Origin of the sequence: Massilia sp. LXY-6 (genome assembly GCF_051233485.1) — a bacterium.
Lineage (GTDB): Bacteria > Pseudomonadota > Gammaproteobacteria > Burkholderiales > Burkholderiaceae_D > Telluria.
The window spans coordinates 1-55,803 of the sequence record NZ_JBKFGF010000009.1 but is presented as its reverse complement, the minus strand read 5'-3'; the positions used below and the strand labels follow the sequence as shown (position 1 = coordinate 55,803).

At 65.5% G+C, this 55,803-nt stretch carries 51 protein-coding genes and 1 pseudogene (1 of these 52 only partly in view); 26 read left to right on the top strand and 26 right to left on the bottom strand.

Going from position 1 to position 55,803, the window contains the following annotated elements; all coding sequences use genetic code 11:
- Both moaA and ACI48D_RS04605 read right to left on the bottom strand, forming a co-directional pair.
- Positions 1-869 carry the 5' portion of a GTP 3',8-cyclase MoaA gene (gene moaA / locus ACI48D_RS04610; RefSeq protein WP_435570036.1) on the bottom strand. 196 nt of this gene lie to the left of the window's left edge, so only the first 869 of its 1,065 coding nucleotides appear in the window; the start codon lies at positions 867-869; the stop codon falls past the left edge of the window.
- 80 nt (positions 870-949) lie between these two features.
- Positions 950-1,972 carry an asparaginase gene (locus tag ACI48D_RS04605; protein WP_435570035.1) on the bottom strand — a complete coding sequence of 341 codons (1,023 nt, stop codon included), beginning with the start codon at positions 1,970-1,972 and terminating at the stop codon, positions 950-952.
- A 306-nt stretch (positions 1,973-2,278) separates the two neighbouring features.
- Here ACI48D_RS04605 and ACI48D_RS04600 point away from each other — a divergent pair, with 306 nt between their 5' ends.
- A complete protein-coding gene (locus ACI48D_RS04600) occupies positions 2,279-2,650 on the top strand; it encodes a hypothetical protein (RefSeq protein ID WP_435570034.1) in 372 nt (123 codons plus the stop codon).
- Between the two features lie 65 nt (positions 2,651-2,715).
- On the opposite strand, the gene ACI48D_RS04595 is transcribed toward ACI48D_RS04600, so the two are convergent.
- Entirely contained in the window at positions 2,716-3,573 is an 858-nt protein-coding gene (locus ACI48D_RS04595) for a pirin family protein (protein WP_435570033.1), read from the bottom strand.
- A gap of 120 nt (positions 3,574-3,693) precedes the next feature.
- Here ACI48D_RS04595 and ACI48D_RS04590 point away from each other — a divergent pair, with 120 nt between their 5' ends.
- The 6 genes from ACI48D_RS04590 (at position 3,694) to ACI48D_RS04565 (ending at position 13,482) form a co-directional block, all read left to right on the top strand.
- Positions 3,694-5,229 carry a dipeptidase gene (locus tag ACI48D_RS04590; protein WP_435570032.1) on the top strand — a complete coding sequence of 512 codons (1,536 nt, stop codon included), beginning with the start codon at positions 3,694-3,696 and terminating at the stop codon, positions 5,227-5,229.
- 382 nt (positions 5,230-5,611) lie between these two features.
- Entirely contained in the window at positions 5,612-6,706 is a 1,095-nt protein-coding gene (galT, locus tag ACI48D_RS04585) for a galactose-1-phosphate uridylyltransferase (RefSeq protein ID WP_435570031.1), read from the top strand.
- The gene (locus tag ACI48D_RS04580) at positions 6,703-7,806 is read left to right on the top strand and encodes a M24 family metallopeptidase (RefSeq protein WP_435570030.1); all 1,104 of its coding nucleotides are present in this window, start codon (positions 6,703-6,705) and stop codon (positions 7,804-7,806) included. Before galT ends, ACI48D_RS04580 begins: the two co-directional genes overlap by 4 nt.
- Complete coding sequence (galK, locus tag ACI48D_RS04575; protein ID WP_435570029.1) at positions 7,803-8,903, top strand: galactokinase; 1,101 nt, start codon at positions 7,803-7,805, stop codon at positions 8,901-8,903. The genes ACI48D_RS04580 and galK overlap by 4 nt, the downstream gene beginning before the upstream one ends.
- Positions 8,890-10,701 carry a glycoside hydrolase family 2 protein gene (locus tag ACI48D_RS04570; RefSeq protein WP_435570028.1) on the top strand — a complete coding sequence of 604 codons (1,812 nt, stop codon included), beginning with the start codon at positions 8,890-8,892 and terminating at the stop codon, positions 10,699-10,701. Before galK ends, ACI48D_RS04570 begins: the two co-directional genes overlap by 14 nt.
- A gap of 123 nt (positions 10,702-10,824) precedes the next feature.
- Positions 10,825-13,482: an NAD(P)-binding protein gene (locus tag ACI48D_RS04565; RefSeq protein WP_435570027.1), complete on the top strand. Its 2,658-nt coding sequence runs from the start codon at positions 10,825-10,827 to the stop codon at positions 13,480-13,482.
- A gap of 87 nt (positions 13,483-13,569) precedes the next feature.
- Here ACI48D_RS04565 and ACI48D_RS04560 read toward each other — a convergent pair whose 3' ends face one another.
- The gene (locus tag ACI48D_RS04560) at positions 13,570-14,295 is read right to left on the bottom strand and encodes a hypothetical protein (protein ID WP_435570026.1); all 726 of its coding nucleotides are present in this window, start codon (positions 14,293-14,295) and stop codon (positions 13,570-13,572) included.
- Between the two features lie 165 nt (positions 14,296-14,460).
- Positions 14,461-14,862 (bottom strand): VanZ family protein, encoded by a 402-nt coding sequence (locus ACI48D_RS04555; protein ID WP_435570025.1) that lies wholly within the window; start codon positions 14,860-14,862, stop codon positions 14,461-14,463.
- A 195-nt stretch (positions 14,863-15,057) separates the two neighbouring features.
- On the opposite strand from ACI48D_RS04555, the gene ACI48D_RS04550 reads away from it, so the two are divergent.
- Positions 15,058-15,336: a hypothetical protein gene (locus ACI48D_RS04550; RefSeq protein ID WP_435570024.1), complete on the top strand. Its 279-nt coding sequence runs from the start codon at positions 15,058-15,060 to the stop codon at positions 15,334-15,336.
- A gap of 519 nt (positions 15,337-15,855) precedes the next feature.
- On the opposite strand, the gene ACI48D_RS04545 is transcribed toward ACI48D_RS04550, so the two are convergent.
- The 4 genes from ACI48D_RS04545 to ACI48D_RS04530 are packed head-to-tail and all read right to left on the bottom strand — an operon-like array spanning position 15,856 to position 18,674.
- Positions 15,856-16,620, bottom strand: coding sequence for an SDR family NAD(P)-dependent oxidoreductase (locus tag ACI48D_RS04545; RefSeq protein WP_435570023.1), 765 nt, complete (start codon positions 16,618-16,620; stop codon positions 15,856-15,858).
- Between the two features lie 56 nt (positions 16,621-16,676).
- A complete protein-coding gene (locus tag ACI48D_RS04540) occupies positions 16,677-17,180 on the bottom strand; it encodes a TPM domain-containing protein (protein WP_435570022.1) in 504 nt (167 codons plus the stop codon).
- Positions 17,180-18,034, bottom strand: coding sequence for a TPM domain-containing protein (locus tag ACI48D_RS04535; protein ID WP_435570021.1), 855 nt, complete (start codon positions 18,032-18,034; stop codon positions 17,180-17,182). The genes ACI48D_RS04540 and ACI48D_RS04535 overlap by 1 nt, the downstream gene beginning before the upstream one ends.
- A gap of 13 nt (positions 18,035-18,047) precedes the next feature.
- Positions 18,048-18,674, bottom strand: a complete 627-nt coding sequence (locus ACI48D_RS04530; protein ID WP_435570020.1) for a LemA family protein — start codon at positions 18,672-18,674, stop codon at positions 18,048-18,050.
- A 153-nt stretch (positions 18,675-18,827) separates the two neighbouring features.
- On the opposite strand from ACI48D_RS04530, the gene pyrF reads away from it, so the two are divergent.
- Complete coding sequence (gene pyrF, locus ACI48D_RS04525) at positions 18,828-19,646, top strand: orotidine-5'-phosphate decarboxylase (protein WP_435570019.1); 819 nt, start codon at positions 18,828-18,830, stop codon at positions 19,644-19,646.
- 1 nt (position 19,647) lies between these two features.
- Here the strand turns inward: pyrF and sbcB are convergent, their stop codons facing one another.
- Entirely contained in the window at positions 19,648-21,096 is a 1,449-nt protein-coding gene (sbcB, locus tag ACI48D_RS04520) for an exodeoxyribonuclease I (RefSeq protein ID WP_435570018.1), read from the bottom strand.
- Positions 21,097-21,205: 109 nt separating this feature from the next.
- Positions 21,206-22,165 (bottom strand): diguanylate cyclase, encoded by a 960-nt coding sequence (locus ACI48D_RS04515; protein WP_435570017.1) that lies wholly within the window; start codon positions 22,163-22,165, stop codon positions 21,206-21,208.
- 112 nt (positions 22,166-22,277) lie between these two features.
- On the opposite strand from ACI48D_RS04515, the gene ACI48D_RS04510 reads away from it, so the two are divergent.
- The gene (locus ACI48D_RS04510) at positions 22,278-23,099 is read left to right on the top strand and encodes a helical backbone metal receptor (protein ID WP_435570016.1); all 822 of its coding nucleotides are present in this window, start codon (positions 22,278-22,280) and stop codon (positions 23,097-23,099) included.
- 12 nt (positions 23,100-23,111) lie between these two features.
- Here ACI48D_RS04510 and ACI48D_RS04505 read toward each other — a convergent pair whose 3' ends face one another.
- The 5 genes from ACI48D_RS04505 to ACI48D_RS04485 all read right to left on the bottom strand — a co-directional run bounded on the left by ACI48D_RS04505 (position 23,112) and on the right by ACI48D_RS04485 (position 27,442).
- Entirely contained in the window at positions 23,112-23,495 is a 384-nt protein-coding gene (locus tag ACI48D_RS04505) for an HPF/RaiA family ribosome-associated protein (protein ID WP_435570015.1), read from the bottom strand.
- An 85-nt stretch (positions 23,496-23,580) separates the two neighbouring features.
- A complete protein-coding gene (locus ACI48D_RS04500) occupies positions 23,581-24,264 on the bottom strand; it encodes a DUF1345 domain-containing protein (RefSeq protein ID WP_435570014.1) in 684 nt (227 codons plus the stop codon).
- Complete coding sequence (locus tag ACI48D_RS04495) at positions 24,261-25,523, bottom strand: MFS transporter (protein ID WP_435570013.1); 1,263 nt, start codon at positions 25,521-25,523, stop codon at positions 24,261-24,263. The genes ACI48D_RS04500 and ACI48D_RS04495 overlap by 4 nt, the downstream gene beginning before the upstream one ends.
- A 112-nt stretch (positions 25,524-25,635) precedes the next feature.
- The gene (locus ACI48D_RS04490) at positions 25,636-26,373 is read right to left on the bottom strand and encodes a class I SAM-dependent methyltransferase (RefSeq protein ID WP_435570012.1); all 738 of its coding nucleotides are present in this window, start codon (positions 26,371-26,373) and stop codon (positions 25,636-25,638) included.
- Between the two features lie 40 nt (positions 26,374-26,413).
- On the bottom strand, positions 26,414-27,442 hold the full coding sequence (locus tag ACI48D_RS04485; protein WP_435570011.1) for a CDP-6-deoxy-delta-3,4-glucoseen reductase: 1,029 nt from the start codon (positions 27,440-27,442) through the stop codon (positions 26,414-26,416).
- Between the two features lie 12 nt (positions 27,443-27,454).
- On the opposite strand from ACI48D_RS04485, the gene ACI48D_RS04480 reads away from it, so the two are divergent.
- Together ACI48D_RS04480 and ACI48D_RS04475 are read left to right on the top strand one after the other, a co-directional pair.
- On the top strand, positions 27,455-28,357 hold the full coding sequence (locus ACI48D_RS04480; protein WP_435570010.1) for an NAD-binding protein: 903 nt from the start codon (positions 27,455-27,457) through the stop codon (positions 28,355-28,357).
- Between the two features lie 158 nt (positions 28,358-28,515).
- Positions 28,516-28,791 (top strand): hypothetical protein, encoded by a 276-nt coding sequence (locus ACI48D_RS04475; RefSeq protein ID WP_435570009.1) that lies wholly within the window; start codon positions 28,516-28,518, stop codon positions 28,789-28,791.
- A 39-nt stretch (positions 28,792-28,830) separates the two neighbouring features.
- Here the strand turns inward: ACI48D_RS04475 and ACI48D_RS04470 are convergent, their stop codons facing one another.
- The 3 genes from ACI48D_RS04470 to ACI48D_RS04460 form a co-directional block, all read right to left on the bottom strand.
- On the bottom strand, positions 28,831-29,451 hold the full coding sequence (locus tag ACI48D_RS04470) for a glycine-rich domain-containing protein (protein WP_435570008.1): 621 nt from the start codon (positions 29,449-29,451) through the stop codon (positions 28,831-28,833).
- Between the two features lie 428 nt (positions 29,452-29,879).
- A complete protein-coding gene (locus tag ACI48D_RS04465; protein WP_435570007.1) occupies positions 29,880-31,727 on the bottom strand; it encodes a CHASE domain-containing protein in 1,848 nt (615 codons plus the stop codon).
- 169 nt (positions 31,728-31,896) lie between these two features.
- Positions 31,897-33,654: a glutamine--tRNA ligase/YqeY domain fusion protein gene (locus ACI48D_RS04460; RefSeq protein WP_435570006.1), complete on the bottom strand. Its 1,758-nt coding sequence runs from the start codon at positions 33,652-33,654 to the stop codon at positions 31,897-31,899.
- 256 nt (positions 33,655-33,910) lie between these two features.
- Here ACI48D_RS04460 and ACI48D_RS04455 point away from each other — a divergent pair, with 256 nt between their 5' ends.
- The 4 genes from ACI48D_RS04455 to ACI48D_RS04440 are packed head-to-tail and all read left to right on the top strand — an operon-like array spanning position 33,911 to position 36,442.
- Entirely contained in the window at positions 33,911-34,201 is a 291-nt protein-coding gene (locus tag ACI48D_RS04455) for a DnaJ domain-containing protein (protein ID WP_435570005.1), read from the top strand.
- A gap of 32 nt (positions 34,202-34,233) precedes the next feature.
- A complete protein-coding gene (locus ACI48D_RS04450) occupies positions 34,234-34,761 on the top strand; it encodes a hypothetical protein (RefSeq protein WP_435570004.1) in 528 nt (175 codons plus the stop codon).
- Positions 34,758-35,540: a hypothetical protein gene (locus tag ACI48D_RS04445; protein ID WP_435570003.1), complete on the top strand. Its 783-nt coding sequence runs from the start codon at positions 34,758-34,760 to the stop codon at positions 35,538-35,540. The genes ACI48D_RS04450 and ACI48D_RS04445 overlap by 4 nt, the downstream gene beginning before the upstream one ends.
- A 17-nt stretch (positions 35,541-35,557) precedes the next feature.
- A complete protein-coding gene (locus ACI48D_RS04440; RefSeq protein ID WP_435570237.1) occupies positions 35,558-36,442 on the top strand; it encodes a hypothetical protein in 885 nt (294 codons plus the stop codon).
- Between the two features lie 151 nt (positions 36,443-36,593).
- On the opposite strand, the gene ACI48D_RS04435 is transcribed toward ACI48D_RS04440, so the two are convergent.
- Positions 36,594-38,126, bottom strand: a complete 1,533-nt coding sequence (locus tag ACI48D_RS04435; protein WP_435570002.1) for a right-handed parallel beta-helix repeat-containing protein — start codon at positions 38,124-38,126, stop codon at positions 36,594-36,596.
- Between the two features lie 478 nt (positions 38,127-38,604).
- On the opposite strand from ACI48D_RS04435, the gene ACI48D_RS04430 reads away from it, so the two are divergent.
- Positions 38,605-38,928 (top strand): hypothetical protein, encoded by a 324-nt coding sequence (locus ACI48D_RS04430; protein WP_435570001.1) that lies wholly within the window; start codon positions 38,605-38,607, stop codon positions 38,926-38,928.
- On the opposite strand, the gene ACI48D_RS04425 is transcribed toward ACI48D_RS04430, so the two are convergent.
- Both ACI48D_RS04425 and ACI48D_RS04420 read right to left on the bottom strand, forming a co-directional pair.
- Entirely contained in the window at positions 38,925-40,175 is a 1,251-nt protein-coding gene (locus ACI48D_RS04425) for a CaiB/BaiF CoA transferase family protein (protein WP_435570000.1), read from the bottom strand. The two genes, ACI48D_RS04430 and ACI48D_RS04425, sit on opposite strands and share 4 nt — an antisense overlap.
- 32 nt (positions 40,176-40,207) lie before the next feature.
- Positions 40,208-41,968: a cation:proton antiporter domain-containing protein gene (locus tag ACI48D_RS04420; RefSeq protein WP_435569999.1), complete on the bottom strand. Its 1,761-nt coding sequence runs from the start codon at positions 41,966-41,968 to the stop codon at positions 40,208-40,210.
- 289 nt (positions 41,969-42,257) lie between these two features.
- On the opposite strand from ACI48D_RS04420, the gene ACI48D_RS04415 reads away from it, so the two are divergent.
- Positions 42,258-43,073 (top strand): alpha/beta fold hydrolase, encoded by an 816-nt coding sequence (locus ACI48D_RS04415; protein WP_435569998.1) that lies wholly within the window; start codon positions 42,258-42,260, stop codon positions 43,071-43,073.
- Here ACI48D_RS04415 and ACI48D_RS04410 read toward each other — a convergent pair whose 3' ends face one another.
- Positions 43,074-45,398 (bottom strand): family 1 glycosylhydrolase, encoded by a 2,325-nt coding sequence (locus ACI48D_RS04410; RefSeq protein WP_435569997.1) that lies wholly within the window; start codon positions 45,396-45,398, stop codon positions 43,074-43,076.
- 283 nt (positions 45,399-45,681) lie between these two features.
- Here ACI48D_RS04410 and trpS point away from each other — a divergent pair, with 283 nt between their 5' ends.
- Together trpS and ACI48D_RS04400 are read left to right on the top strand one after the other, a co-directional pair.
- On the top strand, positions 45,682-46,722 hold the full coding sequence (gene trpS, locus ACI48D_RS04405; protein ID WP_435569996.1) for a tryptophan--tRNA ligase: 1,041 nt from the start codon (positions 45,682-45,684) through the stop codon (positions 46,720-46,722).
- A gap of 120 nt (positions 46,723-46,842) precedes the next feature.
- Positions 46,843-47,898 carry a serine endopeptidase gene (locus ACI48D_RS04400; RefSeq protein ID WP_435569995.1) on the top strand — a complete coding sequence of 352 codons (1,056 nt, stop codon included), beginning with the start codon at positions 46,843-46,845 and terminating at the stop codon, positions 47,896-47,898.
- On the opposite strand, the gene ACI48D_RS04395 is transcribed toward ACI48D_RS04400, so the two are convergent.
- From ACI48D_RS04395 to ACI48D_RS04385, 3 genes are all read right to left on the bottom strand, one after another.
- Positions 47,882-48,958: a sensor histidine kinase gene (locus ACI48D_RS04395; RefSeq protein WP_435569994.1), complete on the bottom strand. Its 1,077-nt coding sequence runs from the start codon at positions 48,956-48,958 to the stop codon at positions 47,882-47,884. The two genes, ACI48D_RS04400 and ACI48D_RS04395, sit on opposite strands and share 17 nt — an antisense overlap.
- Positions 48,959-49,117: 159 nt before the next feature.
- Positions 49,118-49,606 (bottom strand): DUF3597 domain-containing protein, encoded by a 489-nt coding sequence (locus ACI48D_RS04390; RefSeq protein ID WP_435569993.1) that lies wholly within the window; start codon positions 49,604-49,606, stop codon positions 49,118-49,120.
- Positions 49,607-49,634: 28 nt separating this feature from the next.
- A complete protein-coding gene (locus ACI48D_RS04385; RefSeq protein WP_435569992.1) occupies positions 49,635-50,150 on the bottom strand; it encodes a hypothetical protein in 516 nt (171 codons plus the stop codon).
- 151 nt (positions 50,151-50,301) lie between these two features.
- Between ACI48D_RS04385 and ACI48D_RS04380 the strand changes: the two genes are divergently transcribed.
- The 6 genes and pseudogenes from ACI48D_RS04380 to ACI48D_RS04355 form a co-directional block, all read left to right on the top strand.
- Positions 50,302-50,649: a DUF1294 domain-containing protein gene (locus ACI48D_RS04380; protein WP_435569991.1), complete on the top strand. Its 348-nt coding sequence runs from the start codon at positions 50,302-50,304 to the stop codon at positions 50,647-50,649.
- A 10-nt stretch (positions 50,650-50,659) separates the two neighbouring features.
- On the top strand, positions 50,660-51,412 hold the full coding sequence (gene ugpQ, locus ACI48D_RS04375; protein WP_435569990.1) for a glycerophosphodiester phosphodiesterase: 753 nt from the start codon (positions 50,660-50,662) through the stop codon (positions 51,410-51,412).
- A 148-nt stretch (positions 51,413-51,560) separates the two neighbouring features.
- Positions 51,561-54,170 carry an alanine--tRNA ligase gene (gene alaS, locus ACI48D_RS04370; protein WP_435569989.1) on the top strand — a complete coding sequence of 870 codons (2,610 nt, stop codon included), beginning with the start codon at positions 51,561-51,563 and terminating at the stop codon, positions 54,168-54,170.
- 223 nt (positions 54,171-54,393) lie between these two features.
- Positions 54,394-54,621, top strand: coding sequence for a sulfurtransferase TusA family protein (locus tag ACI48D_RS04365; protein ID WP_435570236.1), 228 nt, complete (start codon positions 54,394-54,396; stop codon positions 54,619-54,621).
- Between the two features lie 201 nt (positions 54,622-54,822).
- Complete coding sequence (locus ACI48D_RS04360; protein WP_435569988.1) at positions 54,823-55,572, top strand: electron transfer flavoprotein subunit beta/FixA family protein; 750 nt, start codon at positions 54,823-54,825, stop codon at positions 55,570-55,572.
- A gap of 33 nt (positions 55,573-55,605) precedes the next feature.
- Positions 55,606-55,803: pseudogene (locus tag ACI48D_RS04355) on the top strand (electron transfer flavoprotein subunit alpha/FixB family protein); the annotation flags it as partial.

Sequence of the window (55,803 nt, the reverse complement as noted above, 5' to 3'; positions counted from 1 at the left end):
AGCTTGCCGTCGGCGCTGACCCGGGCGCGGGTGCAATCGCCGCAGAACGGCTTTGATACGCTGGCGATGAAGCCGACTTCGCCGCCGCCGTCGGCATAGCGGAAGCCGGTGGCGGTATCGCTGGCACGCCCTGGCTGCGGGACGAGCACGAACTCGCCTTCGATCAGCGCGCGCATCTCGGCCGCCGTCACGACCTGGTCGAGCATCCACCCCTCGGCGCCGCCGACGTCCATGTATTCGATGAAGCGCAGCTTGACCCCGCTGTGGCGGAAGTGGCGCGCCAGCGGCAGGATCTGGTGCGCGTTGCGGGTCTTCTTGATCACCGTGTTCACCTTCACCGGGGCCAGCCCGGCGGCCAGCGCGGCGTCGATCCCGTCGAGTACCCGGGCGACCGGAAAGTCGACGTCGTTCATGGCGCGGAACACGGCATCGTCCAGCGCGTCGAGGCTGACCGTCACGCGCGCCAGGCCCGCATCCTTGAGCGCGCGTGCCTGCGGCGCCAGCAGCGCGCCGTTGGTCGTCATCGCGATCTCGACCGGTTTGCCCGCCGGGGTCTCCAGCCGCGCCAGCGCTTCGACCAGGCGCGGCAGGTCCTTGCGCAGCAGCGGTTCGCCGCCGGTGATCCTGATTTTCTCCACGCCCAGGGCGACGAAGGTCTTCGACAGGGTCAGCATCTCGTCGAAGGACAGGCGCTCCGCCGCGCGCAGGAAGGGGTAGTCGCGCGTGAAGGTTTCCTTGGGCATGCAGTAGGTACAACGGAAGTTGCACTGGTCGATGACGGAAAGCCGCAAGTCCTTCAGCGGACGCATCAGCGTGTCGATGCAGGCATGCGCGCCGGCGGCGCCCGCCGCAGGTAGGGATGGATTCATGGCCCGAGGATAGCAGCGCCTGCGCGTGCAGGATGCATACAGTCGGGCGCCGGCGCAGCCAGTACAGTTCCGCTGCCGGCTCAGGCCGGCTGCAGCGTGAACACGGCGCGCACCTCGCCGGCCGGGGTGCCGCGCGCGTTGCGGATCGCCGGGGCGCGCCAGGGTTCGAGCTGTTCGCGGCGGTGCGCGTCCAGCAGGCCGAGCTGCTGCAGCGCGCTGTAGGTGGCCGGATGCAGGGCGCGGACCGCGCCGTCCGCCACCTTGATCGCGATCCCCAGCCCGGCCGAACGGACGCCGATCGCCTGCACCGCGTCGGCGCCGATCTTCGCCACCCAGTCGCCCTGGCCGGCCGTCATCCACGCGAGGTCGGTGCGGGCTTCGCCGGACACCATGTCGGGGCGCTTGGTCATCGCATCGAACAGGTCGCCCAGCGCGCTGCCCAGGCGCGCGTCGCGGCCGCCCTGGGCCAGGCGCGCATACAGGTGGGCCAGGCGCGCCAGCGGCATCGCGTAGTTCGGCGCCGAGCAGCCGTCGATCCCGGTCGGCAGGTTTTCCTCGTTCATCTGCACCGCCTCGGCCAGCGTGGCGCGGATCGCCTGCTGCAGCGGGTGTTGCGGGTCGACGTAGCCGCGGGTCGGCGCATCGTGCAGGCGGCACCAGGCCAGGAAGCCGCTGTGCTTGCCCGAGCAGTTGTGGTGCACGGTCCGCCAGCGCCGCCCTGCCGGAGGAGGCAGGCCGACCGCGTCGTAGTACAGCGGGGTGGCGCAGCCGCATTCGAGGTGGCTCTCGTCGAGGCCGACCTTGGCGAGGATCGACCCGACCCCCGCCAGGTGCTTTTCCTCGCCCGAGTGGCTGGCGCACAGCAGCGCCAGTTCGTCGAGCGTGAGGCCAAAGCGCGCCGGGCCGTCGGCCAGCACGAAGGGCAGGGCCTGGAAAGGCTTCAGGGCCGAGCGCGTGAAGACCATGGCGTCGGGGTCGCCGCTCGAATACAGCAGGCGGCCGGCGGCGTCGACCACGGCGATCGAACCGAAATGGATGTTTTCGACCGGATAGCCGGTCTCGGGGTAGCCACGGGTGGTGGCGACGAGGGGAACTGGATGCATGGCTGGCGATGGCGTCGAGAATGGCAATGGGTGAACTCTAGCGGATCGCGGGCTACCCCGGTGCACGCCACCTTTGTATGTATTGCCAACGATTTGGTGCCGGTTTTCGACCTTTCATTCCGCGTTTTCGACGCTTCGGCGGATACCGGAAGACGCCTGCGGGGGGTGTGAATACACTGGTCTCACTCGCCGCACATTGTGGGATGCGGCGATACGAAAAACGGTGGACCCTCAGTGTTGTCGACGATCATTTGGACAATACGCGCAAGGTCCCTTATTCATTTCGAATCGTGAACTGGAGCAATCATGCGTATCAAACAAGTACTGGCTTTCCTCGGCGCCGCCACCGTCTCGACCCTGGCCCTGGCCGAACCCGCGCTGCCGGTTGCCGTCAGCAGCGACGGCAACACGGTCATCGTGCAGGGCGCCGCCAGCCGGATGTTCCACCTGACCCCGGGCCAGGCCCAGGACACGAACGGCGTGTACAAGCTGGAAGACGGCCGGCAACTGAAGCTGACCAGCCATAACAGCAAGGTGTTCATGGAGGTGGACGGCAGGCGCGAAGAGCTGCTGCCGCTGTCGCGCACCGATTTCGTGGCGCGCGACAGCGGCGCCCGGGTCGCGCTCGACGAGGAGGCGTTCGCCACCAACATCCAGCTGACCCAGTTCCGCCGCTGAGCGCAACACGAGAACAACGGCCGGCCTGGCCGCTGGGACCGGGCCGGCGCTTTTTTTTTATCCCCTCAGATCGGCGCCCCGAAGCGCCCGGCCTGGTAATCCAGGATCGCCTGGTTGATCTCTTCGCGCGTGTTCATCACGAAGGGGCCGTGCGAGACCACCGGTTCGCCGATCGGGAAGGCGTGCCCGAGCAGCAGCAGGGAATCGTGGTCGGCGCGCATCGTGAGCTCGTCGCCCTGCGGCTCGAACTCGGCCAGGTGGAAGGCGCTGACGGTGTCCGGCACCGCTTCGATCACGCCGCGCACCACGTACAGGAAGATGTTGCGGTCGAGCAGGCCGTTCATGTAAAAGGTGGCGCCGGCCTTCATCTCGACCAGGCTCATCGAGACGCCCGTCAGCGATGCGATCGGGCCGGTCACCCCGCCGTATTCGCCGGACACGAGGTGCACCCGCACCCGGCCCTCGTCGCTTTCCACCACCGGGATCTGGTCGCGCTGCAGGCCGACGTAGCGCGGCTCCGTCATCTTCAGGGCAGGGGGCAGGTTGACCCACAGCTGCAGGATCTCGAGCGGGCCGCCCTGCTGCATGAATTCGCGCGGCGAGACCTCGGCGTGCACGATGCCGCGCCCCGCCGTCATCCACTGCACGCCGCCGGGACCGATCACGCTTTCGTGGCCGGCGCTGTCGCGGTGCGCCAGCAGGCCGTCGAGGATGAAGGTGACGGTCTCGAAGCCGCGGTGCGGATGCGGGCCGAAGGGCAGGCCGCGGTTGTGCGGCGGGTACACCTGGGGGCCGTGGTGGTTGAGGAACAGGAAGGGGTCGATCTGGTCGATGTGCGGCCCCGGCAGCGGACGCTGGGTGATCAGGTCGCCAATGTCGTCGCGCATGGCGGGATGGAGCCGCTGGATGGTCTTGTAGGTCATGCCGGTCCTTTTTCTGTTGTTCGCCTTTCGGCATACGATACCCGATTGCGCCAGCGCGCGGCGGTCGCGATCGCCGTGCTAGACTCCTTGCGCTTTTGCAACAAGGAGACACGGTTTCATATGAAAACAAGACACACCCTGGCCAGCCTGCTGCTGGCCTTTGGCGCCGCCGCCGGCGCCGCCCCGGCGCCGGCGGGCGCCCCGTCCGTGCCCGGCGAGGCCGCGCTGCAGGCCGCCAGGCACGCCGTCAGCGCCCACCGCGACGACGTCGTCGAGACCCTCGCCAAGCTGGTCAGCTACAACACGGTGGCCGACAAGGATCTGCCGGCCGAGCGCAATCCCCAGTTCCTCGGCTTCAAGAATTTTCTCAAGGGCGAAGCAACGCGCCTCGGCCTCGACTTCGCCGACCATGGCCAGGTGCTCGTGATCGGCCTCGGTGCGCCCGATGCCCCGGAACGCGTGGGCATGGTGGCGCACGGCGACGTGCAGCCGGTCGATGCGTCCAAGTGGAAGAAGTCGCCCTTTGAACTGGACCGCACCAGCGAGCCGGGCAAACTGCTGGCGCGCGGCGCCGAGGACGACAAGGGACCGATCGCCACCGCCCTGTACGCGATGAAGTCGCTGAAGGAACTGCAACTGCCGCTGTCCAGGCGCATCGAGCTGATCGTCTACATGGCGGAAGAGTCGGACTGGGACCCGCTGGTCGCTTTCGTGAAGACCCATCCGCTGCCCCAGGTGAACATCACCCTCGACGCCGAATACCCGGCGGTGACGGCGGAGAAGGGCTACGGCACGGTCGCGCTCACGTTCCCGCCGGCCGCCGCCGCGCCGCCGGGCGAGCCCTATGTCGCCAGCTTCGGCGGCGGCTTCTTCGGCAGCCAGATCCCCGAGGATGCGCAGGCCCTCATCGCGAATGCCGGCCCGGCGCTCGAAGCCCAGCTGAAGCAGCGCGCGGCGAAGCAGGCCGGCATGCACTACAGCTTCGAACGCAAGGGCAGCGACCTGGCGATTACCGCCAAGGGCGTCTCGGCGCATTCGTCCAAGCCCGAGGACGGACTGAACGCGATCAGCATGCTGGCCGATGCGCTGTCGGTGCAGGCCTGGCCGGATACGCCGTCCGGCGCGATGGTCAACTTCCTCAACGAGATGGTCGGCACCGGCTACTTCGGCGAGAAGTTCGGCAACATCGCCTACCGCGACGGCTTCATGGGACCGATGACTTTCGCCCCGACCGTGATCCGCCAGAAAGGGGAGAGCCCGGAACTGTCGATCAACCTCCGCCGCCCGCGGGGCAAGACCGCGCAGCAGCTTTCCAACGAGATCAACGCCGCGCTGGCGCAATGGCAGGGCGCGCACGCCTCGGTACAGTTGCTTGATACGAAAGTGCAGATCGGCGACCCGTGGATCCAGCACGACGCGCCGCAGCTGCCAGTGCTGATGAAGGTGTTCTCGTACTTCACCGGTGTGAAGGACCCGAAGCCGGTCGCGATCGGCGGCGGCACCAACTCGCGCCTGTTCCCGCGCGCCGTCAGCTTTGGCCCGGCGATGCCGCACACGGTCTATACCGGCCATTCGGAGCACGAGTTCATCACCCTCAAGCAATTGCTTCTGAACCTGGAGATGCTCACGGCCGTGCTGGCCGAGCTCGCGCAGTAAAAGCCGGGCCTGCCGTACCTGATCCCGGGCCGACCGCCCGGGAGCTCCCGTCCCCCCGTCGCCCGCTTCGATCCCGTGTGTTGGCATGTAGGTCGAAGTCCCGCCAAAACCTGCGATTTTTTCTAATAGTTCTGTAGGTATGCGCCTACAAGGAGCCCGGTTTCATAGGGGAAGATTGCTTCTGCCTGGCGGTCTCCCTAGGAGAGTGGGCGCCCGAGCCTGTCGACGCTGGAAGCCCTCCCCATGAGCTTGTTGATGCCCGGAAAAGCTCACGCTTACGCCTGGAAATAGTGCCGAAAACGCCATGTTAGGATCGGTGCCTGACCGCGACCGCGATACCGAAGTCGCCTTGCCTATCCCGACATGCCCGACCACTATCGCCATGCATATCCAAGAACTCGTAAAGCCAGACGGACGACAACTCACTCTCTACAGTAACCAGCCGATCCCGGCCGGACTTGTTGCACCCAGCCCCTTTCCAGATCCGCAAAATGCGAATCCGCACCTGCGCTGGCACCCGCTGCGCGGCGAATGGGTTACTTACGCGGCGTTCCGCCAGAACCGTACCTACCAGCCGCCGCCGCAGTACAACCCGCTGGCGGCGACCAGCGATCCGGCGCACCCGACCGAGATGCCGGCCGGCGACTACGAGATCGCGGTGTTCGACAACCGCTTCCCCTCGCTGGCGCTGGATTCCCACGATCCGCCCACGCTGACGGTGCCGACCGCGCCCGCCAATGGCAAGTGCGAGGTGGTGGTGTTCACCCAGGATCCGCAGGCCGCGCTGAGCCGGCTGCCGCTGTCGCGCATCGAGCTGCTGCTGCAAGTGTGGGGCGACCGCACCACCCGGATCGGCGGCCAGCACCACATCCAGTACGTGTTGCCGTTCGAGAACCGCGGCGCCGAAGTGGGCGTGACCCTGCACCATCCGCATGGCCAGATCTACTGCTATCCCTTCGTGCCGAGCGTGCCGGCGCGCCAGCTGGCCCAGGAGCGCGAGTACTACCTGCAGCACGGTTCGAGCCTGCTGTGCGACATGGCGCGCGACGAGGCCGCCGACGGCAAGCGGGTGCTGTACCAGGACGACTACGCGATCGCCTTCGTGCCGGCCTGCGCGCGCTATCCCTATGAGGTGTGGGTGATGCCGACCGCTCCGTGCAAGGACTTCGCCGCGCTCACCCCGCCGCAGCGCGAGGGCCTGGCGCGCGCCCTGAAGACCGTGCTGCTCAAGTACGATCACCTGTGGGACCGCCCCTTCCCCTACCTGATGGCCTGGTACCAGGCGCCGACCGACGGCGCCGAGCATCCGGAAACGCAGCTGCACTGCCAGTTCTACCCGCCATACCGCACCCGCGACCGCCTCAAGTACCTGGCCGGCACCGAGCTGGCGGCCGGCATGTTCGCGATGGACGTGCTGCCCGAAACCACCGCCTACGAGCTGCAACAGGTCGACGTCAACCTGGAGGAGGGCGCATGAGCGTCACGTCCGATCCGCTGGCGGTACGCGGCGCGGAGGCCGCGGCCAAGCTGGCCCTGCTGCGCGAGGCGCTGGCGCAAGCCGGCGCCGGCGCGATCCGCCTGCGCGGCGAGGACTGGTTTTCCTGGGCGACCGCGGGCGGCATGTCCTTGGCCCCCGGCAGCTGCGAGACCGGTCCGGGCGGGCTGCTGGTGACGTCAGAGGAAGCCTGCGTGCTCACCGACGAGACCGAGGCCGAGCGCCTGCGCCAGGAAGAGGTGCCGCCGGGCTTCACTTTCCATATCGCCCCATGGCTTGATACCGAGCTGCACGAGACCTATGTGCTGGGTGCGGCCGGCGGGCGCGCGGTCCTGTCCGACCGTCCCGGCCCGAACGAGCAGCCGCTGCCCGCCCATCTCAGGCTGCGCCGCATGGTGCTGAACGCCGAGGAGCAGCAACGCTACCGCGTCCTGGGCCGCGCGGCCGCCGAGGCGATCGGCGAAGCGCTGCGCGCGGCGCGCCCGGACTGGACCGAATACCAACTGGCCGGCGAGGGCGCGCGCGCCCTGCTGCGGCGTGGCATCCAGCCGTCGCTGGTGCTGGCCGCCGGCGAGCGCCGCCTGGCGCGCTGGCGCCGGCCGACGCCATCGCATGAAGCGCTCGGCGCGCGCGCCATGCTGTCGTGCTGTGCGTGCCGGCATGGCCTGGTCGCCAGGCTGTCGCGCTCGGCCAGCTTCGGCGCCGCGCCCGCCGCGCAGGACGAACTGCTGCGCCTGGAGGCGACCGGGCTGGACGCGGTGCGCGCCGGGCAGTCGCTGGCGGCCGTGTACCACGCCTTCGAGGCCGCCTACCGCCACGCCAACCGGCCGGAGGCGATCCGCGAGCGGCCGCAGGGCGGCATCACCGGCTACCAGGCCTGCGAACTCGCCGCCAGCCCCAGCACCGCGACCGGGCTGGAGACCGGCATGGCGTTCGCGTTCAACCCCGGCTTCGACGGCCTCGGGATCGAAGACACTTTCCTACTCGGCGCAAACGGGCTGGAAAACCTCACGCTGGACCCACAGTGGCCGGCGGCGAACATCGGCGGCCGCATGCGGCCGCTCTGGCTGGAGTTGACATGACAAGTGCAGAAACCTTCTTCGGCGGCGCCCCGGAGGCGTGCGCATGGGCTCCCGGGCGGGTCAACCTGCTGGGCGAACACACCGATTACAACGATGGTTTCATGCTGCCGGTGGCGACGCCGCAGCGTACCGGGGTGGCGCTGGCGCGCAGCCATGACGACCAGCACCACCTGTACTCGGGCACGCTGGACGGCAACGTGAGCTTCGCCGCGAAAGGCGGCAGCGCGCCGCAGGGCTTCGGCAGCTACATCGAGGGCTGCATCCGCCTGGTCGAGGCCACCGGGGTCGAGATCCCGCCGCTGCGCGTGTTCGTCACCACCGAGCTGCCGGTCGGCTCGGGCCTGTCGTCCTCGGCCGCGCTCGAAGTCGCGACCCTGCGCGCGCTGCGCCAGCTGCTCGGCTTCGAACTCGACAACGTTACGCTGGCTAGAATCGCCCAGCGCGCCGAGATCGACTATGCGCACGTCAACTGCGGGATCATGGACCAGATGGCGTCCAGCCTGTGCGACGAGCGGAACATGCTGTTCATCGACGCCCGCAGCCTCGAGCACCGGCTGGTGCAGATGCCCGAGGGGACCGAGCTGATCGTGATCGATTCCGGCATGCCGCGCACCCTGGCCGCCAGCAAGTACAACGAGCGCCGCTCCGAATGCGAGGAAGCCTCGCGCAAGCTGGGCGTGAAGGCGCTGCGCGACGTCACCGATCCCTCGGTACTGGAACAGCTGCCCGAACCGCTGCGCCGGCGTGCCCGCCACGTGGTGCTGGAAGACCTGCGTGTGCTGGAAGCGGCCGGCGGCGTCTCGGCCCAGCGCTTCGGCGAACTGATGAACGCGTCGCACGACAGCCTGCGCGACGATTACGAAGTCTCGATTCCCGAGCTCGACCGGCTGGTGGGGGCCTTGCGCGCCGCCCCGGGCGTGCTCGGCGCGCGCCTGACCGGCGCCGGATTCGGCGGGGCCTGCGTGGCGCTGTGCCGCGCCGGCCAGGCAAAGGCGGCAGCAGAAGTCGCACTCTCCAATTACAACAAAGAGGGACGCAAGGGACGCATCCTGATCCCGGTCCCGACCCAAGGAAAGGAACACAATGAGCCAGTTTGAGTACCCCCGCCCCCAGCTGGTACGCGACAATTGGATCAACCTGAACGGCAAGTGGCGCTTCCGTTTCGACGACGAGGTGTGCTGCAGGATGCCGGAAGGCGTCACCGGCTGGACCCATGAGATCAACGTCCCGTTTGCGCCGGAAACGGAAATGTCCGGCATCCAGGACACCGGCTTTCACCGCTTCTGCTGGTACGAACGCGACTTCGAGCTGCAGCCGTCCGAGCGGCGCGTGATCCTGCACTTCGGCGCGGTCGACTATTCCGCCCGGGTGTGGGTCAACGGCCAGCTGGTGGCCGAGCACGAGGGCGGCCATACGCCGTTCTCGGCCGACATCACCCAGGCATTGAAAGCCGACGGCAAGCAGGTCGTGACCGTGTTCGTCGAGGACGATCCGGCCGACCTGGCCAAGCCGCGCGGCAAGCAGGACTGGCTGCTGGAACCGCACTCGATCTGGTATCCGCGCACGACCGGCATCTGGCAGACCGTCTGGGTCGAGCAGGTCTCGCGCACCTTCATCCGGAGCCTGCGCTGGACCCCGATCTTCGAGACCTTCGAGATCGGCTGCGAAGTGTTTGCCGGCGGCGACATCCAGGACAACATGTTCGTCGAGGTCAAGATCTGGCACGGCGAACAGCTGCTGGCGGACGACAACTACAAGCTGCTGCAGGGCGAGGCGAACCGCAAGATCGCGCTGTCCGACCCCGGCATCGACGATTCGCGCAACGAGCTGCTGTGGAGCCCGGAGCGTCCGACCCTGCTGGACGCCGAGGTGATTCTGCGCTGCGGCGACAAGGTGGTCGACCACATCAAGTCCTATACCGCGCTGCGCTCCTTCCACATCAACCGCGACCGCCTGCTGCTGAACGGCCGTCCGTATCCGCTGCGCCTGGTGCTGGACCAGGGCTACTGGAACGAATCCTTCATGACCGCGCCGTCCGACGAGCACCTCAAGCGCGACGTCGAGCTGGCCAAGAAGATGGGCTTCAACGGCGTGCGCAAGCACCAGAAGATCGAGGATCCGCGCTACCTGTACTGGGCCGACAAGCTGGGCCTGCTGGTGTGGGAAGAGATGCCCTCGGCCTATCGATTCAGTCCGCATGCGATCAAGCGCATCGTCAAGGAGTGGACCGAGGCCATCGAGCGCGACTACAGCCACCCCTGCATCATCGTCTGGGTGCCGTTCAACGAATCCTGGGGCGTGCCGAACCTGACGCTGACCCAGGCGCACCGCAATGCGGTCGAGGCGCTGTACCACCTGACGCGTACCCTCGACGCAACCCGCCCGGTGATCGGCAACGACGGCTGGGAAGCCTCGGCCACCGACATCCTGGGTATCCACGACTACGACAGCGACCCGGAAAAGATCAAGGCGCGCTACGAGGTCAGCGACCCCGTACGCACGCTGTTCGACCAGCGCCGTCCTGGCGGACGCATCCTGACGCTGGACGGTTTCCCACACCGCGGCCAGCCCATCGTGCTGACCGAATTCGGCGGCATCGCCTTCGACCCGAACGCGACCCCCGAGGACGGCACCTGGGGCTATACCCGTGCCCATACGGCCGAGAGTTATCACGCGCTGTACGAACGCCTGCTGAAAGTGGTCAACGAGACCTTCATGTTCAGCGGCTTTTGCTATACCCAGTTTGCCGATACCTTCCAGGAGGCCAACGGCCTGCTCAACGCGGACCGCACCCCCAAGCTGCCTTTCGAGGTGATCAGCGCCGCCACGCGCAACGTGCCGCTGCAGCGGAGGGATGTGGAAGAGGAGGGAGATCAAGGGCCTTCCGGCGCCTGAACCACGCTCCATCAGCAGCGTAGCGGGACCGCCCGGTCCCGCCCAGGCGGTTGGCCCCTAGTCGGCAACATTTTTCGATTAACCGCCCGCCCGCGCTCCCCCGCGGGCGTTGAAGGAGCCATCATGACCACGATCGTCGTTTTCAGCCACCTTCGCTGGGATTTCGTCTTCCAGCGGCCGCAGCACCTGCTGTCGCGCCTGGCGCAGCATTATCCGGTCCTGTTCGTCGAGGAGCCGGAATTCGATGACGGCGCCCCGTTCATGCAGCGGTCCCAACCCGCACCGAACGTGACCGTGTGCCGCGCGCATACCCCGATCCATGCCGTCGGCTTCCACGACGACCAGCTGCGGCTGCTGCAGCCAATGATGGCGCAGCTGGCACCGCCGGGAGAGCAGGTCATTGCCTGGTTCTATACGCCGATGGCCTTGCCCCTGCTGCAGTCGCTCCAGCCTGCGCTGGTGGTGTACGACTGCATGGACGAGCTGGCCTCGTTCAGGAATCCGCCGAAACAGCTGCTGCAGCGCGAGAGCGCGCTGCTGAACATCGCCGACCTGGTGTTCGCCGGCGGTCCAAGTTTGTACGAGGCGAAAAAACACCGCCACCCGAACGTGCACTGCTTTTCCAGCAGCGTCGACGTGGTGCACTTCCAGCAGGCCCTCGACCGTTCGCGCATCCATCCGCAGCAGCAGGACATCCCGCATCCGCGCCTCGGCTTCTACGGCGTGCTGGACGAGCGCTTCGATCCCGAACTGGTCGGCGAAGTCGCGGACGCCCATCCGGAGTGGCAGATCGTGCTGGCCGGCCCGGTCGTGAAGATCGACCCCGAGCGGCTGCCGCGCCGCGCCAACATCCATTACCTGGGCCAGCAGCCTTATGAGGCCTTGCCCGACCTGCTGGCCGGCTGGGATGTCTGCCTGATGCCGTTCGCGATCAACGAAGCGACCAAATTCATCAGCCCGACCAAGGTGCTCGAATACATGGCGGCCCAGCTGCCGATCGTGAGCACGCCGATCGCCGACGTCGCCAACCCCTACGGCCACGTGGTCGCGATCGCCAGCGGCGCGCGTGAATTCGTCGCCGCCTGCGAAGCGGCGCTGGGGCAGACGCCGGAGCAGCGCGCGCGCATGGTCGAGGCGATGAACGCCGTCGTCGCCGCGACCTCCTGGGACAACACGGCAACCCACATGCACGAGCTGCTGGAATCGACGCCGCCGCGCAGCGTGGGCACGACCGCGCAGCGCGCCGCAAGTGCGCACGCCGCTTCACATGCGAAGGTGCACGCGGGCGCGCAGCAGGCGCCGCAGGCGGGCAGCGCCGCGCCCAAGGTCAATCCGCTGCGCAGCCAGGGCGCGCGCCACGTCGGCACCGTCATCATCGGCGCCGGCCCGACCGGGCTGTCGGCCGCCTACCACCTGGGCGCGGACACCCTGCTGCTGGACCGCAACGAGACCGTCGGCGGCTGGTGCCGCTCGATCGAGGACCATGGCTTCACCTTCGACCACGCCGGCCACATCATGTTCTCGAACGACCCCTACGTGCTGAAGATGTACGAGGTGCTGCTGGGCGATAACGTGCACTGGCAGAACCGCGAAGCCTGGATCTACAGCAAGGGCGTGTACACCCGCTATCCCTTCCAGGGTGCGCTGTACGGCCTGCCGCCGAAGGTCATCACCGAGTGCGTGATGGGCGCCATCGAAGCCCGCTACGGCGACAAGGCGGGCGCCAACGACGCCGCCGATGCGAAGACGATCGACGACTGCTGCGCCGACGGCACCACGGATGTCTGCAACACCGACCAGTCGGTCAAGGGACAGGTGAAGAACTTCGAGCAGTTCATCTACCAGGTCTGGGGCAAGGGTATCGCGCAGCACTTCGCCATTCCCTACAACCGCAAGCTCTGGACCGTGCCCCTGGCCGAGATGGAAACGTCCTGGCTGGGCGGCCGGGTGCCGCTGCCGAACCTGGAAGAGATCGTCCAGGGGGCTCTGGAACCGGTGCCCAAGCCGGTGGGGCCGAACGCGCGCTTCGGCTATCCGCTGAAGGGCGGCTTCCAGGCCCTGATGAACGGCTTCCTGCCGCATATCAAGGGCAAGATCGAACTGGGCGCCGAGGTCGTGCAGGTACTGCCGCGCGAACACATCGTCGCCCTGGCCGACGGCCGGCGCTTCCGCTACGACGACCTGATTTCGACCATGCCGCTGCCGGAGCTGATCAAGGCGATCGGCGACGAGGCGCCGGAAGAGGTGAGGAAAGCGGCCAAGGGCCTGCGCCATGTATCGATCCGCTGCGTCAACATCGGCATCGGTATCGACAATGAGCGCGTCGTCACCGACAAGCACTGGATCTACTATCCGGAAGACACGATCTTTCACCGCATCTTCGTGCAGGGCAACGCCTCGCCGGAATGCAACCCGCCGGGCGGCTTCGGCTTCACCTGCGAGATCTCGTATTCGCCGACCAAGCCGCTGCCGCTCGACGGCGACGAACTCATCGCCCGCGCGATCGAGGATTGCCGCAAGGTCGGGATGATCCAGGACGGCGACCGGATCCTGGCCGCGAACCAGGTCGACATGCCGTATGCCTACGTGCTGTACGACCACCAGCGCGCGCGCAACGTCGAGACCTGCAAGGTCTGGCTGAAAGGCTTCGATATCACCCTGGTCGGGCGCTACAGCGAGTGGGAGTACTACAACTCCGACCACGCCCTGCTGGCGGGCAAGCGCGGTGCCGAGACCGTGCTGGCCAAGCGCCGCCGCGCGCAAAAGGTGAGCGCGGAGTAAGCGGGGACAGCGTAAGCTTCGTCGGAGCAGGTTTGCTGCCCCAGCTGTGGCACAGCGGGGCTAGCTGGTGGAAGCTGCCTATTGATTTCAGTGCTGGATGACGCCGCCTGCCAGGTTGACCCGGTCGCCGCTGCGGAAATCCGGCGTGGTTTCCTGGGTGATCACCTGGGTGCTGCCGTCGTCCATGCGCAGGGTGATGCGGTAGACGCGGTCGGACGAGGTCGAGCTGCCGGTGCTGCCGCTGGTGCCGCTGCCGCCCACTGCCGCGGCGCCGACCGAACCCGCGCCGGACGAGCTGCTAGCCTGGCGCGGAACGACTTCGACCGCCAGGATCGTGGCATTCGGGCTGGAGCTCGCCGCGGTGGCCGCCCCCGTGCTGGACGCGCCATACGAGCCCTGACCGGTGGTGGCGCTGCCGCCGGTGCCGGCGCTTGTACCAGTGTTGGTGGTGCCCGTGCCGGTGCCGGAGGTGCCGCCGGCGGACGTGCCGCTGCCCGAGGTGCCCGAGCTTCCTGAGGTGCCGGTGGCCGAGGAGCCGGCGCCGGAGCCGGACTGGTCGTAACCCGAGCCAGTGGCGCTGCCGGAGGTGCCCGAACTGCCCGAACTGCCGGTGCCGCCGCCCCAGCCGGCCGATCCGCTGCTGCCGGTGCCGGCGCCGGTGCCGGACATGCCGCCACTGCCGCCGCTGCTGGTGGAACTGCCGCTTTCCATGCCGCTGCCGCTACTGCCGCCGCGCATGGAACTGCACGCGGACAACCCGAAAGCCAGCGTCAGCAAGCCTGCCAGGAGTACGCTCTGGTGTTTTAGCTTCATGATCAACTCCTTCTGATGGGATGGATATGTCAGGTATGTGCGTGACGATGCCGCGTGCCACTTGGGTAAGAGGCGCGTTTGGAGGCGACGTTCCAGTTGACTCGGGTTGAGCATGAGCCACGTCAAGGACACGGCGGGGGAGGGGAATTTGCGGCGTGGCTGGACTCAGCGTCTGGCTTCCAGTGCCGCTTTCGGCAGCACGAGCCACAGCACCAGGCTCATCAGGATAGCCGAACCGCAGTCCACGGCCCAGTCGCGCACGTCGGCGCCGCGGTAGGGGAAGAAGCTCTGGATGAATTCGTCGCCGGCCCCCATCAGGGCCACTGCCAGCACGGCCTTCACGGCGCGCGCGGCGGGGCCGCCGCTGCTGCCCAGGAAGCACAGGCAGGCCAGGACGGCATAGGCCGTGGAATGCAGCACCACCCCGGGCGCATACTGGCCGATGTCGGCGCGCGCCCCTGGAATATTGCCGGTGACGACGATGGCGAGGTACATGAGCGCGACGCAGGCAAGGCAGGCGAAGCGTAGGCGGGGGTGCGTCAGCAGCTGGGACAGCATGGCGATCATGGAAAGGAACAAGTGAGATAGATAAAACCCGAACCTTACCATGACGTACGCCTGAACGTCTGCACGGCCGTCGAGCCGTGCCATACCGAAGCGTTAACCCGGATGTTTGCCCCTGGCACCGGCGCACCGTCTTGCGGAACGTCGGCCAAGGGCGGGAGCGCGTCAGATCGTGAGCGCGGGAGTCCCGTTGGGGTAATGGGCGTCGAAGCAGCTTTCGCACTCGGCGCAGAAGAGATGGGCGACGCGTATGGTCTGCTGTCGCAATACGAGCTTGAGTTGATGGGTCCGGCACTTCGGGCAGATCTCGCGGACGCTGCCGAAAGTCAGTACGTGAAGAGGCAGTTCTTCATCGTCGAGGTGGTCGATCACCATGCGCGGATTCAGTTCGCTAAGGACAAGGTAGTCGTCGGCGGGCTGTCGTCGGCGCGATGGTTGGGAGGAGTGCTGCTGGGGTGGCGTCATTGCTTCAGATAAAGTCATTGGACTGGCTCCATGAAAAAACGCAAGCGCGAAATTCATCATAGCGAAATCCTGGATCAGATCAAGCGCCCTGGTGATTAATTTTCTTTATTGTGTTGCGTCGAGGCCAGTGACCGAACGGAACAAAAAAATGCCCGCCACGGAGGACGGGCACAACCCAAGATCGGGACAAGAGACGCAGAATCCGGTGCGGCGCACCGCGTGGCGGCACGCCTTTCCGCGATCACGCATATCGATTGCGTGTATGCGGATGAACCCAGTATAGGAGCCGAATGTGACTCGGACATGACACGTCTCAAACAAACACGGATTTGGTCGAGAACGAATTCAGCTGAGACTGGTCTATCGCCGGCGGCGGATAAAAAAAAAGCCCGCTAAGTGAGCGGGCTTCAAACTATTTTCTTGGAGGAGAATAGTGGAGACAGGTAAGATTATGTTGCGGCGCGATATATATGTCCAATTTTGATTTTGGATACCCGATATTCGCCAAGCTGATAATTGTTGGGCTCGCCTTTACTCCTTCACCGGCACCGTGTAATTCAGCGCCATCCGGCCACCGTCCGCATACAGGGTCTGGCCTGTCATGTAGGCGGCGTCGTCGCTGGCGAGGAAGGCTGCGATGCCGGCGATCTCTTCCGGCTCGCCGCAGCGCCCCAGCGGCGTGCGCGACAGGATGGTGTGGCGCGCCTCCGGGCTGCCCATCACGGCATTCTTCGCCAGTTCGGTCAGGATGGTGCCCGGGCCGATGGCGTTGACGCGGATTCCGTGCTGCGCCAGGGCGATCGCGGCCACCCGGGTCAGCTGGTTGACGCCGCCCTTCGAAACCACGTAGGGAATCTGGTTCGGGATGGCCAGCTCGGCGTTCACGCTCGACATGTTGATGATGCAGCCGCTGCCGCGCTTGACCATCTCGCGTGCCACCGCCTGGCTGCACAGGAACATCGACTTCAGGTTGATGCGCAGCACGCGGTCGAAGTCTTCCTCGGTCAGCTCGAGGAAATCGGCGGCGTGGGTGACGCCGGCATTGTTGACCAGGATGTCGACGTGGCCGAAGGCGGACAGGGTGGCCGCCAGCATGGCATCGACATCGGATTTCTGGCTGACATCGGCGACGACGAAGCGGGCGTTGTCGCCCAGCGCCTCGGCCGCGGCCGCGCCTTCCTGGCGCACGTCGACCAGCATCACGCGCGCGCCTTCGCGCACCAGGCGCTCGGCGCAGGCATACCCGATTCCCCGGCTGGCTCCGGTAACGATGGCGACTTTCTGGGCAAGTTTCATGGCAGGCTTTCCTGGATGGGAAAAAAAACGCCATTGTACCGGCGCTACGGGGCGCGCTATAGCATGAGGGGCTGGTCCGGCAGCTCGTTCGGCCGCGTGCCATTCGACGGGAAGTGCTGGCGCAGCAGGGCGTTGACTTGGCCCACCGCGTCCAGCGTGGCGTCGTGGAAGCGGCCCTGCACAAACCCGGCGGTCATGGTGTCGCAGATCGCCTGCCAGGTGGCGGGAGGAATCTTGCGGTTGATGCCGCGGTCGGCCACGATGTCGATCTTGTGGTCGGCCAGGTTGACGTAGATGAGCACGCCACAGTTGTCTTCGGTGTCCCAGATGCCGTAGTCGGCGAACAGCGAGATTGCGCGCTGGCGGTTGCTCACGCCTTCCCACACGGCCGACAGGGGCAGCGATTTTTCGACCACCAGGCGGACCTCGCCCCGGTGGGCCTGCTCGCCGGCCGTGATCGCTTCCGCAATGGCTGCCAGCGTGGCGGGTGGAAACGCGCGCTCGGCCTCGTTCCTGCTGCTGAGCAGGTGGCGCAGTGCGCGCTTGAACTTGCCATCCATTACCAGTCCCCCGAGGCGCCGCCGCCGTCGAAACTGCCGCCACCGCCCGAAAAGCCGCCGCCGCCGGAAAAGCCGCCGCCGCCCGAGAAACCGCCGCCGCCGCGGTGATTGTTCATGTTGCTAAGGATGCTGCCGAGGATGAAGCCGGTAGTGGAATTGTTCCAGCCGCTGGCGTTGCGGCCACCAAAACCCGGCGTCAGCCTGGCGCGGCGCGGACGGAACAAGGAGCGCAGCACCATGAAGCCGATGACGATGAAGAAGATGCTCATGATGATGCCCGGGCCGCCGTCCTCGTCCTGGGTCTGCTGCTGTGCCTGGCCCTGCCGGGCCTGGGGAGCGGGGAATTTTTCCTGGTTGAGCAGGGTTTCGATCGCGCCCACGCCGGCGACCAGGCCGCCGTAGTAATCGTTCTGGCGGAAGTGGGGGGCGATCGTGTCCTGCAGGATGCGCTTTGACTGCGCATCCGTGAGTACGCCCTGCACCCCGCGCCCGGCTTCGATGCGCAGGCGCCGCAGCGAGGACGGGTTGTCGCGCGCGACCAGCAGCAGCACGCCGTCGTCGACGCCCTTGCGGCCCAGCTTCCAGGCATCGGCCACGCGGATACCGTATTGCTCGATCGCTTCGGGTTCGGTCGACTTCACCAGCAGCACCGCGATCTGGCTGCCGGTCTGGGTTTCGTAGTCGGCCAGCACCCGTTCCAGGTTCTGGCGCTGCTCCGGTGTCAGCATCCCGGCCTCGTCGGTGACGCGCGCGCTCAGTTGCGGCACCGGCTTGAGCTGCGCGCTGGCCGGCCCGGCGAGGAGCAGGGCAAGGGCGAGGGCGAAGCCCTGGAACAGGCGCAGGATCGGATTCATCGGGCGCGTCCGCTTACTTGCCGAAGTCGACCTTCGGCGCGGTCGAGATCGAGCGCTCGTTCTCGACCGTGAACGAAGGCTTGGGCTGGTAGCCGAACATCTTCGCCGTCAGGTTGGTCGGGAAGCTGCGCGCCAGCACGTTGTAGTCCTGGACCGAGGCGATGTAGCGCTGGCGCGCCACCGTGATGCGGTTCTCGGTGCCTTCCAGCTGCGACTGCAGGTCGCGGAACTGGGTGTCGGCCTTCAGGTTCGGATAATTTTCCGACACGGCCATCAGGCGCGACAGCGCGCTCGACAGCTCGCCTTGTACCTGCTGGAACTTCTGGAAGGCTTCCGGATTGTTCAGCACTTCCGGCGTGATCTGGAAACTGGTGGCGGCGGCGCGCGCCCGGGTCACGGCTTCCAGCGTTTCGCGTTCATGGGTAGCATAGCCCTTGACCACATTGACCAGGTTCGGGATCAGGTCGGCACGGCGCTGGTACTGGTTGACGACTTCGCTCCAGGCGGCCTTGGTTGCCTCGTCCTTGGCCTGGAATTCGTTGTAGCCGCAGCCCGACAGCAGCGAGCCGGCAAGGACCGCGGCCAGCAGCATGGCGGCCCAGCGCGTGAACAGAGAAGGCGTCGAAGCAGTGTGCGTCATGAGGAGTTCCATACCGAGTTGTCGAATGACTAAAAATATACCGCAATTCGCCGTGCAGCGGCGTATTGCCCATGCGCAGGGGCGGCGGAAGGAGGCAAGCGCGGCGCGGCGCGGTACAATAGTGGGTTTGCAACAAGAGACAAGGGGCCTGCCGTGAACTTCATTGACAAGCTGAATGCCGCCTGGCGCAGCAACGATTCCCTCCTATGCGTCGGACTCGATCCGGACGTCGAGCGTTTCCCGGCGCATCTGCGCGACCATCCGCAAGGCATCGCCGATTTCTGCAAGGCCATCGTCGACGCGACCGCCGACCTGGCTTGCGCCTTCAAGCCGCAGATCGCCTATTTCGCCGCGCTGGGCGCGGAAGACCAGCTGGAGACGCTCTGCCGCTATGTGAAAGAACGTTATCCGCACATCCCCCTGATCCTGGACGCCAAGCGCGGTGACATCGGCGCTACCGCGCACCAGTACGCGCGCGAAGCCTTCGACCGCTACGGCGCGGATGCCGTCACGGTCAACCCGTACATGGGCTTCGACTCGGTGGAACCGTACATGGCGTGGCCGGACCGCGGCGTGATCGTGCTGTGCCGTACCTCGAACGCCGGTGGCTCGGACCTGCAGTTCCTCGACGTGGGCGGACGTCCGCTGTACCAGCACGTGGCGCAGCTGGTAGCCGACAAGTGGAACAAGAACGGGCAATGCGCGCTGGTGGTCGGCGCCACCTTCCCCCAGGAGCTGGCCCAGGTGCGCGCCCTGGTGGGCGACATGCCGCTGCTGGTGCCGGGCATCGGCGCCCAGGGCGGCGACATCGCCGCGACCGTGACGTCCGGCCGCACGGCGAACGGCGCCGGCATGATGATCAATTCTTCGCGGGCGATCATCTACGCGAAGCCGCAAGGCGACGAGGATTTCGCCGCCGCCGCGCGCCGCGTGGCGCTGGAAACGCGCGACGCGATCAATCAATACAGGTAGGTCAATACCGGACCGGCGCGATCGACTCCGCGTAGTCGTACAGCGCGCCCAGGATCTCCTCGGTGCGCTCGTCCGCCGTCTCCGACAGCGCATCGATCTCGGCAAACAGCTGCTCGATGGTGCGGGCGCCCCCCAGGCCGTCGAACAGGCGCGCCGACCGGTGCGCCTCCCAGGTTTCCAGCTCGTGCTCGTGCAGGGTGTGCGGGAAGTTGCGGCAGCGGTAGCGAAACAGGATCTGCGCCAGCCGTTCGTCCTCGAAGCTCGGCTGCCTGCCTGCCAGGCCGGTGGGATGCTCGGCCCGCAGCGCTTCCAGCTGGCGCCGGTCGCCCTGCGAGACGAAGCCGTTGTACAGGTCTTCGTCGACGTCCACGCCGGCGCCTGCCGCCTCGCGCTGGAACACCTTCTGCCACACGGCGGCCATGTCCGGCCCGCCGGCCGCGATGCGCGCGTGTTGCAGGCACTGCTCGATGTCCAGTTCCCACTTCGCGGCCAGGGCCGGGTCCAGGGTCCGCAGGTTACCGACCAGCATCGGTGACTTGTTCAGGTGCACGCTCTTGATCGGCAGGCGGGTCATCCCTTCCGGCATCTCGGCGGCGCGCGTGAACAGGCGCTCGCGGATCGTGTCCACATTCAGCCCGAACAGCTCGGACGGGTCGTGGCGGCAGTCCCAGACCAGCACCTCGTTCTTGTTGGTGGGGTGGGTGGCCAGCGGCCACACCAGGCCCAGGCAGCCGCGCTCGGCCGGGAACATGCCGGACACGTGCAGGACCGGCCGGCGCTGGCTGCGCTCCAGGTGCAGGCCCATCTCGCTGGCCACCTTGTCCTTGCGGCGCAGCTCCAGGCAGAAGTCGAACAGCTTCGGCTGCTTGCTGCGGATCAGGCGCGCCATCGCGATCGTGGCGCGCACGTCGGACAAGGCGTCGTGCGCCGCCTCGTGCACCAGGCCGTTGGCGCGGGTCAGGTCTTCCAGCCGGAAGCTGGGCTTGCCGTCTTCCTTCATCGGCCAGTGGATGCCGTCCGGGCGCAGGGCATAGGTCATGCGCACCACGTCCAGCAAGTCCCAGCGGCCGCAGCCGTTCTGCCATTCGCGCGCATACGGGTCGATCATGTTGCGCCAGAAGAGGAAGCGCGTGACCTCGTCGTCGAAGCGGATCGTGTTGTAGCCGACCCCGACCGTGCCCGGCTCGCTGAAGGCTTCGCAGACGCGCTTGGCGAACTCGTGTTCCGGAACGCCGTGCTCCAGGCAGTGCTGGGGCGTGATGCCGGTGATCAGGCAGGCCTGCGGATCCGGCAGGTAGTCGGGCGCCGGCTGGCAGTACAGCATGACCGGCTCGCCGATCTCGTTCAGCTCGGCATCCGTGCGGATGGCCGCGAACTGGGCCGGGCGGTCGCGCCGCGGTACCGCGCCGAAGGTTTCGTAGTCGTGCCAGAGAAAGGTGTGCTTGCTCATTGGGAGCTCTGGGGTTTGCTCATAAGTTGTGACGGGTCATTCTAACCGGCCGGCCTGCTCAGCTCCAGCTCACTTCTCCAGCCGGGACGCAAGAACTTGCACGGAACCTTCAGGTGCTGATGCGGTCCCGGCCGGCCTCCTTGGCCCGGTACAGGGCCGCGTCGGCGGCTTCGACCAGGCTGCGCTCGTCCTGGCCGCGCGCCAGGCTGGCGACGCCCAACGAGGCGGTGAGGTGGGGCAGGGCGACGCGCATGTCGTCGAACACGACCGTCTCGCGCAGGCGCCCGCACAGGCGCCCGGCAACCATCTCGGCCAGCACGCGGTTGGTGTTCGGCAGGATCGCCATCAGCTCCTCGCCGCCGTAGCGCACCGCGAAATCGGAGGGCCGCAGCGCGTTACGGATCACGGCGGCGGCGGTGGCCAGGGCGGTGTCGCCGGCGGTGTGGCCGTAGGTATCGTTGAAGCGCTTGAAGTGGTCGAGGTCGATCATCACCAGCGACAGCGGGGTGCCGTCCTGGCGGCTGCGGGCGACCATCGCGGGCAGCATGTCGTTCAGCCAGGCGCGGTTGTACAGCCCGGTCAGGCCGTCGTTCATCGACAGCTGGCGGTAGAACTCGCCCAGCTTCTGGCGCCGCCGCAGCAGGGCGTTGGCGGCGCGGATGCGGAAGGACAGCAGGCGCAGCAGGTTGCGGGCGACGCCGTCGGCTTCGTCGATCAGGCGCCACAGCAGGTCGGGCTCGACCACCAGCAGTTCGCAATCTTCCAGCGCCGTGATGGCGTCGAGGTTGGCGGCATCGTCCAGCACCGATTGTTCGCCCACGCTCTCGCCGGGCAGGATGCGCTGGATCTCGCCGCTGCCGGACGCGGTCGCCGGCTGCACGCCGAGCGAGCCGGACAGTACGATGTAGAGGCGGGCCCGCAGGCCGTCCTCGACCGGCTCGTCCTGCGCCACCCGGATCACCGGGCAGGCGGCCAGCAGCGCCGCCACGGCCGGGGTGTCGGCGTCGCGGAACAGCTGCAGGTCGCGGATCGCATGGCGGGAAGCGCCAAAGGCGCCGATGATATTCAAGTGCAGCCTCGGATGGTCGGGATGTCAATATGGATGAGCTCGAAATGATAACTCATTGCAACTTCCCCGCCGAGGCCTGGCGCCGCATAAACAACAGTGTTTCAATAGCGGCATGAACCCATCGACTCCTCATCTATCCGACTCCTTGATCGACGCGCTCGGGCAGCGCCACGCGCCGGCCCCGGACGCCCGCATCGTCTGCCTGGTGCCCTCGATCACCGAACTGCTGTGCGAACTGGGCCTGGCTAACAAGCTGGTCGGGCGCACCGGTTTCTGCATCCATCCGCGCGACACGGTCGCCGCCATCCCCAAGGTGGGTGGGACCAAGGACGTCAACATCGAGAAGATCCGCAAGCTGGCGCCGACCCACGTGGTGGTCAACATCGACGAGAACGAGAAGCCGACCGTGGAACGCCTGGCCGAATTCGTGCCGCACGTGGTGGTCACGCACCCGAACACGCCGCGCGACAACCTGATTCTCGCGCGCCTGATGGGCGGGATCTTCGGCGCTTCGCTCCCTGCCGAACGCTGGTGCGCCGCCTTCGAAGAGGAATACGCGGCCTTGCGCGCGGCGCCGCCGGGGCCGCAGCGCACGGTGCTGTACTGCATCTGGCAGGATCCGTGGATGACGGTGTCGAGCGACACCTATATCGCCAGCATGCTGGCCGAACTGGGCTGGCGCGTGCCGCTGTTGGGCGAAGGGGAGCGCTATCCGCGCTTCGAATGGTCGCAGGCGCTGGTGGACGGGCTGGATGCGGTGTTGCTGTCGACCGAGCCCTACCGCTTCACGGAGGAGCATGCCGATGCGCTGGAAAAGCAGATCGGGATTCCCGTGTTCCTGGTCGACGGCGAGATGATGTCGTGGTACGGCAGCCGCGCCCTCGAAGGGCTGCGCTACCTGCGCAGCCTGAGGGCGATGCTGGAGGGCTGCTGAGTTACCGGCGCTTTACTGGTTGTCCGTCAGGCCCTTGTAGGACTCGGCGGGGACGTCGGCATCCATCGGCAGCGGCTCGCGCTTGTTCTTGTCGGCCAGGCGGCCCAGGGCGCTGTCCAGTGCGCGCTTGAGCTTGCTGACGGCGCCCGAGATCGACAAGTGCAGGTCGGCGGCGTGGGCGTGCACGACCACCGGCTCGTAGCCCGCCACGCGCGCTTCCATCATGCAGTAATTGTCGCCGTCCTCGTGCTTCTGGCCGTTCTGGTTGCTCAGGTGGACGTCGACGCGGCGGACCTGCTCGAAACGGCTGATGCTCGATTCGACCGCTTCGCGCACCCGCTCGTCGAGGCCCTGGTGGCGGTCGATGGTGTTGTCGGTGTTGATGTTGATTTCCATAAATCGCTCCAATCCTTAAAATAGTTGCCACTGTTGAAACGATCTTACACCTTCCCACGAATTCGCCGCGCTCAGATGAAAGCGCTCAGGAGTTAACGAGACTGGCCGCGATATTCACCGACAGTCCGAGGATCAGCACATTGAAGAAGAAGGCCAGTACCGAATGGCCGACCACCAGCTTGCGCATCGCGCGCGAGGTCACCGACACGTCCGAGGTCTGGACCGCGACCGCGATCGTGAACGAAAAATACAGGAAGTCCCAGTAGTCGGGTTCGAGTCCTTCGTCGGGGAAGCGCAGCGGTCTTTGCTTGTCGGGCGAGCGGTAGTACAGGTGCGCGTAGTGGAAGCAGAACAGCACGCCGACCAGCAGCCAGGAGCCGATCACGGTCAGGGCAGTGAAGGCATAGTGCAGCGCGACCTGCTTGGCCGGCATATGGCCCATGCGCGCCAGCTCGGAGATGATGGCGTACAGGCTCAGCATTGCGCCGACGATCAGGATGAACAGCACCATGCCGGCATTTTCGTCTTCCCTGCCGGCGATGGCGCGCACCTTGCGGTGGTCCGCCCGCATCATCATCCAGCCCATGCCGATCAGGTAGGCCCAGACCCCGGCATTCCAGCCGACCAGGGCGCGCCGCATCCAGGGGTGGGAATCCGGCCACAGGATGCCGACGGCGGCGCCGAGAGCGATCGCCATGGCCAGGTGCGGGCGGTTGCGGATGATGTGGTGCAGCAGGCGCTTGTCCTGCCAGAAGGGCATCTTGCTCATGATCCGGCCTTGCTTGCGGCGATTTCCGCTTCGTGGTGGGGAAACCGGTCCATGCGCGACAGCACCGGGAACAGCTTCATCCAGGTGCCGGTGACGAGCAGAGTGGCGACGCCGCCGAAGATGATCGCGCGCACCAGGCCGAACCAACTGGCGGTAAGACCCGACTCGAACTCGCCCAGTTCGTTCGAGGCGCCGATGAAGACGGAGTTGACGGCGCTGACGCGGCCGCGGATCTCGTCCGGCGTCTCGTACTGCACCAGCAGGTGGCGGATGTAGACGCTGACCATGTCGCCGGCGCCGAGCAGGAACAGGACGACCAGGGAGATGCCGAAGCTGTGGGAGAGGCCCAGCGTGACGGTGGCCGCGCCGAACAGGGCGACGCCGCCGAACATCCAGGCGCCGACCTTGCGCGTGATCGGCCAGAACGCCAGCGCGATCGAGCACAGGGCCGCGCCCGCGCCCGGCGCCGTGCGCAACAGGCCGAGGCTGGTCGGGCCGGCCTGCAGTACGTCGTGGGCGTAGGCGGGCAGCAGGGCGGTGGCGCCGCCGAACAGCACGGCGAACAGGTCGAGCGAAATGGCGCCCAGCACGATCGGGCGGGTCCACACGAAGCGCAGGCCCTCGAGCAGCGTATGCCAGCTGACCGGCGCCTTGGTTCTAGCCTGCGGCGCGCTCGTCGTTCCTTTCATCAGCAGCACGGACAGGGCCAGCAGCGTGCTCGACACGGCGTACACGACGTTCGGTCCGAGCACGTACAGCAGGCCGCCCAGCACCGGGCCGAGGATGATGGCCACCTGCATGTTGGAGGAACTCAGGGCGACGGCCTGCGAGAAATCCCGGGTCGACACCAGGTTGCGCAGCACGGCTTGCTGGGCCGGCATCATGAAGGCGCGCGCGCTGCCGTACAGCACCAGGATGGCATACACTGGCCATACGACCGTACTGCCGGACAGGGTGAAGCCGACCAGCAGCAGGCTGCACAAGAGCTGGGTGGCCATGCACAGCAGGACGATGGTGCGGCGGTTGTGGGTGTCGGCGACGTGGCCGGCCCACAGGATCAGCACCAGGAAAGGCGCGAACTGGGCCAGGCCGATCAGGCCGAGGTCGAACAGGCTGTGGGTGATCTGGTAGACCTGCCAGCCGACCGCCACGCTCTGCATCTGCACGGCGAGGGTGCCCAGGAAGCGGGCGGAAAGATAGAAGGAGAGATTACGGTTGCGCAGGAGGCCGAGGCGGCCTGTGGGGGAAATCAATGACATAAGGTGGAAAAGAATCCTTCGATATGTCGTTCCCGCGCAGACGGGAACCCAAGTTTAGTTTGCGGACACGCGGCCAACCTGGGTCCCCGCCTTCGCGGGGACGACGGTGGTGTTATTTCTTGAACCTTAACGCGAACTTGTCGTCCGGCGACTCCATCTTGAAGAATGGCTGCTCGCGCGGATCCGAGGCCACGTGCAGGTAATCGCTGCGGCCGTCGAGCTTGAAGCCGGCCTTCGTGACTTCCTCGACCACCGTGTCTTCGTCGATGCGGTGCAGGGTCTTGGTGGCGGACAGGCCGCTGCCCTTCTTGGCCGCGTTGTCGATGATGACGAGGGTGCCGCCCGGCTTCAGCGCCTCGTACAGGTGCTTGTTCATCGCCGCGCGGTCGGCCGGGGTGTTGGCGATGTCGTGGTAGGACATGTTGATGGTGATGAGGTCGAGCGGCGGCGTGCCTTTCGGGACCGGATCGGAGAAATCGGCCACCACCGCGTGCAGGTTGGGCAGGGTGGCATTCCCCACGCGCTCCTGTAGTTTCGGGTTCGGTTTTGCGTTTTGCGCCCACACTTCGCCTTTCGAGCCTACCGCCGCCGTCAGCAGGGCCGCGGTGGTGCCGCCGCCGGAGGCGATGTCGAAGGCCTTCATGCCGGGACGTACCTGCGCGAAGGCGAGGAATTCGGCCGGCTTGCGCTTGGCGTCCTCCTTGCGGTCGGCGTCGGTGCGGATCGGGCTGGCGATCGCGGACTGGTAGCCGGCGCCGGCCGGCTGGTCCGCGGCGTAGGCGGAAGCGCCACCCAACAGGGCGGCGGAGAGGGCGGAAAAGGCGAGGGCAAAGCGAAGCGAAGTACGCATGGTTGAACCCTTCATTGAGGTTAAGAAAACCAGGAAAACATCAGGACTGCGCCAGGTCGGCCTCGGTCGTGAATGCGTCGGCGTAGAACTCGTCGGCCGGCAGGCCGCATTGCGCCACGTAGTCGCGGCGCGCCGAATCGACCATCACGGGCGCACCGCAAGCATACACCTGGTAGCCCGACAGGTCGGGAAGATCCTGCATCACGGCGGCGTGCACGTAGCCGCTGCGGCCCGTCCAGTTGTCCTCGGGAAGCGCATCCGACACCACCGGCACGTAGCGCAGCTGCGGCAGTTCGCGTGCCCATTGTTCGCACAGCTCGTGCATGTACAGGTCCTGCGGACGGCGGCCGCCCCAGTACAGGTGGACCGGGCGCTCCGACTTCAGGTGGATCATGTGCTCGACCAGGGCCTTGACCGGCGCGAAGCCGGTGCCCGAGGCCAGCAGGACGATCGGCTTGCTCGACTCCTCGCGCAGGAAGAAGGTGCCGAGCGGGCCCTCGAAGCGCAGGATGTCGCGCTCCTTCATGGTCGAGAACACGTGGTCGGTGAACAGGCCGCCCGGCAGGTGGCGGACGTGCAGTTCCAGCGGGCCGCTGAACGAGGGCGCGGTGGCGATGCTGTAGGCGCGGCGCTTGCCGTCCTTCAGCATGAATTCGACGTACTGGCCGGCGCGGTAGGCCAGCGCCTCGTTGGCCGGCAGCTGCAGCGTCAGGATCGCCACGTCCGGCGCGGCGCGGCGGATCGCGGTCACGCGGGTCGGCATCTTGCGCACCGGGTAGTCGGTGCTGCCGCCGACTTCGCGCGCCTCGATCGTCAGGTCGCCCTCGGGCACGGCGCAGCACATCAGCGCATAGCCCTGCAGCTTTTCCTGCTCGGACAGGGCGCGCGGCTGGTGCGGCTTGTGATGGATCGTGCCTTCGACGACCTTGCCCTTGCAGGAGCCGCAGGCGCCGTTCTTGCAGCCATACGGCAGTCCGATGCCGGAGCGGATCGCCGCCGCGAGCACGGTTTCGTCCTGCTCGCATTCGTAATGGTGGCCGCTGGGCTGGACAGTGATCTGGAACGTCATACAATCCTCGGAATGAATACTCAAAATAATGTCAGGTTCAATAATGTCAGGTTCAAGCGACCGCGCCTCCTGATCGTGGGCTGCGGCGATGTCGGCATGCGCCTGCTGCAATTGGTGCGGGAGCGCTTTCGCGTGTTCGCCGTCACCAGCCAGCCGGCGCGCTGCGCGCAGCTGCGGGCCGCGGGCGCCGTCCCCATCGTGGCCGATCTCGACCGGCCGGAAACCCTGAAAAGGCTGGGACGGCTCGCGCCGTGGGTGGTGCACCTGGCGCCGCCGCCGAAGCAGGGTGCGCTGGATTTGCGCACGCGCAATTTGACCGCCATTCTACCCGAGGGGACGCGGGTGGTTTATATCAGCACCTCGGGGGTCTACGGCGACAGGCAGGGCGCGCTGATCGACGAAACCGCGCCGCGCGCGCCGCGCAACGCCCGTGCGCAGCGCCGCGTCGACGCCGAGCAGGTGCTGCGCGCCTGGGCCGTTGCCGCATCCGGACGGGTGGCGATCCTGCGCGCTCCCGGCATCTACGCGGCGGAGCGCCTGCCGCTCGAGCGCCTGCGCCAGGGCACGCCCGCGCTGGCGGCGCAGGACGACGTCTACACCAACCACATCCACGCCGACGACCTGGCCTACCTGGCGCTGCTGGCCCTGTTCCGGGCCCGGCCGGGCCGCGCCTACAACGCCAGCGACGATACGCACATGAAAATGGGGGACTACTTCGACCTGGTGGCCGACGCCTTCGGATTGCCGCGCGCGCCGCGCCTGCCGCGTGCCGGGCTGGAGCAGGCTGTCTCGCCGATGCTGCTGTCGTTCATGTCGGAATCGCGCCGGCTCGGCAACCGCCGCATCAGGCACGAGCTGCGGGCCCGCCTGCGCCATCCGCGGGTCGAGGAGACAGTGAGGGCGCTGGCGGAATAAGGCCACCTTAAGCAAAAGATAATTGGCCCGTGTATCATTTGGGGTTGCTGCTCTGCAGCAATATAAATATTACAAATACCCCAAAACTAGCTTATTTTTCACGACTCCGATAGGAATGTGAAGAATAAGCAACGGATCGTTATTTTCGAAGGAAGACCATGCCTATCAGAAGGATTCCGGAGGGTGGCGTGTATGACCCCAACCCGGTTCTCGACGCCATCATCAACAAACTCAAGCTGAAGAACGACGCGGCCCTGTCGCGCGTGCTCGAAGTCGCGCCGCCGGTGATCAGCAAGATCCGCCACAACACGCTGCCGATCGGCGCCACCATCCTGCTGCGCATGCATGAGGTATCGGATTTCAGCATCCGCGAACTGCGGACGCTGATGGTGCGCTTCGATGCGCCGGGCGATTCCGGCGGCTTGTTGACCTGAGCGCCACGGCACGCTAGCCGGCGCCCAGGCTCGCTGCGCTCAGTGCCGGGTCGGCTGGCGCGGGACCGGGCCGGCACAGAACGCCACGCTCGGAACCGGTCCGGCGCAGAACGCGACGGTCGGGGCCGGACCCGCGCAAAACGCGGTGGCTGCGGCGCCCTGCGGACGGAACGAAGCCTTGGCACCCATGCCGCTCAGGTCGATGGAGCGGGTACCCGGCTTGCCCGGGACCGGGACGGTGCGTACGACCGTCGCCTGCGCCAGCTGCGCCGCCCGTTCGGCAAAGGAGTCGCCGAAGGTAGCTTCATACAGGGTCCGCATGCGTTCGCCGCTGTCGAGGCGGAACTGCTCATCCTGTCGGCCGCGCATGCCGACGTACGGATAGTGGTGCAGGAAGTAGCCGAAGACCTGTTCGCAATCGCTGGCGTATTTCATCGTATCGAGGATGTGGTAGTGCCAGAAGGTATCCACGTCGACCAGCGGTGCGATGCTCTCGTTCGGATACAGCTTCATCAGGCACAGGAAGCGCCGATATTCTTTTTCGGCCGTGTTTGCCTTGGCCTGACTCCAGCTTTCGCCGGATTCCACGTGCATCAGCTTGACCTTGATGGGTTCCAGGTCGAGTTCCATTACGGCTTTAAACAGGTCGTTCATGTTCATGGTAGTCCTCATCAATATAGTAGTTATTTAACTGCTTCCCTAGTTACAGCGTTGCGGACATCTGGCGAACCGTGTACCGACATCAGTTACATGCCAAACTAAAAGTGTTACAAATATTTAAAGATTGACTTTCTCCTTTCAATCCACGAAATCAGATTTCGTCATTGACGTGCACTACATGGATTCAATGTAATTTGTTTAAATATTAGAGTAGTTGCGTTTTGTCAAAAACTTGAGCAAGTGACAAAAGCGCCACAAAATCTGCCGATCAATATTTTTGCTAAAGTGGTAATAAAAATTACAAAATAGAAATTAAATGGCGTTGCCGGCAAACGCAGCGCAAGCGGAGAAAGCGCAGGCGAACGCCAGCGCAGGCAGAGAAGAAACAGGCGGAGTGAAAGCAGGCAGCGCGAAGGCTGCTGCGGGATTTACATCAGGGCCGGGCCGGATTCATGTTCCTGCGGCGGCTGTGCGACGATCTGCGGCGTGTCGACCATCGGAACGGATACGGTCACCGTCGTTCCGCCGTCCGGTCCGCTCAACACCTGGCAGCTGCCGCCAAGGATGACGACCCGTTCCTCGATCCCGACCAGGCCGAACGAGCCTTGCTTGTTGCGACCGCCGGGAGCGAGCCCGCAGCCGTTGTCCTTGACGCTCATCGACAGCCAGTTCCCATCGAGGCGCAGTTCGACCACGACCTTGTGGGCATTCGCATGGCGCTGGATGTTGGTGAGCGATTCCTGCAGGATACGGAAAAACGCCGTCGCGCAGGCGTCGCACGGCGAGATTTCCCCATGCAGATCGTGCAGTTCGCAATTGATGCCGGTGCGCCGCTGGAACTCGTTCAGCTGCCATTCGACGGCGGCGGACAGGCCGAGGTCGAGGACGTTCGGCCGCAGGTCGTTGATGATCTGGCGTACGCTCTTGATGGTGGCGTCGATCTGCATCAGCGTCTTACGCGCACGCTGGTGCAGCTGGCTATGCCGGTCCCTGGTGCGCGCGGCCAGCATCTCGGCATCGATGCGCAGCGCCAGCAGGTTCTGGCCGAGGTCGTCGTGGATCTCGCGCGCGATGCGTTTGCGTTCCAGTTCCTTGATCTGGTAGGCATGGTCGGCCAGCCGGCGCAGCTTCTGGTGCGACAGTTGCAGCTTCCTCTGGCTGTCGCGCAGCTCGCTGGTCATCTCCTGCGCGAGTGCGAGCGCGGCGCGGCGCGAGGAGGTCAGCATGCGCAGCAGCGCGTACAGCAGCATCGAGCCGAAAAAGCCGAACGCGGCCATCATCTTCGCGTAATAAATGTCGAACTCGGTGTACAGCGCGGACTTGGGCACGCTGTAGACGATCTTCCAGGGGCGCGCATTGAAATCCAGCGGCAGTTCGGCGCTGAAGATATCGCTGCCGGTGTCGATCGGGGGCCTGGGGTTCGCGCTGGTGCCCCGGCTGTCGTATAGCGTGAATGGCCAGTCCGTGCGCTCCTGTCCGTCCCGGTCGATGTAGGGTCCGGTATCGTACACGATCATGCGCAGCCCGCGGATCGGGATCTCATCGACCACGCCGTGCAGCAACTTGGGAACGCTGAACGAAATCCCGACCGAACCGATGTAGGCAGCCCGGCGTTCCTCGACGGTGCTGCTGGGCAGGCCACGGCGATAGACCGCCATGCGCATGCCCAGGTGGGCATCGTTGGTCTTGGAGAGCATGGGGATCGGCGTGCCCGACGCCTGCACCGTGCCCTGGTCGCGCTCCAGCACCAGCCGCTGGCCGAAGAAACGGTTGGCCATCAGGTCGACGCCGAAGTACTTGGGGCTGGACGGATCGGGCTCGATGTGGGAAATGACCAGATAGGCGGGACGGATGCCTGGCGGTGTGATGTCCAGGCGCGCCTTTACGCCGCTTTGCATTTCCGCCCGCCAGGCAGCAAGGAAGGGTTCGCGTTGGTCCTTGGTCAGATAGGTAGCGTAGTTGATGAGGTCGACAGCAGGAAAATGCTTCGCCAGCTGCAGCCCGCGCACATATTCATGGAATTGATCATGGGTAAGGCTGCCCGAGCTCTGGATCAGGCTGGCCGCACCGCGTAACAGCCCGGTGTGCGCCTTGGCGCGCACGCCGATCATGCTCTGGGCGTACTTCACATGGTTGTAGAAACGCTCGTGGGCATCGCTTTCGATCGAACGGGACATGGATACATACAATACGCCGCCCACCGTCGACGACAGCAGCAGGCCGGTCCAGAACGAGATCCGGCCGACCGAAAACGCATCCCCCAATACCGACTGCATGACAACTCCCCACGTGGTTCCGGCGCTTGCACCGCTTGCACCGCTTGCAAACCCAATTCATTCGAAATTACTGATTTGAAAGTACTTGCGGACCTATCAATTCAGGGAGTTGCAAATAATCAAGCCCGGTGAATGAACCGGGCTTGTGTAATTCAGGCGCCGCTGCGGCTTACTTGCCCCAGCTGTCCTTCAGCGTGGTGACGCGGTTGAATACCGGCTTGCCCGGCTGGGAGTCGACGCGGTCGGCCACGAAGTAGCCGTGGCGCTCGAACTGGAAGCGCTGGTCGGGCTGGGCCGACGTCAAGCCCGGCTCGAGGTAGGCGGTGACGGTTTCCAGTGCGTTCGGGTTCAGCAGTTCCTTGAAGTCCCTGCCGCCGGCGTCCGGGTTCGGGTCGCTGAACAGGCGGTCGTACAGGCGCACCTCGGCTTCGAGTGCCTGCGCGGCGCTGACCCAGGTGATGTTGCCCTTGACCTTGTAGTTGTCGGCGCCCGGGGTGCCCGATTTCGAGTCCTCGAAATAGTTCACGTGCACCGCGGTCACCTTGCCGTTTTCATCCTTGTCGTAGCCCGTGCACTCGACCACGAAGCCGTACTTCAGGCGCACGCGCGCGCCCGGCTTGCCGTCGCTAGGCGGCGTAAACCGGTGGTAACCCTTGGTCGGGTTCTCCATGAAGTCTTCCTGCTCGATCCACAGCTCCTTCGTGAACGGGAAGGAACGGGACCCCATCTCCGGATGGTGCGGGTGGACCGGGGCACTGCACTCGACCGACTCGCCTTCCGGGAAGTTGTCGACGACCAGCTTCAGCGGACGCAGCACGGCGATCGCGCGCGGCGCCTTCGGATCCAGGTCGTCGCGCAGCGCGCCTTCCAGCGTGCTCATGTCGATCCAGCCGTCGGCCTTGCTGACGCCGATGCGCTCGCAGAACAGCTGGATCGAAGATGGCGTGTAGCCGCGGCGGCGCAGGCCGACGATGGTGGGCATGCGCGGATCGTCCCAGCCGGTGACGACGCCGTCGTCCACCAGTTGGCGCAGCTTACGCTTCGACATCACCACATAGGTCAGGTTCAGGCGCGAGAATTCGTACTGGCGCGGCACCGGGCGCTGGAAGAAGCCGCCGGCGGCCAGCGTGTCGACCAGCCAGTCGTAGAACGGGCGGTGGTCCTGGAATTCCAGCGTGCACAGCGAATGGGTGATGTTTTCCAGCGCATCCGAGATCGGGTGCGTGTAGTCGTACATCGGATAGATGCACCACTTGTCGCCGGTACGGTGGTGATGCGCGTGGCGGATACGGTACAGGGCCGGGTCGCGGTTGGTCATGATCGGCGAAGACATCGCATCCTCGCTCATCTTGGCGCGCAGGATGTGTTCGCCATCCTTGTACTTGCCGGCCTTCATGTCGCGGAAGATCTGCAGCGATTCCTCGACCGGACGGTTGCGGAACGGCGAGTTGGTGCCCGGCGTACCGAAGTTGCCGCGGTTGCGCGACATGTCTTCGGCGCTCTGGCTGTCGACGTAGGCCTTACCCTCCTTGATCAGGTACTCGGCCATCTCGTACAGCTTGTCGAAGTAGTCGCTGGCATAGTGCAGGTGCTCCTGGCCGCCTTGCTCCCAGGAGAAGCCCAGCCACTTCACGCTGTCCATGATGGTGTCGACGTATTCCTGGTCTTCCTTTTCCGGATTCGTGTCGTCGAAGCGCAGGTTGCAACGGCCCTGGTAGTCGCGCGCCAGGCCGAAGTTCAGGCAAATCGATTTGGCATGGCCCACGTGCAGGTAGCCGTTCGGCTCCGGCGGGAAACGGGTGATCACCGAAGGCATGCCTTCGCGCTGATGGGTGCCTGCCGCAAGGTCGGATTCGACGATCGCGCGCACAAAATTCGACGACGGCGCAGGCGCTGCTGCCGCCGCAGAGTTCTTTTCGTTGCTCATGAAGATATGTTTTGGATGGGTAAGATTGCAGGCATTTTACCGTAGCTATGTGGTAAAGCGCACGGTTCGCGGGGGCAGCCCTGGGCATACTTGGGGATATTGTCTCCCACCACAAGGCCAGTCATGCAGACGCCAGCTTCCTACCGCGACCTCGCCACCGCCCGCCTGCCTGCACCAGCCTGCCTGTCAAGATAGCGTTTTCTATAGGATAATCTCGGTTTGCATTTTTTTCGGGCACCAGCCGGAGAGTTCCAACGTGGAAAATTTATACGCGATCCTCGGCGTCGCGCCGAATGCGACGGACGACGACATCAAGAAAGTCTATCGCTCGCTCGCGATGCGCTACCACCCGGACCGCAACCAAGCGCCGGGTGCCGAAGCGCGCTTCAAGGCCGTCACCAAGGCCTATGAGGTCCTGTCGGACCCGGCCAAGCGCGCCGAATACAACCAGAGCGTCAACCACCGCATCGTGCTCGATGCCGAAGGCGAGGCCTTCGAGCTGTGGCGCTCGATCTTTGCGCTGAACGGCGTGAACTTGCCTCACTAAACTGCGGCACTACTCTACAGAATGAAGCAACCATGAAAAAAGTACATCCGGAATTCGCCTTCCAGTCGCGCGAACTGGAAGGGCAGATCGAAGGCACGCTGGGCGATCCCCCCAACCGCAAGAATTACGACATGATGGTGCAGGCGCTGGTGTCGGAGTACGCCAACGGCGACGGCCTGGACGACGTCAACATGATGGCCTTCGCCCTGGTCGACCGCATCCGCTTCAGCGACCCGAAAGGCCTGATCCGCGAAGCCATGGACTACGAGGGCGACGACCCGGCGAAAGTGTTCGCGATGGCGAACTGCGACGGCGCCGATGGTCAAGATGAGGAAGGCAAGGCCATGTACGCCGCGATCTGCGAGAACCACCCGGAACTGGCGCGCCAGGCCATCGTCACCGCCTTCCTGTACAAGAACCAGGCGCGCTGGGAAGACGACGACCAGTCGCTCGACCAGCTGGCCCGCGACGACGAGGGCGACGACGACGAGCTGGACGAAACCGCGGCGGGCGACGATTTCACGCAGATCTTCGATTCGGACGGAGGTGACCGCGAATGAGCGACGAAACCAAATCCAACCTGCCCGCGCTGACCCGGCAGGTCAATGAACTGGTGCTGGCGGGCTCGCTGCAGCACGCCGAGGAAGCCCTGTCGAAGGCCGCCGACGAGCACGGCGACTATGCCGTGGCCGAGGTGCTCTCGACCCTGCCGCCGCAGGTCACGGCGCTGCACCTGGCCGGCTTCGACGGCGCCAAGACCTCGGTCGCGACGCTGCTGGTGCCGCCCAAGGCCTGGGCCGAGAGCCTGGCCTACCTGGCCGCCACCTGGCCGGACGACATGATCGAGGACGATCCCGAGCGCATCGCCGAGAACCTGTTCAACCACATCCACGGCGTGGTCTACGCCACCGACGACGAAGAGCGCCGCCACGAGCTGCTGAGCGAAGCCTCGTCCTCCGACTGGGGCGCGACCGCGTTCGCGATCGTCTGGTCGCTGGCGCCGAAGGAAATCCTCGAAGTGGCGGGCGAGATCGCTAGCCGCGGCCGCTACGTGACCGGCCAGACCACGTCCGACAGCGACATCGTGCCGCTGGCGATCGACCTGGCCAAGGCCAGCGAGGACGGCTGGGAACGCTCGCTGCTGGAGCTGTTCCCGGAATTCCGCAATGCCGCCGACCTGGCCGACGTCGAGCTGCCGGAAGACGAGGACGACGAGTCCGAGTTCCCGCACCGGACGACCCGCGAACTGCTGTACCGCCTGCGCAAGCAGGTGCCGTCGGTACGCGGCACACCCAAGCGCAGCACCCGCCGCAGCATGGGCACGGACATCTTCTCGTGAGCGAGGGCACCCCAGCAATGCTGCCTGCGATCGTCATCGAGAAGCTGCCGCGCCTGATCCGCGCGATCAGGCACCTGCCGGAAACCGCGAGGCCGGAGGACGCCGCGGGCCTGGCCGACGAACTGGCCGGCATCACCGCGATGGTGGCCGAGAAGTTCACCAACGACCGTACCGCCGAAGGCATCCAGCGCGCCTTGCTCTTGAGCGTAGGCGGCGTGTCGCTGGGTCTGGAATACCTGCTCGAGGACGAGACGGACGACGAGGTCGGCGACAAGGCCGCGGCCGGGATCCTGGTCTCGGAAGGTCCGGAGCTCGTGTTCCAGCAGGGCTTCCGCCTGATCCGCGAACTGGCCGCGCTGCCGGAGGACAGCCTGGTCGGCGAATACGACACCGACCCGGTCTACGCCCAGCGCCGCCTGAAGGAATTGTTCGTCGACATCTGCACCGCCGATCCGGGCGAAACCTGGTCGGGCTACGAGCGCTACCAGAGCCAGCTCAAGCAGCGCAAGGATGTGCAGGCGATCGTGCGCGCGGCCCAGTGGCTGCGCCGCCACCACGTCGAGGGACCGGTCCAGGATCCGGACCTGAACGCCGAGGGCGTGATCGCGCTGGCGATCGTGTTCGCGATCGAAGGGGGAGGGCGGATCGTGGCGCGCACCGGCCAGAAGGAGTTCGAACGCTTCGTCAAGGCGGTGCGCAAGAATAAGCCGGACTACGAGACCGGCTGGGCCCAGCTGCTGGAGAACATCCCGGCGCCGCACCACGCCATCATCGCCGAGCGCATCGCGCTCTACCGCAACAGCATGCTGCTGGAGCACATCGGCGGGACCATGCCGCTCAAGCAGTTGTTTGTCGAGTTGGAAAACTTTGCCGGGTCCGAAATCGACGCCGAGTATCCGTAATGCCGATCTCCGCCGGCAGCCCTGCATGACGGGGAGGGAGCTGGCCTCGGCCATCTAGCTGTTCATCTACCTCGGCGCGAGCGTGGTGAGCTGGCTGGCCGGGCTTCGTGAGCATGCTCGGCGCCGTGCTGCTGGCGCCGCTGGAGCCCGGCTAGGTATTGCCGGCGATCGTGATGTTCGAGTCCGTGCCGTCGGTGTAGATCCCCATGCGGGTACTTCCCGAGAAGCTGTTGTTAGAAACGGTGGTGAGGCTGCCGTAAACGTAAGCCAGCGCGATATGCGCTTGGAATGGACTGGGTGTCGTCCCTCCGCTGCGCCGGTTCAGGACGGAAAAGCTGCAGTTTGAATCCATCTTGTTGGAACTGATCGTGTGGCCGCCTGTGTCAGGCCACTTGGCCCGATCGCCACCGCCGTATACCTGGATACCGTTCCCTTCATTGTTCGAGACAATGTTTCCGTAGACCGAGCACTTGCTGACGCCGTCATCCAGGCCGATGCCGACGCCTTCCGAGCCATTGTCCAGCGGGCCGCCGTAGTTGCGGTTGAATTTGCAGGTGTTGTTGCGGATCGTATGCCCCGATACGGCATCCGGTCCCGCCTCCGAACTCAGCTCGATACCCCGTCCGTACCAGTTCGGGGCAAAGTTCCCGCCATTCGTATTGCAGACGTTGTTCTCGATGGTGTAAGACCTGGCAAGGCCGCTGATATGAATTCCGAAGTTCATATTGTTGCTGCAGTTATTGTTGCCCACGTAGCTGCGATCGCCACTGTTGATGGAGATGCCGGCCAGCATACCGGTCACGGTATTCCTGTCCAGCGTGGCGGCATCCCCCTGGACGAGGTAGATGCCGATCGCTCTGCGGTTCGGGTTGTAATCGACGCCGGATGGCGGAGAAACACGGTTCCCGCGAATCACAAGATGGGTGAGGAAAGCGGCGCTGTTGTACGTTTCACAGCGGATGCCATGCGATGCCGGCGTGCCGCCGCCGTGGTGGCGGACGGTGTTATTGAGCAGGCGGATGTCGTCGATACTGACGTTCGCGGCGACCAGAATCCCTTGGTTGCCATACGTGGGGCTGTTGCTGATGACGTCGAGCACGCAGCCGGAGACGGTCACGTGGTTTTTTGCGAAGATATACACGCCGGCACAATTCGACGTCACGTTATTGTTTTCGAAAACGCAGTTATTGCCCAGCCAAATGATCGCCACGTCGCTCCCTTCCGGCAAGGCGCTATTCCGGATGTCCAGATTGCGGTAGGTGACGAAATCGCGCTCCTGCTTGAGCACCGCGATCGAGGCGCCGTTGGCCGGGGTGGTGGGCGCCCCCGGCAAGATAATGACCGGTTTTGGTTGTGAAGTATCGTCGCTGCCGTTGGATCGATAATAAGCGCCAATCGTGATGCGCTGGGACGCAGTGCCGCTCGCCGACACCTGGAAGACACCCGAATACGTCGTGCCCCGTTTCTGCAGGTAGGTATGGCCGGGCATCCAGGAAACGCTGGTCCATGAGCGGAAAGGGCTGGCAAGCGTTCCGTTACCCGGGCCGGGGGCAGTCGGATCGATGTAATGCACATTGAGGGTGCTTGCGGTTTGGGCCAGTGCGAACCTCGGAAGCACCGTCTCCGCGCACGCGGAGACGCCCACACTGGAGGCAATCCGAAGGAAATCTCTTCTCTTGGTCATGAGTGTTCCTCCAATCAAGATCTGACAAACATGGCGCCAGTCACTTCAGCCAGTTGCCGGCCGTTCTAACGCTCGACCGTACCGACCAAAGTGTTGTGCCTGCTTGGGCGATGTTACGCTTTGTGGTCACAGTGCCGCAACGACTTTTCGTAGAAACAACAGAATGCCGCCAGGCCGAGTTGTAGCAGTGCCAATACCACCGGACGGTAGGCGCTAGGCGCGACGGCGCGAGGGGAGGAGGCAAGGCCTGGGTGGAAAGCTGCCGCAAGTGATCGAACGGGACCACCCTTGGTCGTCAAAACAGACGCCAGAATTCGGCAAATATCGCTTCAAAAAGAGTGGATTACCCTTGTTGCGCGCTCAAATCCGGCATTTTTTGTCGATGAGTTTGTGAGCTCGGCCGTACCGTTCGTGCGCCATGGCCCCGTCATCGGGGCTACCATGCAGCTCCTGTTCCAACAACTGCAAGGAGTACGTCATGTTGCAAGCACGCGAAATCCAGCAGCGCTTTTCCCACATCCAGCAAACCATCACCGAGGCCGAACAGGCCTGCCGTTCGCACGACGCGCCGGACGAGCTGAAGAACTGCATCGAGAAGATGGCGCGCGAATCCCAGCAAGCCCAGCAGGTGATGCAGTCGAGCGACCAGCAGCGCATGGTCGAATGCGTCGATAACCTCGAATCGATGGGCGACGAAGCCAAGCGCCTCAGCCGCTCGGCATCGACCATGGCGCCGGAGCTGGAAACGGCGGTCACCAAAGTGCACGCCGAACTATCCAACCTGAAGCATCAACTACATTAAAGAACCTTCTTCTCCTTGAGAGCGGCGATTTGCTCGCTGCTCTTGCCCAGGATCTCGGCCAGCACCTCTCCGGTATGCTGGCCGAGCAGCGGCGGCGCCTTGCCGCTGGTGGCCGGCGTGGCCGACATCCGCATCGGGCTGCGCACCAGCCTGACCTGGCCGGCGCTCGGGTGAGGCAGGGTAAACTCGATGCCGCGCGCCTTCACCTGCTCGTTGGCGAACACCTCGTCCAGGTTGTTGATCGGGCCGCAGGGCACGCCCACTTCTTCCAGCATCGCAATCCACTCGTCGCGCCCGTGTCCGGCCACCATGTCCGCCAGCAGCGGCACCAGCACGTCGCGGTTTTTCACACGCAGCGGATTGGTGGCGAAGCGCTCGTCGAACGCCAGTTCCGGCCGGCCGCCGGCCTGCACGAACTTCTGGTACTGGCCGTCATTGCCGGCGGCGACGATGATATGGCCGTCCGCGCAGGCGAAGGTCTGGTAGGGCACGATGTTGGCGTGCGCATTGCCCCAGCGCTTGGGACGCTTGCCGCTGTTCAGGTAGTTGCTGCCGACGTTGGCCAGCATCGCCACCTGGGTGTCGAGCAGGGACATGTCGATGAACTGGCCTTCGCCGCTGCGGTCGCGGTGGGTCAGCGCCGCCAGCACGGCGATGGTCGCGTACATGCCGGTCATCAGGTCGGTCAGGGCCACGCCGGCCTTCTGCGGGCCGCCGCCCGGCAGCTCGTCGCGCTCGCCCGTCACCGACATCAGGCCGCCCATGCCCTGGATCAGGAAGTCGTAGCCGGCGCGGTGCGCGTAGGGGCCGTCCTGGCCGAAGCCGGTGATCGAGCAGTACACCAGGTCCGGCTTGATCGCCTTCAGCGACTCGTAGTCGAGGCCGTAGCGTTTCAGCTGGCCGACCTTGAAGTTCTCCAGCACGACGTCGCAGTGGCGCACCAGCTCGCGCAGCAGCGCCTGGCCGTCCGGGTTGGCGATATCGACCGTGACCGAGCGCTTGCCGCGGTTCGCCGACAGGTAATAAGCGGCTTCGCCGGTGGCGCGGCCTTCGGCATCGGGCGCATAGGGCGGACCCCAGGCGCGCGTATCGTCGCCGCTGTCGGGGCGCTCGATCTTGATCACGTCGGCGCCGAGGTCGGCCAGGTTTTGTGAGCACCACGGCCCGGCCAGCACGCGCGAAAGGTCGAGCACGCGGATGTGGCCCAGCGCGCCGGCGCCGGGCAGGCCGTTCAGGTTCGATGCCATTCTGTCCCCATGGATGAGTTGTTGTCGGCCAATTATATCGGCTGGGCCGTACTTGCCGCCGTCAGCGCCTGGGCGAACTGGTCGCGCTCGCGGTCGACGATGCCGTCGACCAGGCGCTCGTCCAGGCCCATCGCTTCCAGCACGAAGGCCGACAGCTGCAGGCTGGCTTCCAGCGTCTCCGGCACCACCACGCTGGCGCCGGCCAGCTTCAGGGCGCGCGCATGCTTTTCGTCGCGCGAGCGCGCGAACAGGCGCGCATGCGGGAATTCGCGCCGGATCCCGCGCACCGCATGCAGCGCCGAGGACGGGTGGTCCATGGTCAGCACGATCGCGGGGGCCTCGTCGGCATGCACGCGGCGCAGCAGCTCGGGACGGGAGGCATTCCCGAAGTACACCGGCAGGCCCTGGGCATGCAGTTTCGACACCAGCCTGGCGTCGTTCTCGAAGGCGACATAGGGAATGTCCTGCGCCGCCAGCAGCTTGGCCAGCTGCTGGCCGACGCGGCCGAAGCCGGCGATGACCACGCGTCCGCGCGCGTCGTCGAGTTCAGCGCGCGCCTGCTCGGTCTCCTGTTCGCGCGCCTGGCCTTCGGCGCGCTCGCCGAGCGTGCGCCCGATCCGCGCCAGCAGCGGGGTCAGGAACAGCGACAGGCCGACCGCCAGCATGACGCGCCCGCCCAGGCCTGGCTCCAGCAGCTTCGAGCTGATCGGGACACCGATCACGATGAAGGCGAATTCGCCGCCCTGGCCCAGCAGCAGCGCGCCTTCCACCGAACGGCCCCAGGGCAGGCCGCCCAGGCGCAGCACCGGCGCGATCACGACCGCCTTGAGCAGCACCAGCAGGACGACGGCGCAGGCCAGCCACAGCGGGGCATGGACGATCTGCAGCGGGTCCATGCCCATCCCGACCGTCATGAAGAACAGGCCCATCAGCAGGCCCTTGAAGGGCTCGACCATCAGTTCGACCTCGTGCTTGAATTCGGTCTCGGCCAACAGCAGGCCGGCGATCAGGGCGCCCAGCGCCATCGACAGCCCGGCCATGGCGGACAGCGCGGCGATGCCGAAGGTCGACAGCAGGATCAGGGCCATGAACACGTCCGGCTGGCGCTGGCGGGCGAAGGCGCGGAACAGCGGGTGAATGACGCGCCCGCCGACCAGGTAGATCAGGGCGATCGCCAGCGCCGCCTTGCCCATCGCCAGCAGCGCCAGCACGGCCACATTGCCGCCGCCGCCGCCAAGCGCGCCGATCAGGATCAGGATCGGCACCACCGCCAGGTCCTGCAGCATCAGCACCGCGAACGCGGCCTGGCCCAGCGGCGTGCCGGTGGTGTGGCGCTCGCCCAGCAGCTGCATCACCACCGCGGTGGAGGACAGCGACAGCACCAGGCCCAGCACCAGCGACGCCGCCATCGATTGGCCCAGCATGAGGTACACGGCGCCGCCGATCAGCAGGGCGCACAGCACCACCTGGGCCGAGCCGGCCCCGAACACCCAGCGCCGCATCGCCCACAAGCGCGCCGCCGACAGCTCCAGGCCGATCATGAACATCAGGAACAGCACCCCGAGTTCGGCCAGCATGGCGACGTTCTCGTTGTTGGGGAAGGTGAACCACGCCAGCCAGGGCTGGTCCTGGGCCAGGCGACCCAGGCCGAACGGCCCGAATAGGGTGCCGACCGCCAGGAAACCCAGCACCTGGTTGATGCGCAGGCGCTGCAAGGTCGGGATCAGGATGCCAGCGAGGCTGAGGAACAGCAGGATTTCCCGCAGAAAGGGGAAGGGGTGTTGCTCTTGCACGGAGGTGGGCCTTTCATGGGGGCGGTGCGGGGCATTGTATAACGGGTATCGGCTTGTCTGACAAAGGCGGATTGTCATGCTGATAACGCTCTTTGAGCACTAGGCAAAGGTGTGTAGTCGGCCAGGAGCAGCATGTCCGATGCCGAGCTTCAATGCTAAGCTTGCAATGCAAATGCTTCTACACTCTGCCGTACACTAGTGGCAGCAAGTGGCCGCAAAGGCAGGCCTGCGTTCGGCCAACAGCCACTTGTTTTTGAATGACTGCGCAATCGAAAAGACAAATCAGACGATGAAGTTCAACATCTACGGCCGCTTCCAGATCGAAGTACGTCGTGAAAACGGCGCGTGGGTCGTGTACCGGTCCGAACTCGGCAAGCGCACCCGGTTGAACGATGTGCCAGTTCCGCCCGACCTGGCCGCACAGGAAATCGCCACTTACCTTGACGATATTTTTCATGAGTTCGCCGGGCCCGGAGACACCGTCGAACCGATACCCGAGAAACCATCGAAGCTGCTGTTCCTTCCCGGCGCCTTGGGCCGCACCGAATTCTGGCACCCGGCAGCCGAGCTGCTGGCTTACCCGGCACAGAAAGTCCACATGACCTGGCCCGGCTTCAGCGGCATCCCGCCGGATCCGGCAATCCGCAACGTCGACGACCTTGCCACAAGGGTTCTTGCCCATATCGAGGCACCGAGCGCCCTGATCGCCCAATCGATGGGAGGCGTGGTCGCCATGCTCGCCGCGCTGCGCAAACCGGCGCTGGTGACGCACCTCGTGCTGTCGGTAACGTCGGGCGGGATGCGCATGGACGACGTCGATGCGCAGGACTGGCGTCCGGCAGTCCAGGCGGAACATCCCGGCTTGCCCGACTGGTTCATCAGCCATCAGGAAGACTTGGCGCCCAAGTTAGCCACGCTGCGCATCCCGACCCTGCTGCTGTGGGGAGACGCGGACCCGATCAGTCCCGTGAAGGCCGGCCAGCGTCTGGCATCCGTGCTGCCCCGGGCGGAGCTGCACGTGATTCCGGGCGGCGGCCACGATCTCGCCTGCGCCTTCGCGAGCCAGGTGGCGCCGCTCATCGACCGCCACCTGGCCTCGCGCTGATCAGGAGCTCTGCACCTGGAACGCCTCCAGCGGCGTCTCCTCCTGCTGGCGGTGCTCGCCGGCCAGCGGCTGGCGCGTCTCCATCGACTTGATCAGCTCTTCCATTTCCGGATCGTCCTGCTTGCGCAGCTCGAGGTAGCGGGCCAGGGCATTGTCCAGCGCGGGCAGCAGGATGCCGCGCTCGCTGCTCATCGCCGCGTAGGCCGGCCGCTCCGCGGTAAAGCCGCAGGCGGCGGCCGGCCGGGCGTCGAGGCGGCTGGCATCGATCCCTGCTGCCTCGGCCGCCTTGCGGGCCAGCTCGGCCCAGGTCACGCCGCCGGCGTTGGCCAGGTGCCAGATGCCGGCCTCAAAGTCGATGGCGAGGTCGAGGCAGGCATGCACCAGGTCCGGCACATAGGTCGGCGACACCGTCAGGTCGCTGGCGGCCCTGAACGGCTCACCCCGTTCCAGGGCCTGCAGGGCGAGGGTGACGAAGTTGTGCTTGTCCCAGGGGCCGAAGAAGGCGCTGGTGCGCACCACCAATGCGCCGGGGTGCTTGTCCAGCGTGCGCTGCTCGGCTTCCATCTTGCTGCGGCCGTACACGTTCAGCGGCGACGGGGCGCTGCTCTCGAGGTAGGGCGCGTCCCGCCGGCCGTCGAACACCAGGTCGCTCGAGAAGGTCGTCAGGTGCACGCCGTGGCGGGCGCAGGCGGCGGCCAGGATCGCCGGGCCGATCGCGTTTTCGCGCATGCAGCGCTCGACCTCGTGCTCGGCCTCGTCCACGCGCACGTAGCCGGCGGTATTGATCACCGCCCACGGACGATGGAGTGCCAGCGCGCGCTCGACCGAGTCGGCATCGGTGATGTCCATGTCCTTGCGCGACAGCAGGCGGTAGGCCAGGTTGCGCTTGCGGCAGATGTGTGCGAAGGCGCGGCCCAGGGTGCCGCTGGCGCCGGTGATCAGGATCGGACGGCTGCCGGTGCCGACCAGGGTGTGGCCGTCGGCCGTGATCGAGGTGACGGCCGCGGGCGTCGCCACCGGCGGGCACAGGAAGCGGCCCGGACGGCGCCACCAGCCCTGGCCGCGCAGCACCGGATGCGACAGCGGGGTGCCGGAGGAGAGCTCGCGCATCATGCGCGCCAGCGCGGTCGGGCGCGGCTCGGGCGCCCGCACGTCGAAGGGACCGGGCTCGTAGTAGCCGCGGTTCTGGGTCACCAGGCTGTTCCAGTCGAAGGAACCGAGCAGCGACCAGACCGTGACGGCCCGCAGGTCGACGCCGTTGCTGCGCACTTCCTTGGCCGCTTCCCAGATCTCCAGCAGCCAGCGCAGCTGGTCTTCGCGGTTGGCGTCGATGTGGGCTTCGGTGATGGCCAGCGGAATCCGGTAGCGTTCCCAGATTTCGGACAGCAGCGGCGCGATGCCGGCGCTCGGAGTCGCCAGCGCGCGCGAGGCTTCGATGTCGGCGCAGGGCATGCCGTCGGCCGTGCCGCGGTGGTGCGGCGGGTAGCGGTCCGGGCGGTGATCCAGCCAGCGCTCGCTGGTCACGTAGTAGTTGACGCCGATGATGTCGGGCGGGCAGGGGTTCTCGCGGAACCACAGGAATTCGGCCTGGTCGATGCCGGTGTTGGTCAGGTAGGTCCACAGCGGATGCTCGGGACCGACCATGCCGCACAGCAGGTCCCAGGCCAGCCAGCGGCGCTCGTTGTAGAACTCGGCCACGTGGGCCAGCTCCGGTGTGCTGTAGGTCTTGCCGAGATCATCCGTCTGCACCAGCTTGGCGTTCGGGTTGACGGCGCGGATCGCGCGCATCGACAGCACCACCGCGCGGCACTGGTTCAGCAGGGCCTGGATGAAGCTGCGGTCGTCGCGCCCGTGCGGGTACCAGACGCCGTACAAGCCGGCGAAGCGGGCCGTGGTGCAGGGTTCGTTGACCGGGGTGTAGTACTCCAGCCAGGGGTAGCGCGCGGCGACGGCGCCTGCATAGTCGGCCAGCTGTTCGGCGAAGGATGGATCGACCAGGCTGGTGTGGCGCGGGCCGCTGCCGTGGTGGATCAGGCCGGCGATCGGGGTCACGCCGGCGTCGCGCAGGGCGTTCAGGCGCTCGTCCGGCCAGCGCCAGTCGGCCCGCTCGATGCCGTCGGGGGCAGTGCGCTCCCAGATGACCGGGTAGCGGATCGCGCGGATGCCGAGCGAGGCGAAACGCTCGATGTCGGCCGGGCGGGTGGCGTGGCCGTTGCGGTCGAGCTGGTGGAAATAGTCATCGCGGACGCGATTGACGGTGCATTCGAGGCCGCCCCAGAGTTCTAGCGGTCGGTTTTGGCTGTTCGTGCTCTTCGTAGAATCCATAAATCACCAATCTATTAGTTTTATTGCAACAAAAAAGTCATGGCGGTCTCTGCCAGTCCATATATCGGGGAGCATCGGCGTGTGTCGGCGGTTGACAGCGATGCGGCAACCTGCAACCATGCAATCCATGAATTTTTCGAATACACATTTCATCCTCGTTTCCTGGTGGCGCCGCTAGCAGCGCGCGGCCGGAGAGTTGAATGTGAATCACTAAACGCCGCCTCGATTCAAGGTGGCGTTTTTGTTGGCGCGGCAGGATCGGGGCAAGGAAAAAAGGAATCCCATGAGCCTGCAAACCCCTGTCAATACTGCTTCGCCTGCCGGCGCCGTCATCCTGACTGGCGACCGTCCCACCGGGCCACTGCATCTCGGCCACTTCGTCGGTAGCCTGCGCAACCGGGTAAATTACCAGGATCAATATCGCCAGTTCATCATGCTCGCGGACGCCCAGGCGCTCACGGACAACATGGATGACATAGGTAAGGTACACCGGAACGTCATTGAGGTGGCGCTCGATTACCTTGCCGTAGGGATCGACCCGGCCAAGTCCACCATCCTGATCCAGTCGCAGATCCCGGAACTGGCCGAGCTGACCTTCTATTACCTGAACCTGGTGACGGTCGCCCGCCTGGAGCGCAACCCGACCGTCAAGGCCGAGATCGTCCAGCGCGGCTTCGAGCGCGACATCCCGGCCGGCTTCCTGGTCTACCCGGCCAGCCAGGCCGCCGACATCACCGCCTTCAAGGCCGGCATCGTGCCGGTCGGCGACGACCAGATTCCGATGATCGAGCAGTGCAACGAGATCGTGCGCAAGTTCAACCGCACCTACGCCCAGGACAAGGACATCCTGGTCGAGTGCAAGGCGATCGTGCCGGAAGTCGGCCGCCTGCCGGGCATCGACGGCCGCGCCAAGATGAGCAAGTCGCTGGGCAACACCATCAACCTGGGCGCCTCCGCCGACGAGATCCGCGCCGCCGTCAAGCAGGTCTACACCGACCCGCTGCACCTGAAGGTGTCCGACCCGGGCCACCTGGAAGGCAACGTCGCCTTCCTCTACCTCGACGCCTTCGACCCGGACAAGGAAGGACTGGCCGAGATGAAGGCCCACTACGTGCGCGGCGGCCTGGGCGACTCGGTCGTCAAGAAGCGCCTGGAAGGCATCCTGCAGGAGATGCTGGCGCCGATCCGCGCACGCCGCGAGGAATTCGCCAAGGACAAGGGCCAGGTCATGCAGATCCTGAAACAGGGCACAGCCACGGCGCGCGAAGTGGCGGCGCAGACCATGGACGAGGTGCGCAAGGCGCTGGGGCTGTCCTACTTCTAATGTTTAGAGGGTAGCGCGACACGGAACCTGCGGTAGCGCAAAGTGAATGGTTTGCGCTTTCCGGTAGCTCCGTGATTCCGTCGATGGCAAGCTGCGGTTTTCCAACCGACGGAGGCTTCGATGAACAAGGGTTTGCGCTTGACCGAAACGTGGATGCGGCGGGCCTTGTGGCTTGTCGCGTTCGTATTTGCAGCTTTCCTGATTGGCCTGGGCAGCCAGGTGATCGACAACCTGGCCTATCTCGGACCGGTGCCGCCGGAAGATGCGTTCGTCGATCCGGTCAAGGCCGCCCCGCTCAAGGAGGCGATCGCGCAGGCCGGGCAGACGCGCGAGGCCGCCGGCGAGGCCCTGGCTCAGGCCGAGCACAAGCACGAGGCTGCCGAAGCAAAGACGCGCAGTGCGCGCCAGGCCTTCGACAACTGGATCGCGACCCGCCAGACCACGGCTCGGCCGGACCAGGACGACGAATTGATCGCACGCACTCGCGAGCTCGACAAACTAGTTGCAGCAGAGCACTCCGCGCTGGAGGCGGTCGAAGCGCAGCAGCAGATCCTGCTCGACGCAAAGCAGGCCGAGACCCGGGCCGGGGATGCTTACGATGCCTTGCTGGTGCCGTCGCGCAAGCTGGTCTATGAACAAGCCGAGCGCGAAGCGCGCAAAGTGTTCCTGCTGCGTATCGGCGTGACGCTGCCGCTTCTTGTGCTGGCGGGCTGGCTGTTCAGGCACAAGCGCAACGGCACCTACTGGCCGTTTACCTGGGGCTTCATCCTCTTCTCCCTGTTTGCCTTTTTCGTCGAATTGGTGCCTTACCTGCCCAGCTATGGCTATGGCGCTTACGTGCGCTACGGGGTCGGCATCGTGTTGACGGTAGTCATCGGGCGCTACGCGATCCGCTGGCTGCAGGCCTGGCTGGAGCGCCAGAAGGCCGCCGAAGCGCTGCCGGAGCAGGAACGGCGCACCACCATGCGCTACGAGCTCGCCATGGAAAGGATCGGCAAGAGCCTGTGCCCGTCCTGCGAGCGGCCCACCAACTTCCGCGACAAGACCCTGGCCCACTGTCCGCACTGCGGGATCGGCCTGTTCGACCGCTGCCAGGCGTGCCGGACGCGCAAGAATGCCTTCGGACGCTACTGCTTTTCCTGCGGCACGCCGGCCAAGCTCAGCCTGGCGGATTGACGCCCGGGCCGTTGAATTCGCGGGCGTCGATCGGGATGTCGAGGGTGAAGGTAGTGCCGGACTGGGCCGAGCTGTCGAGCACCACGGTGCCGCCGTGGCGCTGCGCGACTTCCTGAACGAAGGGCAGGCCGATGCCCCAGCCGATCTTGCCAGACTGTTCGCCGCGGTTCAGGTATTCGAAGATATCCTTGCGCCGTTCGTCGGGGATCGGATGGCCGTAGTTGTGGACCGACATGATCACGCGGCCATGGGTCTGGGCGACGTTCAGGCTGACTTCCTGTCCGTCGCCGTACTTGGCCGCGTTCGAGGCCAGGTTTTCGAGGGCGCGCCGCAGCGCACGCTCGTCCCACCAGCCGATCACGGATTCGCCGCTCGCCCGGCAATGCGCCGGCGTCGTGTCGTTCACGTGTTCGGCGACTTCCCGGGCCAGCCGCAGCGCATCCAGCTGCGCCAGGGACAAGGGCGCGGACTGCGCCGCCGGCTGCCGGATGGCGTCGAGCTGCTCCTGGATCATCTGCTCCAGGCGCAGGCCGTTTTCCAGGATCTTCTGGAGGATCTTGTCCGCTTTGCCCGGCTGCGACGCCAGCAGCAGCTCCGCACCCGACACGATGACCGACAGCGGGCTACGCATGTCGTGCGTGAGGGAAGCGGCGACCCGTTCGCGGAAGGCCCGCTGCAGGGCCGTGAATTCTTCGATGGCGTCGCGGATCGCCTGGTCGAACGACGAGCCGATGATGCGGAATTCCTGGTCGGTGAAGCGGATCCCGTGGCGCCGGGCGACCTGCAGCAGAACATCGCGCAGCAGCTGGTATTCGTGGACGATCTCGACCGCCTTGTAGTCGGTCGTGCGTGCGCGTTCGCTGCCATGCCCGGTGGCGGCGCTCGAATCGCTGGCCGCGTTTTCCCGGTCGAATCCGGGGCTCAGCGCCTCCGCGATGTTCCCGTAGAACAGGGGCAGCGTGTCCAGCAGCACGGGATGGCTGACTTCATCGGCTCCCTGGATCAGGCAGCGCACGCGCTGTTCCCATTCGGCGAAGACTTCGTCGCGGATGGCCAGCACTTTTCTCGATTGTTCGGATAAGTCTTGGGTGCTGGATTGTTGGTTTGTCGAAAGCATCATCACGAAAGCGGAGCGAGTCGATTTCTCGATCTTAACAAAACCCTCCCGTGGGGCGCGCGCAGGCTGCCGGCACCGGCAGCCTGCATCATGTGGCCGCGTTCAGTCCTGCAGATCGGCCGGCACCTTGCCGCCGTTTTGCGCCAGTTTCGTCATGACCTGCTTGTGCAGCCAGATGTTCATGCTGGCCGAATCGTTGGTGTCGCCCGTGTAGTGCAGCTCGGCCGCCAGTTCCTTGCGTGCCTGCAGGCTGCTGTCCAGGTTCAGGAGCTTGAGCAGGTCGACGATCGAGCTACGCCAGTTCAGCTGCTGGCCCGACTGCTTTTGCATGTTGGTCAGGATCTCTTCGACGTCCACCTGCTGGTTCAGGGTGGCGGCCGGGCCGGTGGCGGCGGTGGTGGTGCCGGTGTTCTGCACCGATGGCTGCTGTTGCGGCTGGGCCTGTGCCTGTGGCGCCTGCTGGGCCGGAGGCGGCGGCACGTTCTGCTGGCCGCTGCCGGACGCGGCCGGGGCGCCGCCGGTTGGCGCTTGCGTGTTGGCCGGATGATGGCCGGGGAAGATCTTGTGGAAGATGTCGCCGAGAATGCCCATGTGTTTCTCCTTGTTGTGCCTTGTTGTGTCAACGATTCTGGATGCCCTGCGCCATATGGCCCAGCGCGATCGCCAGCGCGGCGCCGCCGAGGGCTTTTACCAGGGTCGGATGCTCGGAATAGAAATTGCCCATCTGGTCGACGATGCCCGGATTCTGCCGTTCCGCATGGGCGGCGATGTCCTGCACCTGCTCGGGCGAGAGCTGGGACGCCTGTTCCGGGGTCACGCGGGTCTGGCCGCCGCCCACGAGGTTGCCGAGGGCGCCGCCGGCCACCGACGACAGCACCGAGGGACCGAGGCTGGACAGCAGCTGGTTGAGCATGCCGGCGCGCTGGTCCGGGTTGCTGTTGCCGAACAGATGGCCGACCATCTGCGGGAACGGCGGCGTCTGGTCCGAGCGCAGCGCCTGGGTCACGCCGCGTGCCACTTCCTCGCGCGGTGCCTGTTGCGCCACCCGGTCGAAGTCTTCCGCCGCCTGTGCCTGGTTGGCATTGGCGCCGCCGCCCAGGTATTGCTGCAGCAGGTTACCTAAGTCAAAGCCCATGATTTCCTCCGATGTTGGGACAGTCAAAGGAGGGAGCGTAGACCCTTTGTCCGGATCCCTCCGTACGTTCATTAACGGACAGTGCGGACAGGATGCCGCCAGGGCGGGTTTCCAGGTGGACACCCATCGCGGCAGGGCGTAAGCTGCCGCCATGATGCCTTACCTGCCGATCCTGTTATTTTTCGCCTTGTATGCCGGCGCCACCCTCGCCTGGAACTTGCCGCCGGCGGTCGGAGCGGTCTACCTGCTGCTGAGCGTGCTGTGCTTCGCCAGCTATGCACTGGACAAGTCGGCGGCCCGACGCGGCGAGCGGCGCACGCCCGAAAGCAGGCTGCTGGTGCTGGGCCTGGTGGGCGGCTGGCCGGGCGCCGTGCTGGCCCAGCAATGGCTGCGCCACAAGACCGTCAAGCAGCCGTTCCGCCGCATGTTCTGGCTGACGGTGGCGGCAAATGTGGCGGCGAATATGGCAGGTTTCCTGTGGCTGTCCCAGCGCGGATAGGAGAGTGAGCATGTGGCGCTACCCGAAAGTCCTGGCCCACCGCGGCGGCGGCACCCTGGCGCCGGAAAACACGCTGGCGGCCTTGGAGCGCGGCATGAAGGCGGGATTCCGCGCCATCGAGTACGACGTCATGCTCGCGCGCGACGGCGTGCCGGTCGTGATGCACGATCCCTTCCTGGGCCGCACCGTGCCCGGTTCCGGCCACGTGTTCGACTACGACGCGCTGGAACTGGCGGCCATGGACGCCGGCGGCTGGTTCGGCCGCGCTTTCGAGGGCGAGCCGGTGCCGCTGTTCGTCGAGTTCGCACAGTTCTGCAAGGCACATGGCGTATGGATGAACATCGAGCTCAAGCCGGCGCCGGGCTACGAGACCGAGACCGGCACGACGGTCGCGCGGATCGCCGCCGCGATGTTCGCCGACGAACTGGCGGCGGGGCAGTTGGAGCGGGCGCCGCTGCTGTCCTCGTTCAGCCAGCCGGCCCTGGCCGCGGCGCGCGAGGCGGCGCCGCAACTGCCGCGTGCATACCTGATGAGCGAACTGCCGCCCGACTGGGAGCGCCGCGCGCGCGCGGTGGACGCCGTCGCGATCCATGCCAACCACCGCCACCTGACGCCGCGGCAGGCGCATGAAGTCAAGGCGGCCGGCTTCGGCCTGTTCTGCTATACCGTCAACGAGCTGGCGCGCGCCCGCGAACTGCTGGGCTGGGGCGTGGACGCGTTCTGCACCGACCGCATCGACCTGATCGGCCCCGAATTCACATGATGTGACCCATAACGATGTGCCAGTGCAGCGAACTTCCAGGCGTATTGTAATTAGTGCAACACCTCCAATCAGCAATCCAATTCCTTTCGACAGCTACGCTATAATCATTTTCTTTATATAGCATGCTGCCCTTACACGCCCCTACGACATGAAATCCACCGAAATACGCGAAAAGTTCCTCAAGTTCTTTGAGTCCAAAGGCCACACGATCGTCCGCTCCAGCCCGCTCGTGCCGGGCAACGACCCGACGATGTTGTTGACCAACAGCGGCATGGTGCAGTTCAAGGACGTGTTCCTGGGCCTGGATACGCGCCCGTACAAGCGCGCCACCACCGTGCAGCGCTGCGTGCGCGCCGGCGGCAAGCATAACGACCTGGAAAACGTCGGCTACACCGCGCGCCACCACACCTTCTTCGAGATGCTGGGTAACTTCAGCTTCGGCGACTACTTCAAACGCGACGCGATCAACTTCGCCTGGGAACTGCTGACCAAGGTGTACGCGTTGCCGGCCGAGAAGCTGACCATCACCGTCTACTTCGAAGACGACGAAGCCTACGACATCTGGGCCAACGAAATCGGCGTGCCGAAAGAGCGCATCATCCGCATTGGTGACAACAAGGGTGCGCGCTACGCCTCCGACAACTTCTGGCAGATGGCCGACACCGGCCCCTGCGGCCCCTGCACCGAGATCTTCTACGACCACGGCGCCGACATCTGGGGCGGTCCTCCGGGCTCGCCGGAAGAAGACGGCGACCGCTTCATCGAGATCTGGAACCTGGTGTTCATGCAGTTCAACCGCGACGAAGCCGGCGTGCTGACCCCGCTGCCGAAGCCGTCGATCGACACCGGCATGGGCCTGGAGCGCCTGGCCGCCGTGCTGCAGCACGTGCACAGCAATTACGAGATCGACCTGTTCCAGGCCCTGATCAAGGCCGCCGCGCGCGAAACCGGCACGACCGACCTCGAGTCGAAGTCGCTGCGCGTGATCGCGGACCACATCCGCGCCGCTTCTTTCCTGATCGTCGACGGCATCATCCCGAGCAGCGAAGGCCACGGCTACGTCCTGCGCCGCATCATCCGCCGCGCGCTGCGCCACGGCCACAAGCTGGGCCAGACCAAGCCCTTCTTCTACAAGCTGGTCGAAGACCTCGACATCGAGATGGGCGGCGCCTATCCGGAACTGCGCGAAGCCAAAGCGCGCGTGATGCAGGTGCTGAAGGCCGAGGAAGAGCGTTTCGGCGAGACCCTGGAAAACGGCATGAAGATCCTGGAAGCGCAACTGGCCAAGGACCCGAAAAACCTGGACGGCGCCACCGCCTTCACCCTGTACGACACCTACGGCTTCCCGCTGGACCTGACCGCGGATATCTGCCGCGAGCGTAACGTCACGCTGGACGAGGCAGGCTTTGCCGCCGCCATGGAGCAGCAGAAGAAGCTGGCGCGCGCCGCCGGCAAGTTCAAGATGGCCGCCAACGTCGAGTACGCTGGCGAGAAGACCAAGTTCGTCGGCTACGATTCGCTGGTCCACAACACCCACGTGCTGGCCCTGTACTCGGGCGGGGTCTCGGTTCAGGAACTGAAGGCCGGCCAGGACGGCATCGTGGTGCTGGACACCACCCCGTTCTACGCCGAATCCGGCGGCCAGGTGGGCGATAAGGGTGTCATCAAAGCGTCGAACGGCCTGTTCGACGTCGAAGACACTCTCAAGATCCAGGCCGAGGTGTTTGGCCACCACGGCGTGCTGCAGTCGGGCTCGCTGAAAGTAGGCGACACGGTCGATGCGCAGGTCGATGAGCTCAAGCGCGCGCGCACCATCCGCAACCACTCGGCAACCCACCTGATGCACAAGGCCCTGCGCGAAGTGCTCGGTTCCCACGTCCAGCAGAAAGGCTCGCTGGTCGATCCGGACAAGACCCGCTTCGACTTCGCGCACAACGCACCGCTCACGGCTGAGGAAATCGCGCGCGTCGAGCAGATCGTCAACGCCGAGATCCTGCAGAACCATCCGACTCAGGCCCAGCACATGTCGATGGATGACGCGGTCAAGCACGGCGCCATGGCCCTGTTCGGCGAGAAGTACGGCGACACCGTGCGCGTGCTCGACATCGGCTCCTCGAAAGAGCTGTGCGGCGGCGTGCACGTCACCCGTACCGGTGACATCGGCCTGTTCAAGATCGTCTCGGAGGGCGGCGTCGCTGCCGGCATCCGCCGCGTCGAGGCGGTGACGGGCGAGGGCGCGCTGGCATGGGTGCAGGCGACCGCTCGCCGCCTGCAGGACGCAGCAGCAAGCCTGAAGACCGGCCCGGACGAGCTGCCGTCGCGCATCGCCCAGGTGCAGGACCAGGTGAAATCGCTGGAGAAGGAAGTCAACGCGCTGAAGTCGAAGCTGGCGGCGGGCCAGGGCGATGAGCTGGCCGGCAAGGCGGTCGATGTCGGCGGCCTCAAAGTGCTGGCCGCGACCATGGACGGCGCCGACGTTGCCGCCCTGCGCGAGACCATGGACAAGCTGAAGGACAAGCTCGGGACCGCCGCCATCGTGCTGGCCTCGGTGCTAGAGGGCAAGGTCAGCCTGATCGCCGGCGTCACCAAGGACGCCACCGGCAAGGTCAAGGCCGGCGAACTGGTCAACTTTGTCGCCCAGCAGGTCGGCGGCAAGGGTGGCGGCCGTCCGGACATGGCCCAGGCCGGCGGTACCGATCCGGCGGCGCTGCCGCAGGCACTGGCCGGCGTGGCCGGCTGGGTCGGCGAGCGCGTGTAAGACGTAGGGTGGGCACGGGTGTCCACTAGGAAGCGGGCTGGCGAGCGCATGTAATGCCGAGCTAGATTTCCTTGCCTGTCAACATATTGCTGTTGTCACAGCGCAACGTGGATACCATATTTTGGTGCGGCGCGTCATAATCCTGTAATTGGAGTACCATGCGGGCATATGCCCCCAAATCCGCAGGCAAATGATGAGCGAAACCATACTCGACACCGGCACCATCGAGATTCAGAAGGATCTCGATGCACGTGGCTTGAACTGCCCGCTGCCGATTCTGAAGGCCAAGAAGGCCCTCGCTGAACTGGCGAGCGGCGAAGTGCTGCGCATCGTTGCGACCGACACCGGCTCGGTGCGCGACTTCCAGGCCTTCGCCAAGCAGACCGGCAACGCGCTGCTGGCGCATACCCAGATCAACGGCGAATTTACCTTCTGGCTGCGCCGTAAGTAACACCGACACGTTTTACCCAACGGGGCAGGACGGCAGCAGCCCCGTGTCTTTCGCAAACTGACAAATCAAGCTTCCCGCAGAATTAGGGGCTTTCTTCTAGTCGAAAAACGCACGATCGTGCTTTAATTCTGTGTTGAAGCAGTTTTGCTCTTATAATTCGAATCATTTTTAGTCAGTCTCACTCCATTTCAAAGGCCCACTATGAAAGTCCTGGTACCCGTCAAACGCGTGGTCGACTACAACGTCAAGGTCCGCGTCAAATCCGACGGCAGCGGTGTCGATATCGCCAACGTCAAAATGTCGATGAACCCTTTCGATGAGATCGCGCTTGAAGAAGCGACGCGCCTGAAGGAAGCCGGCAAGGTGACCGAGGTCGTGGCGGTGACCTGCGGCGTGACCCAGGCCCAGGAAACCCTGCGTACCGGCATGGCAATCGGCGCCGATCGCGGCATCCTGGTCGAGACTGGCGCTGAGATCGAGCCGCTGGGCGTGGCCAAGGTGCTGAAGGCCCTGGCGGATAAGGAGCAGCCGCAGCTGATCATCCTGGGCAAGCAGGCGATCGACGATGATTCGAACCAGACCGGCCAGATGCTGGCGTCGCTGCTGGGCTGGCCGCAGGCGACCTTCGCCTCGAAGGTCGTGCTGGAAGACGGCAAAGTGACCGTGACCCGCGAAGTGGACGGCGGCCTGGAAACCGTTTCCTTGACCCTGCCGGCGATCGTCACCACCGACCTGCGCCTGAACGAACCGCGCTATGTGACGCTGCCGAACATCATGAAGGCCAAGAAGAAGCCGCTCGAGACCATCAAGCCGGAAGACCTGGGCGTCGACGTGACCCCGCGCCTGAAGACCCTGAAAGTGTCGGAGCCGGCCAAGCGTTCGGCCGGCATCACGGTACCGGACGTGGCGACCCTGGTGGCCAAGCTGCGCACCGAAGCCAAAGTCATCTAACTGTTCGGCTCAACTAAGGATAAAGAGAACATCATGGTCGCACTCGTCATTGCAGAACACGACAACGCCACGCTCAAGGGCGTCACCCTGAACACCGTGACCGCGGCCGCCCAGTGCGGTGGCGAAGTCCACATCCTGGTCGCCGGCAGCGGCTGCGGCGCCGTCGCCGAGCAGGCCGCGAAGATTGCCGGCGTCTCGAAAGTGCTGGTCGCCGATGCGCCGCACTTCGCC

Excerpts from the sequence above, each read along its gene's own strand:
- ACI48D_RS04605 (WP_435570035.1), bottom strand. The coding sequence starts at position 1,972 with ATGCATCCAGTTCCCCTCGTCGCCACCACCCGTGGCTACCCCGAGACC.
- ugpQ (WP_435569990.1), top strand. The coding sequence starts at position 50,660 with ATGTGGCGCTACCCGAAAGTCCTGGCCCACCGCGGCGGCGGCACCCTG.
- ACI48D_RS04410 (WP_435569997.1), bottom strand. The coding sequence starts at position 45,398 with ATGGATTCTACGAAGAGCACGAACAGCCAAAACCGACCGCTAGAACTC.
- ACI48D_RS04440 (WP_435570237.1), top strand. The coding sequence starts at position 35,558 with ATGCTGCCTGCGATCGTCATCGAGAAGCTGCCGCGCCTGATCCGCGCG.
- ACI48D_RS04540 (WP_435570022.1), bottom strand. The coding sequence starts at position 17,180 with ATGGATGGCAAGTTCAAGCGCGCACTGCGCCACCTGCTCAGCAGCAGG.
- ACI48D_RS04590 (WP_435570032.1), top strand. The coding sequence starts at position 3,694 with ATGAAAACAAGACACACCCTGGCCAGCCTGCTGCTGGCCTTTGGCGCC.
- ACI48D_RS04550 (WP_435570024.1), top strand. The coding sequence starts at position 15,058 with ATGGGCGTCGAAGCAGCTTTCGCACTCGGCGCAGAAGAGATGGGCGAC.
- ACI48D_RS04495 (WP_435570013.1), bottom strand. The coding sequence starts at position 25,523 with ATGTCATTGATTTCCCCCACAGGCCGCCTCGGCCTCCTGCGCAACCGT.
- ACI48D_RS04360 (WP_435569988.1), top strand. The coding sequence starts at position 54,823 with ATGAAAGTCCTGGTACCCGTCAAACGCGTGGTCGACTACAACGTCAAG.
- ACI48D_RS04560 (WP_435570026.1), bottom strand. The coding sequence starts at position 14,295 with ATGAAGCTAAAACACCAGAGCGTACTCCTGGCAGGCTTGCTGACGCTG.
- ACI48D_RS04490 (WP_435570012.1), bottom strand. The coding sequence starts at position 26,373 with ATGCGTACTTCGCTTCGCTTTGCCCTCGCCTTTTCCGCCCTCTCCGCC.
- ACI48D_RS04430 (WP_435570001.1), top strand. The coding sequence starts at position 38,605 with ATGTTGCAAGCACGCGAAATCCAGCAGCGCTTTTCCCACATCCAGCAA.
- ACI48D_RS04445 (WP_435570003.1), top strand. The coding sequence starts at position 34,758 with ATGAGCGACGAAACCAAATCCAACCTGCCCGCGCTGACCCGGCAGGTC.
- ACI48D_RS04465 (WP_435570007.1), bottom strand. The coding sequence starts at position 31,727 with ATGCAGTCGGTATTGGGGGATGCGTTTTCGGTCGGCCGGATCTCGTTC.
- ACI48D_RS04475 (WP_435570009.1), top strand. The coding sequence starts at position 28,516 with ATGCCTATCAGAAGGATTCCGGAGGGTGGCGTGTATGACCCCAACCCG.
- ACI48D_RS04385 (WP_435569992.1), bottom strand. The coding sequence starts at position 50,150 with ATGGGCTTTGACTTAGGTAACCTGCTGCAGCAATACCTGGGCGGCGGC.
- ACI48D_RS04555 (WP_435570025.1), bottom strand. The coding sequence starts at position 14,862 with ATGATCGCCATGCTGTCCCAGCTGCTGACGCACCCCCGCCTACGCTTC.
- ACI48D_RS04435 (WP_435570002.1), bottom strand. The coding sequence starts at position 38,126 with ATGACCAAGAGAAGAGATTTCCTTCGGATTGCCTCCAGTGTGGGCGTC.
- ACI48D_RS04400 (WP_435569995.1), top strand. The coding sequence starts at position 46,843 with ATGAACAAGGGTTTGCGCTTGACCGAAACGTGGATGCGGCGGGCCTTG.
- ACI48D_RS04450 (WP_435570004.1), top strand. The coding sequence starts at position 34,234 with ATGAAAAAAGTACATCCGGAATTCGCCTTCCAGTCGCGCGAACTGGAA.
- ACI48D_RS04530 (WP_435570020.1), bottom strand. The coding sequence starts at position 18,674 with ATGACGCACACTGCTTCGACGCCTTCTCTGTTCACGCGCTGGGCCGCC.
- ACI48D_RS04470 (WP_435570008.1), bottom strand. The coding sequence starts at position 29,451 with ATGAACATGAACGACCTGTTTAAAGCCGTAATGGAACTCGACCTGGAA.
- ACI48D_RS04415 (WP_435569998.1), top strand. The coding sequence starts at position 42,258 with ATGAAGTTCAACATCTACGGCCGCTTCCAGATCGAAGTACGTCGTGAA.
- ACI48D_RS04580 (WP_435570030.1), top strand. The coding sequence starts at position 6,703 with ATGAGCGTCACGTCCGATCCGCTGGCGGTACGCGGCGCGGAGGCCGCG.
- ACI48D_RS04485 (WP_435570011.1), bottom strand. The coding sequence starts at position 27,442 with ATGACGTTCCAGATCACTGTCCAGCCCAGCGGCCACCATTACGAATGC.
- ACI48D_RS04460 (WP_435570006.1), bottom strand. The coding sequence starts at position 33,654 with ATGAGCAACGAAAAGAACTCTGCGGCGGCAGCAGCGCCTGCGCCGTCG.
- alaS (WP_435569989.1), top strand. The coding sequence starts at position 51,561 with ATGAAATCCACCGAAATACGCGAAAAGTTCCTCAAGTTCTTTGAGTCC.
- ACI48D_RS04505 (WP_435570015.1), bottom strand. The coding sequence starts at position 23,495 with ATGGAAATCAACATCAACACCGACAACACCATCGACCGCCACCAGGGC.
- galK (WP_435570029.1), top strand. The coding sequence starts at position 7,803 with ATGACAAGTGCAGAAACCTTCTTCGGCGGCGCCCCGGAGGCGTGCGCA.
- ACI48D_RS04510 (WP_435570016.1), top strand. The coding sequence starts at position 22,278 with ATGAACCCATCGACTCCTCATCTATCCGACTCCTTGATCGACGCGCTC.
- ACI48D_RS04570 (WP_435570028.1), top strand. The coding sequence starts at position 8,890 with ATGAGCCAGTTTGAGTACCCCCGCCCCCAGCTGGTACGCGACAATTGG.
- ACI48D_RS04380 (WP_435569991.1), top strand. The coding sequence starts at position 50,302 with ATGATGCCTTACCTGCCGATCCTGTTATTTTTCGCCTTGTATGCCGGC.
- ACI48D_RS04595 (WP_435570033.1), bottom strand. The coding sequence starts at position 3,573 with ATGACCTACAAGACCATCCAGCGGCTCCATCCCGCCATGCGCGACGAC.
- ACI48D_RS04565 (WP_435570027.1), top strand. The coding sequence starts at position 10,825 with ATGACCACGATCGTCGTTTTCAGCCACCTTCGCTGGGATTTCGTCTTC.
- ACI48D_RS04480 (WP_435570010.1), top strand. The coding sequence starts at position 27,455 with ATGAATACTCAAAATAATGTCAGGTTCAATAATGTCAGGTTCAAGCGA.
- ACI48D_RS04535 (WP_435570021.1), bottom strand. The coding sequence starts at position 18,034 with ATGAATCCGATCCTGCGCCTGTTCCAGGGCTTCGCCCTCGCCCTTGCC.
- trpS (WP_435569996.1), top strand. The coding sequence starts at position 45,682 with ATGAGCCTGCAAACCCCTGTCAATACTGCTTCGCCTGCCGGCGCCGTC.
- ACI48D_RS04600 (WP_435570034.1), top strand. The coding sequence starts at position 2,279 with ATGCGTATCAAACAAGTACTGGCTTTCCTCGGCGCCGCCACCGTCTCG.
- ACI48D_RS04425 (WP_435570000.1), bottom strand. The coding sequence starts at position 40,175 with ATGGCATCGAACCTGAACGGCCTGCCCGGCGCCGGCGCGCTGGGCCAC.
- ACI48D_RS04390 (WP_435569993.1), bottom strand. The coding sequence starts at position 49,606 with ATGGGCATTCTCGGCGACATCTTCCACAAGATCTTCCCCGGCCATCAT.
- ACI48D_RS04500 (WP_435570014.1), bottom strand. The coding sequence starts at position 24,264 with ATGAGCAAGATGCCCTTCTGGCAGGACAAGCGCCTGCTGCACCACATC.
- ACI48D_RS04545 (WP_435570023.1), bottom strand. The coding sequence starts at position 16,620 with ATGAAACTTGCCCAGAAAGTCGCCATCGTTACCGGAGCCAGCCGGGGA.
- galT (WP_435570031.1), top strand. The coding sequence starts at position 5,612 with ATGCATATCCAAGAACTCGTAAAGCCAGACGGACGACAACTCACTCTC.
- sbcB (WP_435570018.1), bottom strand. The coding sequence starts at position 21,096 with ATGAGCAAGCACACCTTTCTCTGGCACGACTACGAAACCTTCGGCGCG.